Raw genomic sequence first — 55,341 nt, forward strand, 5'->3', positions numbered from 1 at the left:
GCCCGCGCCAGAGGCTCCGGCATCGGCCTGGCCGTCGTCGCCGAACTCGTCGCAGCTCACCACGGCCAGGTCACCGTGGAGAGCCGGGCGGGACATGGAACCACCTTCACGGTCGTTCTGCCCGCCTGCGATGAGGCGGCACGGTAGCCGACGCCCCGTTAACCGATGTCAGCCCGACGAGCGACACCGAATACGTAGTTGCTGCCGACGGGACTTCGCCAGTCTGGCCCGCACCCACCGCGAACTCATCCGTATCCCACCACCTACCCGATGCCTCCACCCATGGAGTGGCCGGTCGCCGAGGAATTTCTCGCGAAGCGCGACGAACTCGAATGGCACACCTGATGACCTGCGCGTTGCCATCGACCCGGACGGCAGGGTCGGGCGTCCCGCAGGTAACCCGGCACCAACGGCAGACAGCACGGAGAGGCGAAGGTGATGGCACCCGCCGCCAGCGCGATCGGCGCGGCCAGCAACAGCGGACCGGCGGTGACCACCTCAGAGACATCCGACAACATCAACACGACCGCCTATACGCCTAAGTTACTTAGGGAATTCTAGGAACGGTCATGGCCGCTCTCCTCACCGGGACGGCCACGGCGCCGATCGGGTCACGAAGCGAGGAGGCTGGCGTGCAGTTGCTGGTTGACTTCCAGCGCAATTACGGCCAGAGCCAGCACGACGAGCAGAGGCTTGCTCCAACGCCACTCGATGGTCAGCCAGCGGCCGGACAACGCACCCACCAGATGGCGCATCAGCGCCAGCACCGCACCGACGCCCAGCACCGGGCTCAGCGGGTTGTAGGTCCAGGCCAGGCGCCACTCTGTGAGCATGGTGTAGCGCAATGCCCGTGTGCCGCCGCACAGCGGATCCATGATCTCAAGACGATGCAACGGAGAATGCAGATCGACAGGCGGCAACCCGAAGATCGCGAGCATGGCGCCAACGAGCAGACCGGCTGTGGCGACATACGTCCACACCCGGTGCCGATCCGACGAGTCCCAGCGCAGGCCCACAGAGGCCACACGCCCGACTTTATACGAGGACGGGAGGTGCAGGGATTTACCCTGCACCTCCACCCATGATTTCCGCCTCGCCCGGCGCGCTCCTGCTCTGGCGCGATGTGATCGTCGGTGTGCAGTGGCCGGCAAGGTCTCCCGAAACGAACAGATCTTGGGTGGACGCGGGGCACTCCCGCTCGCCCTGGGGCCCAAGGCAGGTTGGTAGGCGTGGAAGAGCCGCCGCAGTGGTGGCGATGAGGCGCCGGACCGAAGGCGTCGGAGGTCGCCGCGGTCACCGTTGCCAAAGGCGGCGACAACATCTGGTGTACGTTCCGGTGTTCGCCATGAGTCGCTCTCACAGCAGCGCACCCGCGGCGACCACGGGCGCCAGCGCCAGCACAGTCCAGGCGAACCAGCGGTGCACCTGCCCAGCCGGCAGCCGTGCGGCTATGCGTCCCGCGGCCAGGGAGGTGAGCAGGGCCGTGCCGGCGAAGGCGGCCACGATGCCGTAATCCAGGTGCGCACCAGCGTGTCCGGCGAACCCGGCCGCCGAGTTGATCAGGATGATGACCAGCGAGGTGCCGACGGCCTCGGTGGCGGTCAGGCCGAGCAGCAGGCTGAGCGCGGGCACGACGGCGAATCCGCCGCCGACGCCGAGCACGCCGGTCATGAGCCCTACTCCGGCGCCCGCGGCGAGCGTGCGCGGCAGGCAGCGGCGGCGGTTGATCCGTCCCGTTTCGGTACGGCAGGCGCCGCCGCTGGACTCCCGGCCGCGGAGCATGCGTACGGCCACCACGGCCATGATGACGGCGAAGGCGGGCAGCAGCAGCGCGTCCGGCAGGCCGCGGCCGAGGAGCGCGCCGGCCAGCGCGGCGGGAACGCCGCTCACGGCGAACACGGCGGCCACGCTCCAGCGCACCTGCCGCCCGCGCAGGCGTGGGATGAGGGCGCCGATGCTGGAGACGGCCACGACGACCAACGCGGTCGGGATCGCGACCGCCATGGGCTGGCCGGCGCCGTACACCAGCACGGGCACGGCCAGCACCGAGCCGCCCGCGCCGAGCAGGCCGAGGCTGACGCCCACGACCACGGCGCCGATCAGCACCAGGGCGAGCGTCGCCGTCGTCATCGGCGACAGGCCTGCGCGAGCGCGGCGGCGGGGTCGGTGGCGGCCGCCCGGTTGTACGGCAGCCGGGCCAGCAGCAGTCCCATCGTGCAGGTGTCGCTCGCCCCGGCATAAGTCAGCCCGGCCCCGACGAAGGCGGTGACGAGCAGGCTCCAAGGCGTCAGGAGGCTCAGCAGGACTGAGACGAGGACCAGCAGACCGGCCACGAGACGGACCTGCCGTTCCAGGCTCCAGCGCTGCCGACCGCGGGTGACGGGCGCGCCGGACGCGAGCCAGGCGTTCATGCCGCCGGTCATGACCAATGACGTGGACAGCCCTGCCCCGGCCAGCATGGCGTGCGCGGTGCTGGCCCGGGCGCCGGACTGGCAGACGAGCACGACTTGGCCGGGCGCGGCGTCGCTGAGCTGGGGAAGATGGCCCTGCAGCCGGTCCAGGGGCACGTTCACGGCGCCGTCGATGTGCGCGGTCTCGAACTCGGCGGGGGTACGCACGTCCAGCAGCAGAACGTCGGCATCGGTGGCGGTCATGGCGCGGGTGGTGGCCACGTCGATGGTGGTCAAGAGGGGTTCTCCGTTCAGATGGTCGGGACTACTCAGACGGCAGGTTCGACCGGTCGGGGCTGCTCAGGCGGCCAGTGCGGCGGCGACCTGAGGGGCTCCGGCTCCGGTGAGCACGACGGGCTCGAAGCCGTGGCGGGTCAGGATGGTGGCGGCGATGGCGGCGCGGCGGCCGGAGCCACAGGTCACCAGGACCGGCCGGCCCGGGTCCAGTTCGGCGGGGATGCCGTCGGTGAGCAGGTCCGGCAGGAAGCGCTCGCTCGCGCCCGGCAGCGGGGCGGCACTGCGTTCGCTGGGCATGCGCACGTCCAGGACCTGGGCGCCGGTCAGCCGTTCCAGGAACGCCGGCAGCTCGGCCAGCTCGAAGCGGGCGGTGGCGGCCGTGCCGAGGTCGTGGATGACGCCGCGCACGTCGTCGAGTCCGATCCTGGCGAGCTGGGTGCGGGCTTCGGCGACGTCCTGGCCAGGCTCTGCCACCAGGGCGATCGGCTCGCCGTACCGCAGCAGCCAGCCGGCCCAGCTGCCGAAGTCCTCACCGAGCTCGATGCCGGTCGCGCCGAGCAGGAACCCGGCGGCCTGCGCGGCCCGGGGCCGGATGTCGAGCACCTGCTCCTCATCGGTCAAATCGGCCACCGTGATCTCGGGCAAATCCGAGCTTGGAACCGAACGTGCGCCGAGGAGGTTGGCCGGCCCCATGTGCGCGTAGAAGGCGGGGATGGGCATGGGCTCAGCCAGCAGCTCGTCGGCGAGCGCATCAGCGGAGGGCAGCGCGAGGAGCGGGTTGCCGTCCTGCTCGGCGCCGATGGTGGAGGTGTAGCGGCCCGCGCCGGTCGTGGTGCAGAACGATCCCTCGCCGTGCGTCGGGAACAGGCCGACGTCGCGGGGCAGCGCGGCCAGCCGGTGCAGCGAGCCGTACTGCAGCCTGGCCAGAGTGCCGGCGCGCTCAGGCCCGAGCAGGTCGGGACGACCGGCCGAGGCCACCAGCAGACTGCCCCCAGAGAACACCGCCACCGGCTCCCCGTCGATCAGCACCAGATAGCTGGTGTGCTCAGGCGTGTGCCCAGGAGTATGCATCGGCCGAATACTCAGGCTGTCGCCGCCGTCCAGGTCCTCCAGGTGAAAGGCCGGCGTGTGCGGATATGAGGCCGCCGCGCCAGCCGGCAGCACCAGCTCCGCGCCAGTACGCAAAGCGGCATGGCGCGCGCCGGAGACGTAGTCGTTGTGTAGATGAGTTTCCAGCACGTACCGCAGCTCCAGGTCGCGTTCCGCCGCGACGTCCAGGAACCGGTCGATGTCACGCTGCGGATCGACGAGCACACCCTTGCCTTCATGGGCGAGCAAGTAGCTCTGGTCGCCCAGTCCAGGCGTGCGAAACGTGACGATCTCCATCCGAGTCTTCCTTCCACAGCTCAAGTACCCTGGGGGGTATATGACAGGCACAATCTGGCCCTTCGGGCGTTCGACGAGGATCCCGACGACCCTCTAGGCGCGTCAGGCCAGCGCCAGGAAGAGCTTCTCCAACTCTTCGACCGACATGGGAACCTGCTCTCCACGCGCCCGGGCGTCCTGACAATGACGCAACCCGCTGGCCACGATCTTGAAACCCGCCCGGTCCAGCGCCTTGGAGACGGCCGCCAATTGCGTGAGCACCTTGACGCAGTCCTCCCCCGCCTCGATCATCGCGATGACTCCGGCGAGTTGCCCGTGAGCCCGCCGCAGCCGAACTACAGCATCGCCCACCATCGATTCCGTCAGCTCCATACCCCCCAGGGTATACCATTCCGACATGGGTGTAGCTCGTTCTCAGTGACCGGAGCGATCAAGCAGTGAGGGCATATCCGTCCTGGTAGCTGGTCTGGTGGACACGATCGTGTTGCCGGGCGAGGTGGTAGCTCCAGTAATCGTCGAGATGCCCGTTGGCGGTCAGCGCGCGGAGTTTTAACACCGCCTCGGCTCCGGTCAGGCCCCAGCGTGCTCCGGAGAGGTCGAATCTGTCGGCGATCAGATGACGGCAGGCGCCTTCGATCACGCCGGTCGCGATCGGCCATCCCTCCTGAAGCGCTTGTTGTAGCGCAGGTGTTCGGCGTTGTTGGTCAGGTAGCGGATGCAGGCGTCGATGCCGTCGCGGCGCCGGGCGGGTAAGGCGGTGGCTTGGGCGGTCAACGCGGTGATGACCTGGTCGGTGTGCCCGGCCAACAGTGCCAGAGCGTGCGTGGCGACCCAGTCCTCGGCGGCTGTGACTCCAAAGCGGCGATCTGCTCCTGGATCTCCTCGATCCGCTGCCGGGCCACAGGCTCCCGTCGCGCCAGTTCGTCGAGCAACGAACCCACCGTCACCACCGCCTTACACGCCTGTACCTACGGTAGAAGGCGGCACTCCGATCAAACAGTCATGACCACAAAAGCCCAGCTCAGACACTCAGCGAGAACGAGCTACACCCTTCCTAGCAGGGGATGTCACTCTCGCTGCAGCGTGGTTGGCGTGGGTGTAGTGAGGTGGGAGACGGGTAGGCCGGCGCTTTTCCAAGCTTGGAAGCCGCCGATGACATCGGTGGTGTTGTGCAGGCCGAGTTGTTGCAGGGTTGCGGCGGCCAGGGAGGAGGAGTAGCCCTCGTCGCAGAGCACGATCCAGGTGGTGTCGCGGCTGGTGGCCTCGGCGATCCGTCTGGTGCTGCTGGGGTCCAGCCGCCATTCGAGGTGATTGCGTTCGATGACGATGGCGCCGGGGATCTCGCCGTCGGCCAGACGTTGGTAATGGGGGCGGGTGTCGACCAGCCTAGCGCCGTTGCCGACGGCTTCGGCGGCTTGGAGCGGATCGAGACGGTGCAGGCGGGCACGTGCGACGGCGAGCATCTCGTCGATGGTCATGGGCGGATCTTCCTCTGGCTGAGGTGGGATGGGCGGGCTACCGCTGTGCATCGTGGCCCAGGTAGTCGGTCAGTACGGGTGCGAGGATCTCGGCGGGGACGACATGACCCTGCCCCTGGAGGACCTGGTATTGCCCATGCGGCATGGCGTCGGCGATCTGCCGGCCCGCCTCGACCATCCACTCAGCGCTGGTGCTGCCGCACAGGACCAGTGTCGGGATGGCGACGCCGCTGGCCTGCTCGATCGGTGTGCGGCCTGCTCTGCTGGTTTGGCTTAGGACCTCAAACGGATCGTGGGGAAGGGTGTGCGCGTTCGCCTGTGTCGCGGGGTCATGGCTCATGTGCTCGATCAGCTCGGGCGGCAGCCCGGTGAGGGCCAGGAACGCCGTGACCGCCTCGGCGCGGCGGTCCTGGGCGAGCAGCGCAGTGATGGTGGCGAGCTGGGCTTGCGTCCTATCGCGTTCTTCTTGGTCCTCCTGCAGGGAGAAGGGGGGCTCATGGAGGACAAGCCTGGTGATGGGCAGGCCGTGCGCGGCGGCGTGCAGCGCGAGGGCCGCTCCGGAGGAATGGCCGTACACCGCCGCCGTCCCTCCGGCCTCGGTGATGAGCGCCGCCAGATCTTCGATCTCGCGCTGGACCGCGTACGGTGCGGTGTCGTCGCTGTCGCCTCGTCCCCGCCGGTCGTAGTTGATCACTGTGAAGGTGCGCGCCAGTTCCTCGGCGAGGGCGCGCGTGGCTGAACGGTCGCAGAGCGCCCCGGTCACCAGGACGACCGGCGGGCCATCCCCGAGCCGATCGAAGACGATGGGAGTGCCGTCGGCCGATTTCACGGTGTTCATGCCGCTCCTGTTCGCGCGGTTGATTGATGTGCGTTCATCGGTAGGACTGTCACTGTGGGGCAGAATCGTCGCTTGTGAGCGACGTGTTTTCCGCACCGGCCGCGGACACGACAGCCCAGGATGCGGAGGATCTCGACCTGACCCGGGCGCGCGCCGGGACGATGCCGCCTTCACCCGCCTGGTGACGCCGTTGCGCCGGCAACTGCACGCGCATTGCTATCGGATGCTCGGTCGGCTCACGACGCCGAGGACGCTTTCCAGGACGCCCTGCTACGGGTCTGGCGGGGCTTGGCGCGCTTTGAGGGGCGCAGCTCGCTGCGCTCGTGGCTGTACGCGGTGGCCACTCGGACCTGTCTGGATCTCATCGCGGCCCGTAACCGGCGGGCTCTGCCGTTGGATCTCGGCCCGTCCAGCGACCGCGCCGTGGTCGACGGCGCCCCGCTGGCCGATGTCGCCTGGCTGGGCCCCTACCCGGATGCGGATCTGGCCGATGGGCCGGCCGCTCCGCATGCCCGCTACGAACAACGGGAAGCCGTGGAGCTCGCCTTCGTTGCCGCCCTTCAGTACCTGCCGGGCAACCAGCGTGCGGCGCTGCTGCTCATCGACGTGCTCGGCTTCGGCCCCAACCGAGGTCGCCACCATGACAAACACCTCAACTACGGCGGTGAACTCGGCCCTGGCGCGAGCTCGACGACGCACGCCTGCGCGACCTCGTCGCCAGGTCGCCATCGCGCTAGAACGCGGCGACGCCGACGCCCTGATCGGGATGCTGACAGAGGACGTCACCTGGTCCATGCCGCCGCTGCCGACTGGTACTACGGCATCGCGGCCGTCACCGACTTCGCCGTGCGGGTCCCCTGAAACGACGCTGGCGACATCTGTCGACCCGTGCGAACGGCCAGCCCGCCGTGGGTTTGTACCTGTGGGACGACGCTATGTGCTCGCACGTGGGCTGGATGATCACGGTCCTCACCTTGCGCGGCGAGCATCGCCGAGATCACCTCATTCATCGGCGCCGACCTCTTCACGCTGTTCGGGCTGCCGGCCTCGCTGACCAGGAGGTAGATGGGCAGGCTGGGACCGCGACAACCCAGCGCTTCAGGAGGGATGGCCGATCGCGACCGGCGTGATCGAAGGCGCCTGCCGTCATCTGATCGCCGACAGATTCGACCTCTCCGGAGCACGCTGGGGCCTGACCGGAGCCGAGGCGGTGTTAAAACTCCGCGCGCTGACCGCCAATGGGCATCTCGACGATTACTGGAGCTACCACCTCGCCCGGCAACACGATCGTGTCCACCAGACCAGCTACCAGGACGGATATGCCCTCACTGCTTGATCGCTCCGGTCACTGAGAACGAGCTACACCCTTCCGACATTTAATCCCAAATTCGGGCAGGCTAACCACCAGAGGCACGCCTGCATCGGTCAATCACGCGTGAGGTGTGGTCGGGACAAGGTGAACGCGTTCCGCAAGCATCGCCTGAAAGTCCGCGCAACTGGCAAAGTCCTCGTGGTCGCAGTTCAGCGCGCAGTCGATCAGCTCGAGCGACGCCTGCGCCTGAGCGATACGCCGCTCCAGGTCGCCGCGATGGCGGTGGAGGATCTTCCGCCGGACGACCGGGTCAGAGGTGGTGAGCATCGCGCGGAGATCTTCCAAGGCGATGCCTGCTTCCCTGGCTCGCAGGATCACCGCGATGCGGTAGAGATCGTCGCGGCTGTAGCGGCGGCGTTCACCCTCGACACGCATGGGAGCGAGCAGTCCCATCGACTCCCAGTGCCGCAAAACGTGGGGTGCCAGTCCGAAGCGGGCCGCCACTTCGCCGATCGCCATCTCCGGATTTGACCTCATGTCGACATTAAGTCGCATGGTGACGTGTATGTCGAACCACACAGAACTCATCAGGCTGCTCGACACCGCCGACGCCATCCCAGCCGCCGCGATGCTGCGCGCTCGCTCGTACGACCTGCTCAGGCTCCAGCCGGGAGATGTCGCCGTCGACGTGGGCTGCGGCGCAGGCCGGGCGGTGGCCGAGTTGCGCGACAAGGGGATCAAGGCCGTCGGCGTGGACACCAGCGCGGAGATGATCGGGGTTGCCCGTGCGCGCTGGCCCGGCGCGGATTTCCACGTCGGGAACGCTTGCGAGCTTCCCTTCCATGACAGCGAGATCGCCGGCTACCGAGCGGACAAGGTCTACCACGAGATCGCCGAGGCTGCCCGGGCGCTGACGGAGGCCAAACGTGTGCTGGCCCCTGGCGGCCGGATCGTCCTCATCGGGCAGGACTGGGACGCCTTCATCATCGATTCCGATCATCCTGTGCTGACACGGACGATCGTGCATTCCCGTGCCGACCTGACCTCCAATCCACGCGCTGCCCGCGGCTACCGTAATTTGCTGCTGGACGCCGGCTTTCATGAGGTGGAGGTCGAAGTACACGTCGGAGTCTTTACCGACGGGATGATGCTCGGCATGCTGACCGGCATCGCCCAGGCCGCTCACGCAGCCGGAGTCATCACACGCGAGCAATATGAGACCTGGACGGGCGAGCAGACCCGACGTGCCGAGCAGGGCCGGATGTTCCTCGCGCTGCCGCTATTCGTCGCCTCCGCCACACGGGGCGAGGAATAGCCAGGGGGATGCATTCGCGAGCCAGTCGGTCCACGTGATGCGGTGGGCGCGGCTCCTGCGGCTTTGTTTCGGCGTCTCTCGAATGCGCACGGTCGAGCATCCAAGCTAACCGGTCGACGGGTGACTATCGCGCCCCGGCGGTTTGCGGGCCGCGAGCCGCTCAACAATGCCGATCTTGAATCGGTCATGGCGTTCGATGCTGAGGCCTTGCTCTCGTACCGCGTCGATCGGGCGCCGCAGGAAGTGTTCCTCGCCCAAGGGGACCGTGACGAGTTCGAGCAGGCGTTGCACGGCGCGGGCGGGCCAGGCCGAGGCGGCAACGTGATCGGCGAGCAGCAGAAGCCCGCCGGGCCGTAGCACGCGCACCATCTCGATGACCGCTCGGCGATGATCCTGGATGGAGCACAGGGAGAAGGTGCAGACGACGGTGTCGAAGGTGTCGTCGGCGAAGTCGAGCGCCTGCGCGTCGCCTTCACGCAGGTCGGCCTGCAGGCCGAGCTTGGCCGCCCGCTGCCGGGCGCGCTGGAGCATGGCCGGGCTCCATTCGATCGCAGTCAACCGAACGTCCTCGGGATAGTGCGGAAGGTTGAGCCCCGTACCGATGGCCACCTCGAGCACGTCGCCAGCGGCCTGGGAGCAGATCCAGGCGCGGGTGTCGCCGAAGACATGCCGGTCGAAGAATCCCATCTCCTTGTCATAGGAGCGGGCGTGCTTGTCCCAATAGCGACGTAGGCGTTCGGTGCGCTCGTTGGAGGCCATGGGTGGCTTCTACCCTCTCTCGAACGCCTTCCAAGGACGGCACCCGAGCGGGCACCATAACCGCCGTCCTGAGCCGGGCACGTGGCGCGCAGGTGAATGGTGTCGCCGACGCCACCCGTACGCGCCCGTTGATTCGTCTTTCCTGGGCCGGCCGACCTAGCCGGAACCGCAAAGGCGGGGAGAGTCCTACCCCGATGCCGCTACCTGTGGACTGGTCGACAGCCGAGGAATTGCACGCCGGAGGGGACTCTTGACGGTTCAAACGCAACGGGTGGTGCAGGGAGCCGCACCGCGCCCCCTGCACCACCCGTGCTTCCCCGACCATCGCAACTGGCAAGGAGTCTGTTGGCCTTCTTGCGGTCAGGCCGACTTGTATTCGGGGTGGCCGTAGCCGACGACCTGGGACTTGGGCCGGATACGCTGCTCGACCTTGCCGTTCCCGGTGTTGCCCTCGATCGTGGTGATCGTGCCGTCGCCGTTGTCCTTCTTCACCAGGCCCATGTGGTCGATGCCAGTAGTGCTCTTGCCGTTCCAGTCGAAGAAGACCACGGAACCGGGCTTGGCCACGGTGTCCCACCGGTTGTTGGCCTGGAACCACTTGGCCCAGGTGACGGTGTAAGCGTCCCAGCCGACCGTCGGGCGGGCGCCGGCTTTCTCACCCACCCAGGAGACGAACATGGCGCACCACGGGGCGTTGGCGTAGGCCTGCACGCTGCCGCCGTCGCGGGACAGGGTCTCGGCCGCCCGCGGGGAGGACATGTACCAGCTGTGGAACGGCGTGCCGCCGCCGGCAGCGTTCTCCGTCACGCCGATCTGCGACTCGGCGATCTTCAATATGGCGTCGGCGCTCACCTGAGCGGCACCCTTCTGCGGGATTGCCTGGGAGGAGACGACGTTGGATCGCGAGGATTGCGCTGTGGAGTGGTGGTCGGCGGCAAAGGCCGGGCTGCCGGCAAAAGCCGCGCCGGCTGCCACGCTGATCCCGGCGGCGAACAGGGAAAGGCCTGCGGGCTTCAGGGCATGGGGGATGACGTTCTTGGGCATTACTTGGGATTGCTCCTTGCTTCCATGCCGCCTACCGGGTTAGCTGACGGGTTCGGGCGTGGAAGTGCCCTACGGAGCGCACCGGTATGGAGCGCGCCGATTCACCCCAGGGAAATGGGTCCCCGGCTCCGCGAGATCGCGAATTCGGCGGCCGCGGTCACCTTCACGAACATGATGTTCGCGCTGGTGAGACACGGTCTCGGCAATACGGAGGCGTCACACGGCATGAAGTGCTACCAGGCGTACGCCCTAAGTCATTGAAGGTAAGCGAATGGCATAGAAAGATGCAAGCCGGGTTCGAATGAACGCAACAGAATCCCCTACGGCGTAGGCGATTGCGGCAAAATTCTTTACCTACATCCGATCGTAGAAGGGGTTTACTAGGGCACTTTGCGCGCCGTTCAGGACACATCGCGCAGGGCCGGGGACGAGAGTTGTTTCGTAAGGACCGCCACGCCCGCTAAGCCTGCAACGGGTCAATGGGGAGCACGTGACGTGCCCACCAGTGGGACACCTGCGGGACCGGGGCCGCTTCGGTGAGGCCGGGCGCATAGTCGTCGAACGAGAAGTCGTAGACGTATCCGACGATGACGCCTGGACGACGCAGTTCGGCGAGTCGTTGCACTCTGGCCAGCCCGCGTCCACGCTGCATCGGAAGCCCTATGATCGTTGGGTGGCAGCGATGCCGGGGCCTTAACTACTTGCGCAGCCAGCAGGCTTTGCGAGCCTGCCCGCCCATTCGCCGGGCTGCCGGTCGCTGAGGCCGAACATCAAGTAGCGGCCGCCGGGCGGGGTCACGGAGTTCAGCCCGTTGGGGAAGGCGACGGGGCCCTGGTCGTTCCGCTTCACGTGGGGCCATGGGTCCGTCACAGAGCCTGTACGTGCTTTGTACTGCAACACTCGGCTTCGGTCAGGGAGCCGCCTCTAACGTCCCCCGCGGCCATCGTTTCGGTGAGGAGTGGAATGGCTGGGTAGGGAGGCGGACACGCGGCTGCCTCCCCACCCGCTCGTCACGGGCGAGGTGCCCGGCGGTCCCGGCGCGCCTCGAGCTCTTCCGCGCTCACCGGTATGACCACCGGCTGTCCGGGCGCACAGAGCAGCGTGGCGAGGTATACGGTTTCGCCGTCCGAAAGGTTGTTGCCGCCCTGGTAATGGATGACGTCGCCGCCCGGCTCCCAGAACGTCTCCCCGGCCTTGATGACGCGCTCCGGTTCGCCCTCCAGCTCGAAGAGCATCTCGCCCTTGACCACGTACCCGAACCCGGGGCCGGGGTGGCGGTGCGGCGGGTTACCCGGGCTGCCAGGCGGCAGAGTGATCAAGACAGTCGTCGCCTCAGCATTGTCGGGGATCGGTGCGTTCGGGACCGACGCGAGGATCTGCACCGTCGGCGACGGCGGAGTCGTATTGGTGTCTTCCATGCTCATGATGGGAAACCTCACCTTCTCCGGTTGTGTTGGTTCTCTTCAATAAGGACAAGGCAGCACAGGGATCTGTGACAGCCGAATTATGGCCGCCTTGCCCTCGACCCCGGTTCAAGTCAGGGAGCGTGACCGATTTACGGTCATGGAGGTCTGGCCTCCCGAGTTTGGTGCTGCTGGGTTTGCGGTAGCGCGTCCAGCACCCCCCGACCTTGGACGTCGCAGTGAACTCCGGTTTCTCAGCCCAGGTCGAACATCACCGCCCCTCCGGGCCGATCTGCCCGTACAGCAGCGGCTCCCAGAGGTTGCCGCGGTGGTGGACTTCTCGATCTGCTCGTACTGCTTGGCGAGCCTCCGGAGCCCTCCGCCGTCTTGGCGACCGCGCCGAGCCAGACCAACGGCCGAGGCGGGTCTCACAACCCCATTCGAGCGTGCCCCCACAATGGGCGGGACGATCCTGGCAGCGGATGCGACAGCGACTCCTCCCTCGGTTCGAATCCTCGCTGCCGCCAGGTCCTGATCGAGTACGCGCTCATGAGCCCCCGCTCCGCCCAGCCCTCGCGGTGACGCTGACCGCCTGGGGCCCCTAGATGGAGGTGAAGAAGTCGCCGGACCCGCGGGTCGACGATTTCCTCGAGAAGTACGTGCACGGCAAGCGGACTCCCGAACCGGGGCCCCTACACCGCAGGGAAAACGGCATGACCTCAGCCCGACGCGGGAGGCGGTAGCTGTCAGGTTGGCCCTTCCCTGCCCGGCGACTCGGCGGTCCTCAGCCTGGTGGCGTAGAACACCGCCACGGCCTCGCAGTGTGATGAGAATCACGATCGCGCCGTCATGCGACATCTCCGTGGACCCGTTCGGGGGTGTTGGTCCGGATGGCCTGCCGCCTCATCCCTTCAGAAATGGGGGATCCGGAGCATTGGGCCCGCCGCTTTGTGTGGAGTAGGTGTGCAGCGTGTTGAAGCTGTGCTATATGGGAAGTTACGCCCGCGGCGCCGAGCAGCAGTTAGCATTCACGGCATGGTTACGGCCTGGTCACGCTCCGGCTTGCTGCGGGCCCGCATTTCTGCGGGGCCGCTGGGTTTGCTGTGGTTGGCCGCGCTGCTGCTCGGCATCCTGTTCACACATGGACTGAGCGCGGGGGGCGCCAAGGGGCATCTGACGGCCGGTGTGACCGCGCCGGCGTACGCATCCGCCGGGACCCACCAAGGTCACACGAGCGGGGCCGCACACAGTGACGATGTCGCGTATCCGTCGCTCCAGGGCATGGCGGCCGAGGACCGCCACGATGGTGACGGCTCTTCCCATCCGGCTCAGCAATGCGTGTCCGGCCAGCCGCCGCAAGGCCCTGATATGGCCGCGCCTTGTCTGGCCGCGCTGTATTGGGCGCCGGCCACGCACGCCTACGCGGTGGGGAAGTCCGGCCCGTCCCGGCCCGAGTCGGTGGTTCCCTCATCGACGGGTTTAAGAGGTTCGGTAGTTCAGCAGGTCTAGATTCCGGCGCCCGCGACTGGTCGCCGCCTCCTGAGAATCGCCAGTCCTCGGCTCCGACCGGCTGGGTCGGACAAGTGCGGCCAGTTCCCGTCACTCCAGACGCCCGTGCGCCGCGCTGCCGTGCGGGATCTGTCTTCTCCGGTGTCTACCTGGAACTTTGCTGATCTCTGTCAGCCGCTCTGTCCACAACCGTGAGCAGCGGCTGCCAGCTGGAGGAACCATGCCGTTCCACTCCCTTCCTTACCCTCACATCGGCCGCCCCGCTGCCAGTGCTTCGTGGCTGCTCCGGCTGATGATGGCCGTCGTCTTGGGCGGTCTGCTGCTGTGGGCGTTCGCCTGTTCTGCCACGCATGACAGCAACGGTCATACGCATGGCCGGACGCCGGTGTCGGCCGGCCACCTCGCGCTTGCGGCAGAGGCCGTCGAGCCAGAGACGCCCCACGGCCCGCATCCGCACCCCGGCTCTGGGTGCGCGCCGTACGCGGCCAGCCATGTGCTGCTGCAAGCCCGGCCGTTGTTCACGGGCCCGGCCTCCCTGACTGCCTTCGCCGCAGTCGCGGTGGGAGTGACTGCCACCGTGGCTGTCCGGCAGCCAGTCGCGCGTCCCAACGGCACCAGATCCCGGATACGGCGTTACGGCCGAACCAGACTCTCCGACGTCTGTCGGTGGCGGATCTAGACCAGGGCTTTCGCAGCCCCTCGACAGCGGCTGCCGCGTGCTGCCACCAGGGCAGAGGTACATGCCTCGTCCAGGCGGGACCGCACGCGAGATGAGTACCCCGTCACTCCACCACTGAATTGAGCGAAAAGATGCACCCGCAAACCACCACTGACATCACACCTGCCACCCGATCCGCCCTTTCCGGGCTCGTCGGCAACACCCCGGTTCTCCGGATTTCCGAGCCCTTCGCCCCATCTGATCGCGGTTTCTGGGCGAAACTAGAGGGCTTCAACCCCGGCGGGATCAAGGACCGCCCCGGGCTGCACATGGTCGAGCAGGCCCGTGCCCGCGGGGACCTGCGCCCCGGCGGCAGGATCATCGAATCCACCAGCGGTACCCTCGGCCTCGGCCTGGCCCTGGCCGGCATGGTCTTCGGGCACCCGGTCACCCTGGTCACCGACCCAGGGCTCGAACGGTCCATGACTCGGCTGCTGACCGCGTACGGAGCCCAGGTCAACGTCGTCTCCGAACCCCACCCCACCGGCGGCTGGCAGCAGGCCCGCCGCGAACGGGTGGCCCAGCTCATGAAGCAGCACCCCGGCTCGTGGTGCCCCGACCAGTACAACAACCCGGACAACACCACCGCCTACACCCCGCTGGCGCTGGAGCTGGCCTCCGAACTGGACCGCATCGACGTACTGGTGTGCAGCGTAGGCACCGGTGGGCACTCCGCCGGCGTTTCCCGTGTTCTGCAGCACCTCTATCCGGAGATGAAGCTCGTCGGCGTCGATACCATCGGCTCGACCATCTTCGGACAGCCCGCCCGTACCCGGCTGATGCGCGGCCTGGGATCGAGCATCTACCCCCGCAACGTCGCCTACGACCACTTCAGCGAGGTCCACTGGGTCGCACCGGCCGAGGCAGTGTGGACCTGCCGACAACTCGCCGCGTCCCACTACGCCACCGGTGGGTGGAGCGTGGGTGCGGTCGCCCTGGTGGCCGGATGGCTGGCCCGCACCCTGCCTGCGGACACGAAGATCGCAGCGATTTTCCCCGACGGCCCTCAGCGTTACCTGGGCACGGTCTACGACGACGACTACTGCGCCGCCCACGGCCTGCTCGACTCCCCTCCGCCCGTCGAGCCTGAGGTGATCGGCCGCCTGGACGAGAAGGAGGTCACCCGCTGGACCCGGTGCACCACCGTGGTCGACCCGCTCACCCTGGCGGACCACGCGCAGGAATCCGATGAGGCCAGCCTCTGTGCAATGTCCGACACGTCGGACGGCGCCGGCGCCGTTGACGCGGTCGCCGAGGTCGACGCGAAGGAGGCCGGGTGAAGGAGACCATCGCTCAGGTGCGCTCCTACCCGCGTAGCGTCCAGCTGTTGATGGTGAACCAGTTCACCATCAACCTCGGCTTCTACATGCTGATGCCGTACCTGGCCGCCCACCTCTCCGGAACACTCGCGCTGGCCGGCTGGATCGTCGGGCTCATCCTCGGTGTACGCAACTTCAGCCAGCAAGGCATGTTCCTGGTCGGCGGCACCCTGGCCGACCGACTCGGCTACAAGCCGATGATCACCGCCGGGTTGATGCTCCGCATCGTCGGCTTCGCCACCCTCGGGCTCGTCGACTCCGTCCCCGCCCTGCTGGCTGCCTCCGCCGCCACCGGGCTGGCGGGAGCCCTGTTCAACCCAGCCGTCAGGGCCTATCTGGCGGCGGACGCCGGGGAGCGCCGGGTCGAGGCTTTCGCGCTGTTCAACGTCTTCTACCAGGCGGGTATCCTTCTCGGCCCGCTGGTGGGCATGGTGCTGACCGACGTCGACTTCCGCGTCACCTGCCTGGTGTCGGCTGGCATCTTCGCCCTGCTGAGCATCGTGCAGATCCGTGCCCTGCCGGCCCGGCGCGCGGGCGACGCGCAGGCCACCAAGGGAGCCGGCCAGCGGGAACGGGTGCTGTCCCAGTGGCGCGGCATCGTGGCCAACCGGCCGTTCCTGCTGTTCTCGGTAGCCATGATCGGCTTCTACGTGATGCAGTTCCAGGTCTATCTCGCCCTGCCGCTGGAGGTTCAACGGCTCGGCGGAGACGGGGAGTTCGGCACGGCGGCGGTGGCGGTGCTGTTCGCTGTCTCAGGCTTGAGCACGATCTTCTTCCAGACCAAGGTGACCGCCTGGTGCAAGGCCCGGATGGAGCCAGGAAGGGCTCTCACGTGGGGGCTGTTCACCATGGGCGTGGCGTTCGTGCCCCTGCTCGTGCCCACCGTGGTCGCGGTGCCGGACGGCGGGGTGGGGCTGTGGCTGCTGGCGGCGGCGCCGTCGACGCTCTCCGCGTTGCTCCTCGCGGTGGGCGCGATGATCGCCTACCCGTTCGAGATGGACACCATCGTCCGGCTCTCCGGTGACCGACTCGTCGCCACCCACTACGGGCTCTACAACACCATCTGTGGTGTCGGCATCACCCTCGGCAACCTGCTTACTGGCGCGGCCCTGGACGCAGCCCGCGCGGCAGGCGTCTCCGCGCTCCCGTGGATCGCGTTGTTCACGCTAGGCCTGGCCTGTGCCGCCGCTCTGTACGGCCTGCACCGGACCGGGCGCCTGGCGCCGCCGACCGCGCGCACCGCAGAGCCCGAGCCCGTGACCGCCTGACTTGCACCTCCAGCCGACCACGCCCACTTCCGGGAGCGATCGTTGGGTGCGTACGTCGCATCGGCGCCCGCGGACAGAAGCACCGCCGCGTTCGTCCGCTCGTGCCACGGCCACCCGGGCCGGCCCGCCACCGGCCGAGAGACCCTACTCACGCATCACGTCGCCGCGCCCGTACGCGGGCGCGGCAGGTTGCGTTTCATGCCAGCCGCACTCCTCAGCGCCCGCACGACCACATCAAATCTTCGGCCGCCTCGAAGGCTCATGAAGATCTTTGGTTTTGGCCGCGCCGCGTTCGGCTGGGTGCTTCACAGCAGTTGCGCCTTGACAAATCCGGCCAGGAGGACGGTAACGCCGCCGATCTCCCCCAGGATCAGTCCGGCCATGAAGAGAGTTGTTCCGCGGACCGGCTGGCGAAGTTGATTGTCGGTATCTCGGCGCCAGCCGTGGTAGACGTAGGTCGCGATCGCTGCCACGAAGAACACGACCACGACGCCGGCCGCGACCAGATCCACCATCGGCGACCAGCCGCTCAGCTCCACGAACACGGCGATCAGCAGCGTCGCGAACGAATACAGCAATGCGGCCCGGTGAGCGGTGTCCACGTAGGGATGCGCCACGTGCTCCTCAGAGCGCATCATCTGCTGGTATTTCCACACGCCCAGCGCCAAGGCTGCCAGGAAGATCAGCCCAGCCAGCAACAGCACGATCGTGGTGTCCGTGCCCAGTACCAGATCACTACGCACGATCCGCCGCCAGGAACGGAAGCAGCAGCGCGAAGGCCTTGTCCGGACAGTCATCGTGCAAGGAGTGCCCGCCACCTGGCACAACGTGTGCTTCTACGCTCGGCAACCGCGCAGTGAATCCTTCGATGAATCGGACAGGGAAGAGGCGGTCCTGGCTACCCCACAGCAGCAAGACCGGTACGTCGACAAGGCCCAGATCTCGTTCGGTGTCCGACCACCGCACCGAGCGCTCCACGCGCAGCATGTCCGCGAGCAGGGTCGCCCGGTTACGCGCCGACCTCATCATCTGCAAGAAGTCATCCAGCCGATCCTCCGGCACGCGATCTCGGTTGACGAAGGACTTGCGCAACAGGTGCCGTGCCGACCCCGCCAGCGCCCAACGAACGGCGAGCTCACCGACCAGCGGAAGCCGCGCCAGGCGGAACTCCCACGGGTCCCTGGCATTCGACCCGGCTGGCGCGATCAGCACCAGGCGGGCCACCCGACCGGGGTGCAGCTCAGCGAGCCGTAGTGCGAAACCCCCGCCCCAGGAGTGCCCGACGATCATCGGCCGTTGTACATTCACCGAGTCGAGAAAGTCGTGGATGCACCGGGCGATCGCGTCAATGCCGAACGGGGAGACGCGGTCGAGGATCTCCGTGGAGCCTTGTCCCGGCGGGTCCAGTGCGTAGACGGTGTACTGCTGCGCGAGGACGCCGAGCATCGCCTGGAATGTGAGCTTCCACCCGCCGCTGCCGGGCAGCAGCAGGACGGGCGGGCCACTTCCGGCTCGTGCGTAGTGCAAGCGAGCCCCCTCGGTATCCACATGGGTCTCATAAACCCTCAGTGGCGGCTCTTCCCCTGCATCCATCTCGCCCACCCCCCTCCAAGTCGAACACATATGTACAACTTATCGCGCGTTTGACTATACATGCCCCCCTGGTGACCGCCTTGGCCACTCCGCAGCTCCAGGCTTCAGATGATGACGCCTTGTCCAACCGCAAGATCGGTGCCTACTTGCCAACTCCGAAAGGTGTTGGCGGCCAATCTGTGTCCTGCCGGCGGCCAGTTTCCGGGGAGCCATCTGACTGCCCATCTCACGCTCTGCAGCCATCTCCGGCTCGGCTCCTGTCGTCAGAAGATCTCGGCGAGCCGGCAACTGGCCGCCGACGGGTACGAGCCCTTGGCCGTAGCGTTTGACGATCTCGATGATCTTCTTGTGCGAGCCGAGCCAGGAGCCGGCCAGGCACCACAGGGCGACTCCAATGGCGAACACGCCGATCGTGAGGATCGTGGGGCCGGTGCCGTGGTACGGAGCACCGGGGTGTGGACGGAGATGTTGTCGGCGCCGTTGGCAACGGGTCACTCCGGCGGCCGAGATGAGTCCGGAGGCAACAGCAGGGGAGGTGTCCTCTCCGTCGTTATGGGCGCGAATGGGCCGAGACGAGACACTTGACGCCCAGGGCAAAGGGGACCAGGCTGCCCCCGATCTGTCTCCAGCTCTCCTTGATCGCCGACTTGATCAGCCGCTCAACGCAGGCGTATGAGCGTGATGCCGTGCGGGCCAGGACCTACCGCGACCGAGCGCTTCGCTCCATCGAAAACCACGACGGTGCCGGCACCGTGCACAGCGACCGCCGTGATGCCGTCGAGTGTCGCGACATGGTGAGGCGCCGAGCCGACCCGAACGGTGCCGATGGACTTTCTGCCCTGCGGATCCACCCGGTGCAGCGTGCCTGAGCCGTTGTCGGACACCCAGAGCACTCGCTGGTCCATGGCGAAGTGATGGGGCTCCTCGCCTGCCATCATTGTTCCGGCCACTCGCCGCGTCGACGCGGTAACCACGGTGAGGCGCGAGGACAACCAGTTGCTAAGCCAGACCTCCCGGCCGTCAGGTGTGAACGCGATGTCGTGCGGAGCACCTCCGACATCGGGCCGCGCGATCAATCGGCCGTCGCGCGCCGATCTGACCTGAAGCTGGGCCGACCCGTTGATCGTGAGCCAGAGCTGCTGTCCGTCTGGGGAGACATCCAGATCATGTGGACGACCGCCGGTCGGAACCCGGCGGACCACTCTGCCCTCGGGCATCGAGAGAGCGACGAGTTGTCTTCCCTGCTCGGCCGTTGTCCACAGTAGTGCGCCGTCAGGAGTGAAGGCGGCGTCGTGCGGCGAGCCGCCGACACGAGTTCGTGCGACCAGGCCAGCGTCATCACTTCGGAGGATGACCACTTCGTCGGAGGGCGGGCTCGTCACCGCGACATATCGTCCGTCCACGCTGGAGACGAGATTGTGCGGCCCCGCCGACACGCGGATCCGCCGCTTCACAGACCACTCCGGAGTGGACAGCACAACGACCTCGGCGGCATCCTCCACCGCCGCGAAGACTCGATACTCCGCCGGCGATTTCCGAGTGGTGTCGCTCACGGTAGTCGTGGGGGCCGGCGAGCTGGGACTCACGTTGGAGGATGTGCTCGTGGCGCACGCTGTCAGCAGGGTGAGCACCATGGCCGCGCCCGCCGAACGGACTATCGCCCGAAGCCTGATTCCCATGTCGCCTCACACGAGATCCGGCGCTCGCGACGCTCGATCGTCGGCAGCCCGTTGCGCGAACCTGCGGCTGCAGCGCTCGGCCGTGCTCGTCGCCGCACGCCGCAGGTAGTAAGACACCAGGTACGCAGGTCAAAGATGGGAGCTTGACTCGACCGGATCCGACCCCTCCTTGGCGTCCGGCTCCTCGATGCCGAGACGAGCGTCGACCAGCAGGCCAGCCAATCCGATCACAACACCTATAACGGAGACAACGACCAGCGCCGGATCGATACGTCCGGTGAGTGCGTCGCCGAGAACGACCACGGCGATCGTGCCGGGAAGCACACCGACGGCCGTGGCGATCAAGTAGGGCACGAACCGGATCGACGATACGCCGGCGCAGAAGTTGACCACCGGGAACGGAACCGGCCCGATCAGCCGGAGCGACCCGACGGCGAGCCAGCCACGACGGGCGAGGCGGCGGTTGACCGCCGCGACCGCCGGGTGGGTCAACCGCGCGGCTATCGCGTCGCGACCGATCGCACGCACAAGCAGAAAGGCCAACGCCGCGCTTACTGTGGTGGCAGAGATCGCGATGGCGATACCGGTGACCGGCCCGAACAGGAGTCCGGCGCTGAGGGTGAACGGGGTCCGCGGGAGGGCGATGGTCCCCAGCGCATAGGCAAGGAAGAACATGAGTGGCAACCACGGACCGGCCGCCCGTGCCCAGTCGCGAATCTGTTCGACGTTCGGATTCGGGACGAGCAGCGCGATCGCCACGAACGCCGCGAGGAGCACCACGGCGCCGATCAGCCTCCGATCACGGAGCCGTGGCACACGGCGGCGCATCAGCATGCGATGTGCTGTCGGCGGTACGCGGGGCAGGAGGCGGGGTGGAACAGTTCGATCAGGTTGCCGGCGGCGTCTGTGAGCAGGACCCGGTGCCCGCCGGGGCCGGACACCCGGTCGCTTCGGAAGGACAGTCCAGCGGTGCTGAGCCGGTCGATCTTGGCATCAAGGTCGTCGACGATGAGGTGGATCCGGTTGCGGCCGGTGGTGGCGGCGTCATCGGGTGTGGCGCCGGCGCCGGAGGTGGTCGGCCCGGACAGCAACAGTCGCAGCAGGCCGCGCCTGACGTCGGCGAAGGCAGCGGCGGCCAAGGCGACGGTGAAGCCGAGGTGGGTGGTGCAGAAGTCGACAGCTGCCCGCACATCGTCGATGGAGTAGCGGACGCCGACCAGTTCAGTCGGCGCGGTCGTCATGGTCAGATCTCCTTGTTGGTGTTTACAGAGGCGTTGTGCTGACGGAGACACGAACCGATACGGGTACCCTTTGCGACACGCCGGAATTCCGGTAGGCCCCCCACGGTCGGTGTCCCCGGCGGCGATTTGGTCGAACGCGACGGCATCACGTACTGGTTCCGCCCCGCCCACTGCCGCGACGCCTTCACCAGACAGGGCTCGCCATCGCACTCGCAGCATAGGCGACAAGCTGGTCGTCCATGTCTCCGCCCGCGGTCGTCGGTTCTCATGGTCCGCTATTGCATGTAGTAGATCGGGCTTTCCTCGGGATGCCAGAGGACGGAGAGGGAGAAAATCGTGGCGATCGAGAGCACCAAGGCGCCAACCGGCATTCGCCAGCCATGCTCGGCTCCTGAGGTCCCTAATGAGATAACCGAGTGTCTCGTGTGTGATCGGGCAGACTTCGGGTGGGTAGCCGCCGGTGCGTCTTCGAAACCCAGGGCGTCGGCTATCTCTCGCACGACTCCAGCGACGATGAACTCGTCGGCGCCCATCGCGAAGGCGCCGAGCACCATCGCCCAGATCGCTAGTGGCATCTTCCTCATCGCAGGCTCCCGTTGACGTGGAAGGTCGGCGTGCCGGACTGCGATCCACAGTCCTGCACGCCCTGAAGCCGCTCTAAGACGCAATACCCCATAGGGGTATTCAGCACGAGAGAAAGATTCTTTAGGGAGACTGCACACCGGAGCTCGCGAGCGATGTCAGATTCCGAAGTCAAGTGCACGAATGCGCGAAGTGGTCTGCACACCGCAGTAGGCGCGCAGACCACTCGGTGATGATGCGCGGCCTAGCGGTGAGTGATCCACCAGAACAGCAGGCCGACTAGGCCGGCGCCGGTGGCATGGGCGGCGCCACGGGCGAAGGCGATACCGATGGTGCGGCGGAACCGGCAGACGCCGGCCAAGCGGCGTCCCGGCGAGGGCGGGACACTGTGGGGCGCCGGAGTGTTGGTGTTGGTCATGGCGGCATGACATCGGGGATGGCGACGAGGTTGAAGGTATGCCGGATGAGTCCGGATCTGCGGGGCTACGCTGCCGGTGAGCGGGGATCCGGACCGGTCCGTCCCGGATCCGGATGACGGTTCCTGGCAGGTGAGGAGGCGGGGGCGGCGTGGCGGTATTCCGGCCGGAGGGGTCGACCTCCCAGGTTCTGGCGGAGCTGGCCCGGCTGTGGGACCAGGCCCGCGTCCACAGCCCGGGTCGGGTGACGCAGAAGGAGCTCGCGAAGGTCTCGGGTGTGCCGTATTCGACAGTGAACGGGTGGGCGACCGGTGCCGCGGAGCCCCGTGATCTGGATCGGCTGGTTCAGGTCGGCGCGGCCTTGGCCAAGTGGGCGGACGAGCCTGCTTTGTTGGCGCGTGAGTGGGGTCGGCTAATGGCCGCCGACCGGACCCGCCCAGCTCCTGCGGCCTTGGCCGATGCGGGCCGGTCTGGACGAGCTGCTGCAGTGGCGGAGCGAGTTCACGTCGAGGCGATCCTGGAGCGGACCCAGCCGGGACGGCCGCTGAGCGAGGTGCACGACCCGTTCCAATTCGAGGTGCATCGCGCCATCGACATCTCGCACGCCGAGCTGCCCCCGCTTCCCGCCTACGTGCCCCGCGAGCACGACCGGCGCCTGCAGGATGTGGTGCTGCGGGCCGTGGCCGGCGCCAGTGAGATCGCGGTGCTGGTGGGCGGATCCTCCACCGGCAAGACTCGCGCCTGCTGGGAAGCCCTCGACCTGCTGCGCGAGCGCCCCGAGCCGTGGCGGGTGTGGCATCCCATCGACCCCACCCGTCCCGGCGCGGCCCTGGCCGAGGTACACGACCTTGCGCCCTACACGGTGGTGTGGCTGAACGAGGCCCAGTTCTACCTGGTCCCGGAGAAGGTGGGCGAGCAGGTCGCCGCGGGGCTGCGCGAGCTGCTACGCGAGCCGAGGCGAGGCCCGGTGCTGGTGCTGGCCACCCTATGGCCCCAGGAATGGGACAAGCTGACCACCGGCCCGGATGCCGGACAGTTCGACCCACACGCACAGGCTCGGGAGCTGCTGAAAGGGCACGACATCAAGGTTCCCGACGCGTTCACCCGTGCCGACCTCAACGCGCTGGCCGATCACGCCGACCAGGACGGCCGCCTGGACGAGGCTGTCAAGCACGCCGAGGACGGCCAGATCACCCAATACCTTGCCGGGGTACCGGTCCTGCTAGCCCGTTACGCCCAAGCCCCGCCCACCACCAGGGCGGTGATCCACGCCGCCATGGACGCCCGCCGCCTAGGCGCCGGCCCACACCTGCCACTGACGCTGCTGGCCGACGCCGCGCCCGGCTACCTCACCGACACCCAATGGCTCCAGGCCAGCGATGACTGGCTACAACAGGCCCTGGACTACACAGCCACCCCCTGCAACGGCATCCCCGGCATCCTGACCCCCGTCAAGCCCGGCGCCCCCCGCAACCAGCGCCACCTCCGCACCGATCCCCAGTCGCGGAGGCAGACGGCGTCCGGACCGCTGTATCGGCTGGCCGACTACCTCGACCAGCATGGCCGCAGCCACCGCGCCGATCAGATCCCCCCCATCGACTTTTGGAAAGCCGCCGCTCACGCCCACCCCGCCGACCTGACCACCCTCGCCGACGCTGCCCAAGCCCGCGGCCTGCTCCGCGACGCCGCCCAGCTGTTCAAACACGCCGCGGCCTGCGGCTACCCCATAGCCGCGGACGCCCTTGCCCGCCACCTGAGCCTTCTGCGTCCGGCTAACCTCCGTCCCGCCCATTGGGCCGCCACCCACGCCTCCCTCGACGGCTCAGGCTCGGTGGCCGACCTGTTGGAAGCGCTGCTAGACATGGAGGCCGAGGAGCAGGCCGCGGTGCTGGCTCGACGAGCCGCCGCGCGCGCTGTCCTCGATGACCAGCTCGATGTAGCTGTGCTGCCGAACACGCTGCGAGAGGCAGGGGCCGAGGAGCAGGTCGCCATGCTGGCCGGACGAGCCGCCGCGCACGTCGCCATCGAATGGCCGTACCCAGTGGCCGAACTACTGGACAAGCTGTGGAACATGGGTGCCAGAGAGCAGGTCGCCATGCTGCTGGCCCGCAACCCAGCCGCCCACGCCTGCCTCGACGACCCAGACCTGGTGGCCTACCTGTTGGAATCGCTGCAGAGAGTGGGGGCCGAGGAGCAGGTCGCCCTGCTGGCCGGACGAGCTGTCGCACATGGCCCCCTCCACGACACACACTCGGTGGCCCGGCTGTTGAGCGCGCTGTGGGGGGTGTGGGCCGAGGAGCAGATTGCCATGTTGCTGGCCCAGAGCCCAGCCACCCGGGCTCCACTCGACGACCCCAAACCGGTGACCGTCCTGTTGAACGTGCTCCTTGACATAGAGGCCGAGGAACAGGTCGCCATGCTCCTGGCCCGCAACCCAGCCGCCCACGCCTCTCTCAACGACTCAGGCTCGGTGGCCAGTCTGTTGGAGGCGCTGCGGAGGGCGGGGGCTACGGACCAGGTCGCTATGCTGCTGGCCCGCAACCCAGCCGCTCACGCCTCCCTGGACCACCCCTACGGCTCGGTGATCTGGCTACTGGAAGCGCTGTGGGAAGCGGGTGCCACCGAGCAGGTCACCGTGCTGGCCGGACGAGCCGCCTCCCACGACGACCCATTCCTGGTGGCCTGGGTGTTGAAGGAACTGCGGAGAATGGGGGCTACGGACCAGGTCGCCATGCTGCTGGCCCGCAACACAGCCGCTCACGCCTCCCTCGACCACCCGGGCTCGGTGACCTCGCTACTGGACGCGCTGTGGGAAGCGGGTGCCACCGAGCAGGTCACCGTGCTGGCCGGACGAGCCGCCTCCCACGCCGCCTTAGACTGGCCGGCCCCGGTGGCCGGCCTACTAGACACGCTGCGGGAGTTGGGGACGGAGGAGCAGGTCGCTATCCTGCTGACCCGCAACCCAGCCGCCCACGTCCGTCTCGACCACCCCTACGGCGCGAGGCCGCCGAGTTGGGAAGTGGCCGACCTGCTGGAAGCGCTGCGGCAAGTCGGTGCCACCGAACAGGTCACCGTGCTGGCCGAACGCCTTCCTGCCGCCGGAAGGTTTGATGAGTTCATGGGCATCGGCGATTACCGGGAGCGTTTTGCGTTCGGACGGGAACCCGACGGAATCCCTGCTCTCCCCTGGGGGTGGGAGGACCTGGACTGACCACAAAGCAGGTTTCATGCGGGTCAGCCGGGCGGGTCATGAGCGCGATCGCCACGTTGGTGATGTTGCTGGCCTCCTGCACGGCGTTTAGTAACCCGCTTCGGAAGATCTACTACAACCTCTCGACCACCGGCCTGTCAATCTTCGTCGCATTCGCGGTCGGCACCGTCGAGCTTCTCGACGTCCTTGCCGAACAGCTCAACGTCGCCGACCGTCAGCCCTGGGCAACTCTCGCCGCCGTGGACCTCAATGCCATCGGCTACGTCATCGTCGGCACCTTCTGCTGACATGGCTCGGCAGCGTCGCCTACTGGAAGCTCGCCAAGCTGGAGCAGCGCTACGCGGCCCCCACTTGCGAGCGACGTGGCGGTAAGCAGCATCGCCTCAACAATGATGTCGAAGAGAAACTGAGTACGAGCGATGCGCGCGTCGACGGCGCAAGTACTGCTCAAGAAGGCTGCAATGGGCGTTAACAGACAGCCCCGGACCCGCGCGATGCGTTGCCGTCCCTCGGCAGGCCAAACCGAGATTTCCAAGGCGCGCCATTCGTTCCGCTCTCAACCGAGGTCTCCCAAGCGAAAGCCATCCGAGCCGAGTGACTATGGTGGCCAGCAGGGCTCGCGGCAGCAATCCCTAAAGGACCTACGTCACGGTTACTGGTCCCGTCAGGTTCAGCCACAACAGCGTCCTGAGCGCCACCAGCCCCATCGGTTGATCCTCGCACCGCGCAATCGGAAAAGGCGGGGTCGATTCGCCTTCTCGTACGCAACGGGAGCCGAGAGCGGAAGCGGCCAGGCAAACTTTACCCACTCCCAAACCCGCTGCTGGCACGGCATTTCAGGCCTGCTCTGAGGCCGATACGCCGAGAATGAATTTGCTCCGCTTGCACCCTCTTTGGGATATATGTACCTTTTGCGTAATCGCGACACACGTCTTGGCGAGCTTCTCGTCGCATCGTTGCCGCTTCGTTGACCGGACCGTGCGCAGTCCTGGAGATCTTCAGGGCAGCGCCCGGCCGCCGAATCCGCGCCTCGCGGAACCGGGGACCCATCCTCTTTTCGGGGTGAATCGGACGCCAGCTCAGGCTGCGCCCGTAGGGCACTTCCAGGCCCGAACCCGTCAGCTAACCCGGTAGGCGGCATGGAAGCAAGGAGTCAATGCCCTCATGCCCAAGCCTCGGCTTGCCACGATCGCCCATACTCTCAAGAACCATCTCGATCTCCCCAGCAAGCGCTTCAGCCTCGCCATCGGCGGTGCGATCCTGGCCGGAACCACCGCCATCACAGGCGTAGCCGGCCAGGCGGTCGCTTCGTCCACCACCCAGCACAGCGCGGTCCACGAAGCTCAGCCGGAAACCGGATCGCTCGCCTACGGCGTGGATGTCTCCAGGTACCAGCCCGACTACGACTGGAACGCCAGCCCGGCCCAGTTCGGCATCATCAAGGCCACCGAGGGCGTGACCTTCCGCGACGCCTCGTTCACCCGCCACTGGAGCGAACTGGCCAAGAAGGGCATCGTGCGCGGGGCCTACCACTACGGCCACCCCTCCAACGACCCCATCGCCGAGGCGGAGCACTTCCTGTCCATGGTGAACTCCCAGCCCGCCAAGGCCGGCGACCTGCTGGTCCTGGACCTGGAGACCACCGACGGCCAGTCCGTCGCCGAGGTCAACTCCTGGGCCAAGGCATGGCTGTCGCACGTGAAGGCCAAGACCGGGGTCACCCCGATGCTCTACAGCGGCTGGAACTTCGCCAACACCTACGGCAAGGGCCTGGCCGAATACCCGCTCTGGGTCGCCCACTACAGCAAGCCCAAGGGCCAGCTTGCCCCGCCTGCCGACTGGAAGTCCTGGGCGATCCACCAGTACACCGACTCCCCCATCGACCAGAACGTCTCCGCGCTGACCCCTGACCAGTTGCGCAAGCTGGGCCGCTCCGCTGTCTGACGGAGGAGACGGATACAGCATCAGTCGGTCCCTCAAGGATGTGGCTCGGTAGAGGTCGGGAGGCAGTTCGCGCCCTTCCAACCTCTACCGAATTCCCTCCGCTTGACGGCGGATTCCGGCGCGCTCCCCGACGCCCAAAACGACTAAGTCGCTTAGGTAGTGTCAAGGGCGGACCTCACCCTCGGATGGACCATCGCCCTGGCCGGTGTCGTCCTGGCGATCTCCTCCTGCGCCGTAATCGCGTGACTTCGCGAGTCTTGCCTATGCTCACGCCGAGCTGTCGCGGATCTCTCCTCGATCCCAGGCCCACGGCTACATCGCGGCTCTTGACCACTGCCCCACCGCTACCGCAAGGCGGCCGTGGCGATCCGGTACGGCGACAAGTCCGAGAGCTTACATCCCATCTGACCTGCCGAAACATCGCATATGGTGGAAGGATGAAGCGTGCTGCAGCCATGGCGCTCGTGGTGTTCGCGTCTGTTTCATGCGGCGCGGCGGAGCCGGACGCGGCGCCAGCTCGTGTGCCAGGACGTCTGTTCCCGCAAACGAGAAGCCCGATTCACCGACGCCCGCGCCGAGTCCGACTGCACCGCCCGTGTTCAAGGCCAAAGTCTCGAACGTCTCCCGTGACCGGCTGCCCTACTCGTGGCGGCCCGGCTGCCCGGTCCACTATCGGGACCTGCGGCTCATCACGTTGTCCTACTGGGGGTTCGACGGCAAGCCGCACACGGGCGAGCTGGTCGTGCGCGAGACGGTGACCGACGACATCGTGACGGTGTTCAGGAAGCTGTACGGGTGGCGCTGGCCCATCAAGCAGATGAAGCTGGTAGACGCCTACAAGGCGGACGACTTCGCCTCGGTCGACGCCGACAACACCTCGGCCTTCAACTGTCGCCGGGCGACCGGGTCCAGCAGGTGGTCCAAGCACGCGTACGGGGAGGCGCTAGACATCAATCCCCGCGAGAACCCTTATGTCACGGCTACTGGCGGCACGGCGCACCAAAATGCCAAGAACTTCACCAACCGCCCGCTGAAGGGTATAGGTGTGATCAATCCGGGCGACAAGGTGGTCAAGGCGCTCGCCCAGGTGGGCTGGGAATGGGGCGGCTACTGGTCCAGCGCCAAGGACTACCAGCACTTCTCCAAGGGTGGCGGATAGGACCTGAAACCGCCTGCGGCGAGAGCCGGGCAGGAGGTCACGACCGACAAGGCCAGCGTCTGTTGAAGCGCCACCGCGGAGACCGTGCACGACGAGGAACGTTCTGACGTCTCACCGTCCGCGCACGCTCCGGAAGTTGTACCGCGAAGTTGCGCCATCGAACGTATCTACCAGCACCGGTAAACCGGCGGCCCCGGTTAGTGCGCGCTCGCGCCCGAAGGGCTGAGTGCCGGCCGCATCCTGGTAGCGGTGGGGGCCCGACCGTTGTTCAGAGCAGGAAGAGATTGTGGCAATGGTGCGCGATGAGCGCACTCAGCCCGGGAAGAAGGGCAACCGCCGCAGGGCCGGCCAGCAGCACGCCCACGGCGGCCACGCCGGCGAGTTTCTCGCGGCGGCGCAAGGGGACGGCCGGATGGAGCATGCGGCGAATCCGGGCCAGTGCTGTCTCTCCGCCGGCGCCGAGCGTGAAGACGGGCGCGCGGCCGGTGGCCAGGCTCACCAGGGCGGCGGCGATGTGGATGCGCGGGTGATGGCAGGCCGCCACATCGTCGGCGCGCAGTTCGACCAGGCGGACGATCTCCTTCTTGGCCTTGGCGAACAGCGGCAGGCCAGGAAAAGCGCGGCTCAGACCCTCGGCCACAGCCAGTAGCAGGTGGTGCCTTCCACGAAGGTGAGCCTGTTCGTGGGCGAGGACCGCGGCGACATGTTCGGGGGTCAGCGACCGCAACGCCGCGGTAGTGATCACCATCTCGGCCTGGCGGCCGGGCAGGCAGTAGACCAGCGGTTCGTCGTAGTCCAGCACGATCGCGTCCAGCTCGCTGTAGCGGCGGCCGAGGAGACGCAGCATCTCGGCGTGCCGCCTGCGTTCCCGACGCGCGGTGACTAGCACCGTTCCGACGCCGGAGGCGGCCCAGACCACGATCAGGGCTCCGACGAGGAGGGCGAGCCAGCTGCCGATGGGCATCGCTGCCGGGTCGAACCCGTTGTCGAGCATGGCGAAGCAGGCCTCGATGACGCTGGCCATCCCGTGCCCGATCGTATCGGCGGGCACGGCGGTGGCCACGGCCGCCAGGATCGCCGAGGCGATGGCGGATGCGCACGCGGCCAGCCACAGGGAGATCCCCAACCGGGGGGCACGGTCGGACCACCGCGCCCGGATCAGTGCCCGGGGCAGCAGCGTCGTCGCGAGAACCGCGTACACCGCGAGGACTGCGGCGATCATGAGTGAAGGCCCCGCGGCGGGAACACCTGCAGCGCCGCCGCCAGCGCCGTCGACTCTTCCGGAGTCAGCCGCTCCAGGAAGTGCACCAATGTGGCGGCCTGGTTGCCGCTCCGGGCCAGCGTCTCGCGCATCTGCTGGGCCGCGTAGGCTTCCTCGCTGATCACAGGTTCGTAGAGGTAGGCCTTGCCCTGCGGCTGCCGCTTCAGCAGGCCCTTCTTGTAGAGCTTGTCCATCACCGTCATGACGGTCGTGTAGGCGATCTGCCGGTCGCGACGGAGATCCTCCAGTACGTCTCGAACCGACGCGGGCCGATGATAGGACCACAAGCGATCCATGATCGCGGATTCCAGGTCGCCCAAGGCACGCACCACGCGATCGCCCTCCTCACATGCGGTTTCTTCAATGCTACCCACGATCGTAGGCCAGAGTGCAGTGAAGGGCCTTCATGGACCCAAGACCGCTGAACGCCCCCAGCAGACACGCCTAGGCAACCGTTACTATCCTATATAGTTTGGGCTGCAGGAAAGAAGAAGGACGCACACGCGTAGCCGCGCCATTCCCCAGCGAAAGCCGACCGGGGGCGCTCTGCTCGCCGGGCAGACGAGAGGCTCCGTACCCGCGGCGAGGACTCCTCTGTCCCGCATCCCCTCCGCCCCGCCACCTCGGATGGACGTCGCCACCCCACCCCCGGGTCGGGAAAGTCGCCGCCACCAACTGCCACCACCCCACAGGCGTCGAGCCGTACCTGCCACCGGTGTCGGTCGTCACCCATTGGTTCGAGCCGACCGCGACGGAACCGGTGACGCTGCGGCTGTCCGGACGGCAACCTGGCCGCGCAGCCACGACCAGTCCGCCGCGTACATGGGCAGACGCCTGCCCCCGACCGCTTTCGCGGTGACGTCCCATTCTCCGGGGATTCATCGCGACCTCGGAGGTGACGGCGACGGGACCACTGCAGGCGAGCGCGTGGATCGTCTTCTCCTCCTCCGACCGGTTTCCCGGGCGGGGGTCATGCGCATGCAGAAACGCGCGCTGAGCCGGTCCGCGCTCACCTGATCCCCTTTTCCCGCGCTCCGAGCCTTCCCGGGAGCCTGGATGGTGTTCGCCCTGCTGAGCATGATCGTCGTGCTGGCGGTCCAGTCCCTGCTGGTCGCCCGGCTCGGAGTGAACGTGGGCGGGCCGCTGACAGTGTCGCTCGCCTCGATCTGGCCGGCGAGGTCGGCGGCAAGCTGTGGTACCTGGTGCTGCGCAGGAAGGAAGGTAAACGCCGGGGGTGGATCGTCCAGCGGATCGCCGAGGGCTGGACCGTGCAGAGCTCGTGGCCGGGGTGATCCTCGCCGCGGCTGCCGTGCCGGGCATGGCGTGGTGCCGACATCGGCGGCTTCTTCGACTCCACGGCGCCGGCCCTGCTGTTCGGCATGGGCATCGGCAGACTGGGCTGCTACTTCACCAGCTGCTGCGCCGGTCGGGCCGCTCGCTCACGCTGGCGCGTCTGGTGCTCCGACCGAAGCGTGCGCATGCGCCGCGTGCCGACCCAATTGCTGGAGTCGGCTCTGGCATTGATGACCGACTTGGGCGTCGTGGCAGTGCTCGCGGTGATCGAGCCCGTTCGCGGGGCGCTGTTCGTCATCGTCCTCGCGCTCTATACCCTCATCCGCCAGGGCCTGCTGCGCTTCCGTGCTGGCCGTTTCCGACATGGGGCCAGGTCAGAATGGTCGTGGGCCGGGGTGCGGCCGTCTACGATGCCGTCGTGCGGGGACGATCTCCCTCCCAGGGCCCAGGTGGTGGTCAGCCGTGGAGCAAGCGGTCCAGGTCACGCCGACGGACTCTGGAACGGTATAGAGACCGCAGATGCGCTGGCAGCGGCACGATGAGTACCGGACACCTGCCATGAGCGACACAGTAACAACTCGTGGCCGTACCACGCCATCGGCCCAACAAGCCCACATCGCCCCTGCCCAGCACGAGAAGGTCGTCCTCTCGGTCGGCGAGATCGACCAGTGCGGGACCGGGTTCACCGCGGGCGACCAGCACGCTCACCTCGACATCGGTCGGAACATAGCCCAGCGCTTCCCGGAAGGAGATCCATGCTCCCTTCCGCAGGAGAGAGAAGAACTCGTCTCCGTCGTCGAGGCCGGGCAAAGCGCCGGCGCCGGGGAGCACGCGGATCGCATGCAGGCATGCCTCGCGTCGCCGGGCCTCATCCACCGCGTAGCGCAGGGCGGCCAGGCTCGCCAGCGAGCCGTCCAGAGCGACCAGTACGCGTGGTCCTGCGTTGTTTATGGAATGTGGGCAGTCGCCGTTCGCGTCCATACAGGCCACCATCTGCCTCAATACACACATGCTACTGCCAGCCCGGACGCGGGATGGAGCGCGCCCCTCCGCGCAGCAGGCCGGCATGGCAGCGGTTGAACATGATGAGCGATGCGTCCCAGAAGTTCAGTCCGCTTGCCAGTCAACTCAATGAACTATTAACCATAGTAGCTTATCCTGAGTCGGACTGCATGATGTAGCCATGGGCTCGGCGGCGACGGTGCATCCTTGTGTAGAAAGTTTCAGGAACGACTTCAGGCGTCCTTGAATGCGTGCTTTTTCCTGGGAAGACCTCCGCTGCCATGAGGTACGCCACCGCATCGAGCCGGGTTCACCGTTCATGGCATCCGATGTGTAAAGTACGAGATCCCGTAGTATCTGCGGTCGAGGGCATCGGCGACTGTCGTGGCCAGGTCGTCTGCTGGGTGCCGCTGTCTGATGGAGCATGCACGAAAGACCAGACTGGTTGGCGTCCCTGAGCGCCCAACAGGCTGAGATGCGGTGCCATCTCAGATAGCCGGAGGCATGTTCTCTCACGGCCTGCACTACTGTCCTTTGCCGTCGGTCGAGGAGGACCTTCACGTCGATGGGCGCCAATCACGCGCACGGCACCACCGTCCCCAGCTCGCAGCGCACGCTCGTCGCCACCCTGGCCGTGCTGGTGCCGCTGGCGATCGTCACACTGGCCGGCCTGCTGTGGCTCTGGCCGGCCGGGCCGGACGCCGCCCCGTCGCAGGCCGGGGTCCAGCGGCTCACCGGAACGGTCACCAGCGTCACACTCAAACCCTGCCCCGCCGCCGGTGAGGGCGCGCCCAAGCCCGACCCGGCGACCTGTGGGAACGCCACCGTCAAGGTCGGCGATGGCCCGGACGTGGGCAAGGACGTCGCGCTGCGCCTGCCAAGCGCCCCCGGGTCGCAACGCTTCGCGCCAGGCGAGGACGTGATCCTGATCCGGGATGCGGACGGCGCGTATCAGATCTCCGACCATGATCGGACCATGCCGCTGTGGGTGTTTGCAGGGGCGTTCGCGCTGGCGGTGATCGCCTTCGGCCGCCGGCGCGGCGTCACCGCGCTCGTGGGGCTGGCGATCACGTTCGGGCTGCTGCTGACGTTCGTCATCCCCGGCATCCTCGAGGGCAAGCCGCCCATGCTGGTCGCCCTCGTCGGGGCGGCCGCGATCATGCTGATCGTCCTCTACCTCACACACGGCTTCTCTCCATCCACGTCGATGGCCGTGCTCGGCACGCTCGCGAGCCTGGCGCTGACCGCCGTGCTGTCGTACGGGGCGCTGGGGCTCGCCCAGCTCAACGGCGTCACCGACGACGCCTCCGTGGTCGTGGGCATGAGTCTGCCGATCGACACACAGGGGCTGCTGCTGGCCGGGATCATCATCGGCGCCCTCGGGGTGCTCGACGACGTGACGGTCACGCAGGCGGTGACGGTGGCCGAGCTGTCGCAGGCCAACCCCTCGTATGGGTTCGCCCGCCTTTACACGGCGGCCAGCCGGATCGGCCGGGCGCACATCGCATCGGTCATCAACACGATCATCCTGGCGTACGCGGGGGCATCGCTGCCGTTGCTGCTGCTTTTCAGCATCGGGTCCCAGCCCCTGGGCGACGTGCTGACGACGCCGGTCATCGCGCAGGAGATCGTCCGCAGCGTCGCCGGCACGCTCGGCCTCATCTCGGCCGTCCCCATCACCACCGCCCTCGCGGCCCTGTCGGCCTCGCGCCAGATCCGCCATCAGAAGCCGCCTGCCCACGGCGACATGCGAGAGCAACTCGTCACCCCGCGCAGCGACGCCGCCGACGGCTTTTTTCATCCGCCCAACGACGCGGACGACGATTACTTCACCCGGTTAACCGACACAGACGACAGCTTCTTCGCGTCTCAGCCCCCTCACGAGAAAAACACGCGCCAGGAGCCGGCGCATAAGCGCCCCGCACGCCACCGCCGAGGGAGCACTTAATGGGCCAACAGCCCTCCACCGGCCGTACTTCATATGAATCCAGCCATCAAGCTGGATGAACCAGCGCTTCAGGCCGTGTCGCCGTGGTCTCTGCCAGGGACGAATAGCAGGCGGAAAGCAGAGGCTAGGGCAGCGACGGCGGACACAGGTCTCACGCCTGTCACGTCTGCTGCTCGTCAGACACCGGACTTCGACCAGTTATAGGTCGCCGTCGGGGTGAACTTGCAGTCGGCCGGCCCGTACACGAGGGCGATCTGCGCTTTGTCCATCAGCTCAACCTTGGACGTTTCCTCATCGTAGGTGTGCAGTCAGGTGGGAGTGAAAGTGCTTGGTCGCACCCTCTTCACCTGCGATGCTCAGTCCCGCTGCACGGTCAAGGGCCACGGCGGCAGCGCCCCCTCCATGGCGAGCTTGGCGGCGGCGGCATCAGCGCCCCTACTCGCCACGATGCCCCATGACAGTGCTCCCACCGCTCCTGCCGCGAACGCGGTGGAGAGTCCGATGGCAATCAGCCGACGGCGACGCTCCGGCTGTTGCGCCTTCTGGCACATGAGCGCGATGCGGTCTCTGCGCGACTGCGTCACGGAGTTCGACGACATGTCCAGCCACCTAGGGTCAGATCAGCACCACTATCAGAAATAGCAGGAATGAGCATGGCGCACCGAGCGCCCGCCGTGGAACCGGCGCTCTGACACTCAGGGAGGCATCCACCTGCAGCCCGGCGATCTAACTATGGGGACTCGTAGATCGACATTCTTTTCATTTCGGGACAGTCCAAAAGTTACCCCCTCCGGGTACTTGACTAACCAGAGGACAAGAGGGACGGTAGGCCCAGAAAGACAGGTACCCCCCCGTGGTATGAGAGTGGCATGAGAGCCGCTGGACGGTACAAACCGGCCGCTTCGGGGGCCGGTGCCGACCGCGGACGAAAGGCGCTGCCATGGCGACACCGTCACGTCGAACACCTCTCCTCATCGCTCTTACCCTGGCCCTCTCCCTCGCCGCCGGCTGCGGGTCCGACCAGGAAGACGCCGACCTCCTGCAGCGCGTCAAGTCCGCGGGTGTGATCCGGGTCGCGCAGACCCAGGCCAACCCGCCCTGGAACTTCCTCGAGAACGGCAAACCCGCGGGATACGACGTGGACGTGGCCCATGAGCTGGCCAGACGGCTCGGCATCAGCCGGGTCGAGTTCGTCCCCTCCAACTTCCAGAGTTTCATCGCGGGCGTTCAAGCAGGTCGCTTCGACGCCGTCATCTCCGGCCAGACCATCACCGAGGAGCGCAAGAAGCAGGTCGACTTCTCCCGGCCGTACGAGGTCAACGGGATCTCGATCTTCGTGGCCAACGACTCGGCCATCGGCGGCGTGGCCGACCTCAAGGGCAAGACCATCGCGGTCACCGCGGGAACCACCCAGGCCGCCTTCGCCAAGAAGTCGATCCCCGACGCCGAGATCAAGACCTACGACAATGCCACGCTTGGCCTGACAGAGGTCGGTACGGGCCGCGCCGACGCGGCGCTGGTCTCCCGCTTCCAGGGCGCGTTCCTCGCTGAGAAGAACGGCCTGGTGGTCAAGCCCACGGGCCCGCTGCTGGAGTCAGAGGTCAACGGCATCTCCTTCGCCAAAGGCTCTACCGCGTTCAAGCAGGCCGTGGACACGGCGCTGGGCGACATGATCACTGACGGCACGCTGTCGGCCATCTCCAAGAAGTGGCTCGGCGGCCTGGACATGTCAGAGGAACTGAAGGGGCTGTGATGGACCTGCTCGTTGGTTTCCTCCCCGACCTGCTGACCGGACTGGGCGTCACGGTCGTGTTGGGCGTGGTCTCGTTCGTGCTCGGCAGCGTCCTGGGCGCGCTGGTCATGCTGGCGCGCATCTCGGGCAGCAGGGTGCTGCGCGCACTGGCAGCAGCCTACGTGTCGGTGTTCAGGGGGACGCCGCTGCTCATCCAGATCATGATCGTCTACTTCGGGCTGCCGCAGCTGGGGCTGGAGATCCCGCCCATCCCGTCCGCGATCATCGCGTTCACCCTGTTCTCCGCCGCCTACCTGAGCGAGAACTTCCGCGCCGGGGTGCTGGGCGTGGACCGCGGGCAGTGGGAGGCGGCGGCCTCGATGGCGATGCCGTACTGGAGGACCCTGAGAAGGATCGTCCTCCCGCAGGCGATCAGGATCGCCACCCCCGCGGTGGGCGGCAGGTTCGTGGCGCTGATGAAGGACACCTCGCTCGCCTCCGCGGTGACCGTGGTGGAACTGACCCGGGTGGCCGAGGGCATTGGCACCTCGACGTTCCGGTACATGGAGGCGCTGCTGCTGGTCGGGCTCCTCTACTGGCTGGTCAACACCCTGCTGCAGCTCGGGCAGCAGGCGCTGGAGAAGCGGATGGGGAGGGCCTACGCATGATCAGAGTCCGCGGGCTGTGCAAGCGCTTCGGAGAGCTGGAGGTCCTCAAGGGCGTCGACCTGGAGGTGGAGCGCGGGGAGGTGGTCGTGGTCATGGGGCCTTCCGGCTCGGGCAAGACGACGCTGATCCGCTGCATGAACCTGCTGGAAGAGCCGGAGCAGGGCACCCTCAGCGTGTGCGACGCCGAGCTGGAATGCGGCAGGCGGCATCCGGCCAGGCGAGTACGTGAGCTGCGCCGCCGTACCGCAATGGTCTTCCAGCAGTTCAACCTGTTTCCGCACCTGACGGCGCTGCAGAACGTCATGGAAGGCCCCGTGTCCGTACGACGCCTGCCGCGCGAGCAGGCGGCCGAGCTGGGGCGACGACTGCTGGATAGGGTCGGCCTGGCGGACAAGTGCGACTGCCATCCGGCCAAGCTGTCGGGCGGGCAGAAGCAGCGGGTCGCCATCGCCAGGGCGCTGGCCATGGAGCCCGAGGTGATCTTCTTCGATGAGCCCACGTCCGCGCTCGACCCCGAGTTGCACGCGGAAGTGCTCCAGGTGATGCGCGAACTCGCGCGGGAAGGGATGACGATGGTGGTGGTCACGCACGAGATCGCGTTCGCCAGGGACGTGGCGGACCGGGTCGTGTTCATGGACGGCGGGAAAGTGATCGAACAGGGGCCACCGTCCAGCTTCTTCACCGCGCCGGACCATCCGAGGGTCCGCTCCTTCCTCAGGCTGGTGGCCTCGTGATCGACGTCGAGCGGGCTCGCGCCCTCACCCCTGGCGTCCGACACGTCACCCATTTCAACAGCGCGGGCGCGGCGCTGCCGTCCCGCGGAGTACTGGACACGGTCATCGGCCATCTTCAGCTAGAGGCGGAGATAGGCGGATACGAGGCCGCAGCCCGCGCGGCCGACCGGCTGCAGGCCGTGTACGGCTCGGCCGCCCGCCTGCTGAACTGCTCCCCAGACGAGATCGCCCTGGTCGACAGCGCCACTCGCGCCTGGGACCTGGCCTTCTACGCCATCCCCTTCCAGCCGGGCGACCGCATCCTCACCAGCAGCGTCGAGTACGCCAGCAACTTCATCGCCTACCTGCAGACCGCCGAGCGCCGCGGCGTGCGGGTGGACGTGGTGCCCGACGACGGGCTCGGCCAGATTTCCGTGGACGCGCTACGCGACATGCTCGACGACCGTGTCCGCCTGGTCTCGCTCACTCATGTCCCCACCAACGGCGGCCTGGTCAACCCGGCCGCCGAGGTGGGCAAGGCGGCGAAGGAGGCGGGCGCCCTGTTCCTGCTGGACGCGTGTCAGTCCGTGGGCCAGCTCCCGATGGACGTCACCGAGCTGGGCTGCGACCTCCTGTCCACCACCGGCCGCAAGTATCTGCGCGCCCCGCGCGGCACAGGGCTGCTGTACGTACGGCCCGGCGTGCTCGACAGCCTCGATCCGCCGTTCCTCGACCTCCACGGCGCCCGCTGGGCGGCCCCTGGGCGCTACGAGCTCCAGCCGGGCGCGCGCCGGTTCGAGAACTGGGAGTACGGCGTGGCCGCCCGGCTCGGCCTCGGCGCGGCCATCGACGAGGGTCTCGGCTGGGGGCTGCCGGACATCCGCGACCGTGTCTACGCCCTGGCCGCCCTGCTACGCGAACGGTTGGCCGAGATCCCCGGCTGCCGCGTCCACGACCAGGGTGCGGAGCGATGCGGCATCGTCACCTTCACCCTCGACGGCGTGCCCGCCGACGCGATCAAGGCGAGGCTGTCCGCCCTCTCGATCAACGTCAACGTCTCACGCCCCCCTTCAACACTGCTCGACATGACCGCCCGTGGCCTGGGGGACCTGGTCCGCGCATCTGTCCACTACTACAACACACCGGAGGAAGTCGCTCGGATATGCGCTGCGCTGGAGGCCGACTGAATCATTACTATACTATTCAAACTAGTTAGAATACGCGGCAAAGAAGTAGGTGCCCGCCCTGCGGCGGAACCCAATGGAAGCCGCCCTCATGGGGACGGCCAAGGCAGCCTCGGTCCGCGCAAGCCCCCGCACCGGCAGTCGCTCCCCCGCCGTCGCCATCTCGACCGCTTGCCGTTGCTGGGTTACTTCATCGTGGGCGTTCCTCGCCGGCTCGGGCACGTCATCGTCCACCCAGGCGGGCACCATGGTTGACGTGACGATGCAAGAGTTCTCCTTCGTCATGCATGAGCGAGAGCTCGCCCCAGGCATCTACACGCTCATGTTGGACAATGCGGGGAACGCGCCGGACGCCATGGCTATCCGAGGCCCCGGCATCAGCGGTGGGCAACACTTCGAAACGATCAACGGCCGAGAGAAGACCCGGTTCACGGTTACGCTTCAACCTGGAAGCTATGAAGTGTGGTGCCCCGTGGGCAATCACCGGGCCCAGGGCATGGAGACCACTCTGGCCGTCAAGTGACCGGCGGCGGCGAGACGTTGTCCGCCGTCAACGTGGCGTGCCATCGAGGTCGTGCGTCCGGGACGTGGCATCGGACACGATCGCAGCGCGGCAGGCCGTCACCGCAGCGCGATGACGAGGACGGCCGGCGAGCCGATCGCGAGAACCGGTTGCACGGGTCCCACACCTGACACAAGGCCGGCCTGGACGACGGCACGAGCTCTTGCGGCCGACACGCATACGACGATGAGCCGTCGTATCACACCTTCCTCAATAACGCAGGTTGGCTGGATCACTTCGCGATCAACCGATACTTCCCACTATGATTCATAGTAAGAATCAGCGAACACTGTGGGGCCCATGAAGATCACGGTCGTACAGCCCAAGGAGCTAGGCTCAGCCGAGCTGGACACCTGGCGGAGGTTGCTGCGTGAGAGCACCGATCTCATCAGCCCGTTCCTTTGCCCGGAGTTCACGATCATCGTAGGTCGCTTGCGGAGCGACGTGCGGGTGGCCGTCATCGAGGACGCCGGCGACATCGTCGGCTTCTTCCCTTTCCAAAGGCACCCATTTGGCGTGGGGAAACCCGTCGGCGCCGGACTCACGGACGCGCAGGGCATGATCCTCGCCCGCGACCTGGAGCTCGACGTTAACGAACTGCTCCAAGCGTGCGGGCTGAGCGTATGGGAGTTCGACCATCTCCTCCCCGATCAGTTCCCCGGCCACCACGCCAGCCGCCACCCCTCTCCGATCATGGATCTGCGTGACGGCTACGAGGCGTACGCCGACACCATCAAGCGCGAGTCCGGCAAGACCTACCGGACGACTCAGTACAAGACCCGCAAGATCGCTCGGGATCACGGCGTGCTGCACCACGACTACGGCACCCGAGACCTGGCCGCCTTGCGCACGCTCATCGGGTGGAAGAGCGAGCAATACCGCAGAACGGGACGCACCGACCGCTTCGCACACCCCTGGATCGTTCAACTCGTGGAAGACCTCTTCCATACGAGGACCCCCACCTTTGCCGGCGTGCTCGACATGCTGTGGGTCGACGACCGGCCAGTAGCTGGGCATTTCGGGCTACGCAGCGACACAGTGCTGGCCGGCTGGTTCCCCGCCTACGACACCGCCTTCGCGGTCTACTCGCCGGGACTCATCCAACATCTCGCCATGGCCAGGGAAGCCGCCGAGCGCGGGATCCGCGTCATCGACATGGGCCGGGGCGAGAAGGAGTACAAGGAAAAGCTCAAGAACGGCCAGTGGCAGGTGGCCGAAGGACGACTGGCACGTCCGACGGTGGGAGCCGGGCTGCACTGGCTGCTCCGTGCGCCCGTAAGGGGCGCCCGGAGAACCGTACTGGCCAGCCCGTCGTTGCGGGTGCCCGCCGACCGCATGCTCAAGACCTACGGCAGGCTGCGGTCCAGGCTGTCGTCAACCGTGCACGATCGCGCGTCTTCCTCGAGGTGAATCATGTTCGAACGGCTGGAAGCGGAGTTCGCCTCCCGGCTGGGCCGGGAGTGTCTGTACGTGCCGTCGAACAGGTTCGGCCTCTTCATCGCACTGCGCCAACGGATGGCGCCGGGCCAGCGCCTGCTCATGTCGCCGATCTCGGCCGACGAGATCCTGTTCCTGGTGCTGGCGGCTGGGTTACGCCCGGTCATCGCGCCGATCGATCCGCGCACCGGTGCCATCGACGCACGCGCCATCGACGACCTGCGCTTCGACGGGATCCTGACCACCAACCTGTACGGCCTCCCGGACGACGTCATCACCCTCGGCAGAACCTGCGCCGAGCGCAGCATCCCCCTGATCGAAGACGCCGCCCACGCGATCCAGACCTCGGTGGCGGACCGTCCTGTGGGCGCCTTCGGCGACGCGGGCGTCTTCAGCCTGTCCAAGGCCGCGGGAGCATCCCCCGGCGGGATCGTCGCAATGGCCTCGCCAAGTGATCGTCAGGCGCTGCGGGAGCTACGCGAGCACTGGCTCACTCCGAGATACCCGGCGACGGAACTCGCGATCCTGCTGAAAACCGCCGTACGGAACGCGATCGTCGCGACCGTTCTGGCCCGTCCCGCGTGGCAGTTGGGGCAGTGGCTGGGCATGCAAGACCCGCGGCAGGGACACAGGATCCCGTTACGCCGGGTAGCCTTGGCCGGGCGGCTGACCGAGCCCGGCACCTTGTATCCCGGACTGGACGCCCTCGCGCCCTGGGTGCGGGCGGACAATCACCACTACCGGATGCGCCAGGGGCTGCTGACCGAGCGGCATGCGCTGCGACGGCTCAGGGTATTGGAGGCCACGCGCGAGCGCAGACTGGCCGGCGTGCGCCGCCTCGCCGAATTGGAGACGGTCGCACCGGGTGTACGCGAACATCTCGATCAACCGTTGTTCCGGGTGCCGCTGCTCGTCGAGGACCGGGACAAGGCGATCGAAGCACTACGACGGGAGGGCGTGATCACGGGATACGTCTACGACCCGCCGTTCGACGACTACGCACCGGGTCTCGTAGAACCATCCCCAGCTCCCGCGGCGGCCCGCTGGTGGTCTCAGCACACGCTTCCCATCGATCCCTTGCAGGTCGACCGGGCCTTGCCGATCGTCACGAAGCTCACCACCCCGACGTGGACGCCGTCGATTTGATCACGGGACCCGTACTCTCCAGACGGGCGGGTGGCACTCGGCGACACCGAGCCCTGCGCCGGGCATGGACGTGAGCAGCGCCGAACACAGGAACCCACGTTGCGGACTACTGCAGAGTCCTGGCCGGTGGTGTGATCCCGCATCGATCGGTCGAATCATCGCGTGGAAGGGGATGGCCGGAGCCGTTGACGTCGCCCCGGAGAGGCGCGGCGGCCCCGAGGCCCTGGCGAAGTCCCCAGTCTTCCCTGGCCAGGCGGCGTAGCACGGCGAAGAGCTCGTTGTAGAAGATCGTCATGTGAACCTGGAACGGCATCGCGTGGGCGAGTCGCACCTCCTCCGCGACGGTGGCCCTGGCGAGACGCACGTAGCCTGCCAGCAGATCGGCAGGAATGTCGTAATCAAATCCTTGGAGAGCGCTGAGCACGTCCGCGGCCTCATCGAGAGCCGCGGCATCGCCCCGGACGCGCCATCCGCTCCTCGCGAGCATGCGCGCCATGCGACTCCTTGCCTGCTGCCAGGCCTCTCCGCGAGAAGCGGCGCAGCGAGCCTTTCTCCGACCGCCCGCGGTCGCGAGGACCTGGAACGGAGTATGGGCCGGGTCGTCGAGGATCTCCAGCAGCGCACGCACCGCAGCCAAGGTGAGGCCGCCGACCTCAACGAGCTGCCGGATCAGGCGCAGCCTGGACAGGTGGCGCCTGTCGTACTGGACCCGGTTGGGGCCGAGGCTCCTGCCCGGCGGCAACAACCCCTCGCGCCGGTAGTACTTGATCGTCGAGATGGAGAGGCCGCTGCGCTCGCTGAGCTCGGTTATTCGCACGGAGAGGATCCCCTCAATGAGGACGGAGGGGCGAGGAGGCCGGGCCCCGCCCCTCCGATCAGAGTTGCCGCTAGGCGTGCCGGCCGATCAAAGCACGGAACTCGTCATAGCTCATTCCGTTGATGCGATTCACGCCGGGGATCTGGCTGAAGGTGTGGACGGCGCCCGCGTTGATCAGGTATCGGCCCTCGGGAGACAGCACGACCTGCCGCCCGTCGTCACGCTGGCCGTCCAGGATCAGCACGTACTGCTGGCCGACCTGATAGGACGGGTCGTCGGCGATGCCAGCGGCGTCGGTGCCGGTCCTGAAGAGCGTGAACGTGCCCGCAGTCGCTCCCTTGATCGTTTCGTCGACACTCACGGTGATCGCCTGGGTCGGGACCTTATCGGCCTCCCCCGGCTCGCCCTGGGCGGAGACCACCAGGTCGTCTGCCTGCCGTACGTCGGTCACGGTCGCCCGCACGATCGCCTTGCCCATGCGCACGGCCTGTGCCACGGACTTGGGCTGGTAGTGCCAGACGGCGCTGTATCGGGGGATCCCGGTCACCACTGTGTCGGCCTCAGTGGCGGCGGCAGTGTGGTGCGAGTTCCGGTACATGTTGTAGATGTCGTTCCAGTTGTGCTGGACGGTCGTGACCACGTTGTTGTAGTAGCCGAGGCCCATGCAGCCGTCGTTGGAGTGGTCCAGGCCGAACAGGTGGCCGATCTCCTGACAGAAGATGCCCCGTTTCGTGCTGGAGCTGTAGCTGTAGTAGTAGTTCAGCCGAGCATGGCCGTGGGTGATGTGACTGCCGGAGTAGTTGATGATCTCGGCCAGGCCGCCCCAGCCGGTGTTGCCGTAGTTGCCGTCGAAGAGGCTGATGTCGGTGTGGCCACTGGCGCCGGGCAGCGACAGGATCGTGTTGTTGTTCCAGTCATTGACCGCGGCCTGCGCTTCGGTCCGGTAGGTGGCGGTGTTGTAGATCTGGATGGTCACGGTGGCGCCGTAGCGGTTCCAGTGCCAGCTTCCCCACTGGTGCGCCGATGCTTGTGGCACGGCGAGCGCCAGCACGGTGACGGTTGCGGCGAGGATGATGGACGCCGCTCGGATGCGTCGCAAGGTGGTCCTCCTTCGACACGCGGGGGTGAGTTGGGGGCACGTGCCGTGGAGAGAGTCCCGTCCCTCTCCTACACAACGTCAGAGCCGCGGCGAACGAAACGTAACAGGCGTTCTCTGGGCGAACAAGAACGAAGTTGACACTTTCCTTACAAACCGCCGTCAAGCTGGAACAATAGGCATGCGTACTGATACTTCAACTATCAGCGGTAGGAGATCATTCGTCAGGGAGCAAGTAGCGCCAGGAGAGGGCGAGCATGGCACCCGACGGGGCGCGGAACACCGGCCAGCCGCCCCGCTGTCCGGAGTCGGCGGGGATCAGCTGAATGGCAGACTGGGCCGCGTTCCCGGAGAGGTCGCGCGTGCGGACGGGCGAACCTGCGTCCGGCGGCTCTGGCACGCCTTCCGGCCAGGGACGGACCTTGCCGTCCCGAGCTTCGGCTTCCTCTGCCACCAGCCGTACACGGTCGGACGAGTATCCCCGTCCTTCGGCGGCGGCGCGCTGCGCGAGACGGTCCAAGCGGGCGCGCGCGTTGAGCAGGGGTCCCGCATAGCCGTCGCCGGATTCGTCGAGGGCCGGAATCCTGACCTCTCGCAAGCTGCCTCCGGCTGTGCGTACGCCGAGCACCGTGGTGGGTGCGTCCATGACCACCGGGGTGCCGGGCCGGGGCGTCGCCGTCGCAGGCTGGCCGGACAGATCCCGGTCCAGCGCGCTGACCAGGTCGGACAGCTCGGCCTCGGAAAGCCGTACGGTGCGGGCGGCGTCGACGATTGCCCGGCCGTCGCCGTAGACGACCACCCGTGGCGGCCGGATCGCGAGCAGGCCGGGCGGCAGGAAACCGCCCTCCAACCGCCACACCGCGACCGGACGGTCGCCGTCCGGTTCCACCGTGGCAGGCGGTCCAGAAGCCGCGGGATTGCCGTCCTGGCCACACGCCGCGCTCATGAGCACGACGGCGAGAATCAATGCCAGCGACCTGCGCCTCATGCCCATATGACGTAGGGCGCACACGCGCGGTTCAAGCCGGTGCGGCGCCGCCTCCCGGACGCCACGGGGCGCAGGCCGCAGAAGCCAAGATCCTTATCCCGGTGGGGCGCGCTGCCGCACAAGCGCCATCGCGGAACAAGGTCTCTGATCCGGCCCCCAAAAGTTCCTCGACAAGTAGCCACTGATCACGACGAACAGCGGCATGTGGAACGTATAGATGAAGATGTACAGCGATCTGGCCGAGTCGGCGTCCACCGTGGGGCGCAGCGCGTGGCCGATCACCACGAGCGCCGCCAGGACGAACTTGACGTTGTCGAGGTACGGCTCACGCTTCCTGTATGGAGCTGGTAACTGTTCGACGCGCGGCGATGGCACACGAAGGACTGCGCCGGCCGACGCCACAGGCCCCAACTATCACTCATAGAAGAAGCTATCAAAAAGCCCGATCGGCTGTCACTCGTTGCCACCTCTTCAAAGCGTGGACGGCCCAATCGGTGCGATGCGCTTCACGCACGTCAACACGTATCCGCTGCGATTTCGTGCCGCACTCAGCACGTGGGACATGAGCAGGTCCTTTAGTTCCGCCTGGCTGATGGCCGGCCAGTACAGGTGCGCGCCGTCGGCCGGCTCCCGGTCCAGCAGCCCTGCGCGGTGAAGGGTGTCGAGAGACTTCCGAAGGACGGCTCGAGTGGTGGGCGTCTCGTGTCGCAGATCCTCGAGGAGCTCCTGGACAGTGGCCGGGCGATCCCACTCCCACAGACGTTTGATGATCGTCGCTTCCAGCTCACCAAACCGCCCCACCGAGACCATCCCATCCAAGCTCCTATCACATATAGTAGACCCACAAAGTGGTCCGACCGATTCGCGCGCTCGCCGAATCAGATCACACCTGCTCCTCACCATGGTGACGGTGCGGCGCTGCGGCGACCTGCTCAGGCGGCACGCCCGGCATGGGGAGCTGACCACGGGCCCCGAGGGTGTCTCGCACCCAGAACAGCGGGTCCCGGTGGCCGATGGCGTCGGCTGCCACGGCCGCCCGGCAGGCGCGCAGCAGGTCGTCGTAGTCATGACGGCTGAGCGCCAATGCCAGGCGCAGGCGCTGCTCCTCACCGCCGGCCCTGATCGCGTCGCGAGATTGTTCCATCGCCTTGGCCACCATCGGTGCCACCTCCTCGGCATCGCCGCTTTTCCTTCGCTGTCATCACGGTACGAACGCGTGCGACAGCCACCGGCCAGCGGCATGTGAGGATCACGCCAAGGCATCGATATCCCTGGGAAAGGCGCCTTCATGCGTTCCGTCGTGCCCAGTCACGCCGATCAGCCGGTCATCATCGGGGTGTACGGACCAGGCCGGGCCTGAAGAGCCCGCCCGCCTCCGCGCCGGAAGAGGCGTGGAGGCAGCCTTCAGGCTGCCGCTGCGGCCGTCTGACGCCCTCTGGCGAAGAGAGGCACGACCTGAGAGATGGCGGCCGGTGTCATGATCGATGGCCGCGTGGGTGTCATGCCGCGCAGTTCCTTGCCGAGGATGCGGAAGACGTCGGGATGGACGAGCATGCCGCTGTGGGTGGTGTCGACCTTCTCGTGCCGGGCGTAGGGGTCCAGGCAGCTGCGCCAGCGCACGACCAGGTCGGTCTCGGTGTAGACGGAGGCGAACGGCAGGCTGGGAAACGGGGCCGACAAGTCGGAGCGGAAGTCCTGGCAGCACTCCCCCACGAGGCAGCCGTACGACATCAGGCGCGGGACGCCGAGGGTTCCGGCCAGCCCCAGGAGGGTCAGCTGGGCGACCAGGACACGGTTCGCGGCCACCATGTCGGTGAGCGGGCTGCCCAAAGCGACCATCCCGGCCACCAGCTCGGGGTGACGGACCGCCGCGACCCGGGCGAACTGCCCGCCCCGGCTGTGGGCGACGATGGCGACAGGCCGGCCGTGCGCGTCGGCCATCCGCCGCAGGGTACGACTGACGCCCGCCACCGTCCGCTCGCCGCAGTCGATGCCGTAGCGCACGGGGGCGAGATCGGGTCGGCAGCCGGCGCGCTGCAGCCACCGGCGCATGGGCTCGAACAGCACCGGCACGCTGGCCACACCGCCCACCAGGAGCACCGGCAAGCCGCCTCCGTCGAACGGCGGCGCCAGGTAGTCGGGGTCCTCACACAGATCCAGCCACCCTTGGAACAGCCTGTCCCGCCGGACGGACGGGCGGGGGATCCAGTCGTCGACGAGCTTTTCCACCGCCCGCCACCGGTTGAGCACACGTGCACGCATGGGTCATCACCTCTTTGCGACGTCAACGAGTTGACCGGCCGGCTCGCGCAGGGAGGCGAGCCAGAGCCGGGGAAGATCGTCGAGCCCGGGCAACGCCGCATCGCCGTGGAAGCTCACGACGACGCGGTCCCTGTGGCTCATGAGCATCACGGAGGCTCCGTGATGGCGCGGGAGGAAGTTCACGCCGATGATCGTTTGCAGCGGCCTTCCTGCCAGGGTGAGGCGGCCTCGAGGGCCGGGAATGTTGGAGGCCATGAGGTTGGTCAGGCGCGGGTGGAGGCTGAGCTCGGCCAGCCCTCGGGTGGCCGCTGCGGGCAGCAGGCGTCCAGCCTGCGTGAGCCAGGCAGCCGCCGTGGCTTCGCCGCGTTCCTTGGCACGGCGGGTGGCCTGGGTGACAGCGGAGAGCCGTTCGGCCGCTTCGATCTCCTCGCAGGGCAGGAGGACCCGGAGGGCGGCGAGCCGGTTGCCGAGCGTGCCGCGCTCGGCAACCGTACGGGTGCTGACCGGCACCAGCACCTGCAGCCGTCGGATCGCGCCGCGACTCCAGTGGCGCACGGCTCCCGCCAGCGCCGCCAGGTACACGTCGTTGATGGTGGAACCGCCGGCACGACGTGCGTCCTGGAGCCACGCCATAGGAACGGAGCACCACACCAGCCGTCGCCTGCCCGAGGCGGGGACATGCAACGGCGTGGACGAGGCGATCCTGGCGCATCCGGCGGTCAGCGAGGCCAGCCCGCGAAGGACTCGCCGCAGCGGGAGGCGGCCTGCTGCCGAACCATGGGGAAAGGCGGGATCGTGCGCGAACATGGCCTCGGCCACGTCGACCAGTGATACGCCGTCGTGGAGGGGGTGATGCGCCTTGTAGAAGACGGCGAACTCGTCATCGTCGTAGCCGTGCAGCAGCCACAGCTCCCACAGCGGCGCGTCGTCGGGCAGGGGCCGGTTCAGCACCTCGTCCACTGCCGCGTGCAGAGCACCCGTCTCAACCCGGCGCTCGCGGACGTGCCGTACCAGGTCGATCGGGCGATCGCCCGCCCATCTGGGGCGCCGCACCAGCGCCACCCTGGCCGGGGGCGTGCGGCGCAGGGCGGGCAGCAGGTCGAGCCTGGGGGCCAGGTGTGCCCGCAACTCCCCGACGCTCGGAGGGCGGCCGCCGAAGAGCAGGATCTGCCCGATCTCCACCGACACCCCAGGATGGGCTGCCTGGTAGGTCAGGAAGGAGTGATCCGTAGGACTCAGACGCGTCATCGCGGGCATCTCCCTCAGGCGGCCGGCCGCTGGTAGCCGCCGCGATGCCAGACCAGCGGCTCGCCCTGACGCTCGCCCAGGGAGAGCACTTCGCCGATCACGATGGTGTGGTCGCCGCACGGGATGGCGTCGTACACCCGGCAGGTGAGCCACCCCAAGGCCTGACGCAGCACCGGAGACCGGTCGACGAGCTCATGGCCCACCGCGGCGAACTTCTCCTCCGCGGGGCGCCTGCCGGCGAACGCCTGAGAGATCTCCGCCTGCCCGGCGTGCAGCAGATTGACCGCGAAGTGGTCGTTGCCGCGGATGGCTCTCAGGGTCGCCGACTCGTTGCCGATGCAGACCAGCAGCAGGAGCGGGTCGAGGGAGACGGAGCAGACCGTGCTGGCGGTCATGCCGGCCATCCCGGCATCTCCGGCCGTGGTGATGACGCAGACGCCCTTGGGGAGCCGGCCGAACAGGTCGCGGTAGGAGCGGGTGTCGGGACGAGCGGCGTCGACGAGGGTGAGTGCCGTCATGTCAGCCTCCCACTCCGGCCGGGACGAGGAAGGTGGTGGCCGGGCCGGCAAGTCCGGTGAGGATGTGCTGGAGGTTCTCGATCAGCGTGCGCTCGGCGATCGGGTCAATGATCGGGGCGAGGCTGGGCATGCCCAGGTCGAAGGCGGCGTCGAACACGATCACGACGTCCGGGCCGGACTGCTCGACCTTCCACGCGCCGTCGAAGCGGTCGAAATCGCCGTCGGTCTGGGCGAAGGTGATGGTGCGGTCGACGGCGTTCACGATGTCGCGCTCGGACCAGCGCAGGACGCCGTTGCGGAAGGTGACCGCCCAGTCCGAGTCGAGCGCGCCGTCGGCGGCGGGGGAAACCTTCACCTCGCGTACGGCGTCGGTGAACTCGGGGTAGCGCTCGAACGCGGCCAGCGTGGCGAAGACGGCGTCGGCGTCGGCTGCGGGGACGAGGGCTTCCAGGGTGACCTGTCGCATCAGAAGAGTCCTTTCACAGTGGTGGCGGCGTCGTCGAAAGCGGTCAGCAGCCAGGTGAGGTCGGTGTCGGTGAGCACTGCGGGCGGTGTGAGGCGGATGACTTTGTGGGCGTTGAGGCTGTGGTTGACCAGCACGCCGCGGTCGAGGAGTTCCAGGACGAAGGCGCCGGCGACATGCTCGTCGCGCAGTTCCAGGCCGATGAGCAGCCCGGCGCCGCGTACCTCGGTGACGAGGTCGGGGCATCGGCCGGCGACGATCCGGCTCAGCTCGCCATACAGGAGCTCTCCCAGGTCGGCGGCACGCTGGACCAGGTTCTCGCGGTCGATGGTCTCGACGGCCGCGCGGGCGGCGGCCATGGCGATGGGCGAGGCGGCGAAGGTGGAGGTGTGCAGGAACGGGTCGCGGTTGAAGGGCGCGTAGGCGGCGGCGGTGGCGACCATGGCGGCGACCGGCACCACGCCTCCGGACAGGCCCTTTCCGACGAGCATGATGTCGGGGGTGACGCCTTCGCGGTCGGCTCCCCACCATTGTCCGAGCCTGCCCAGCCCGGTCTGGATCTCGTCGAGGACGAAGAACGCACCGTTCTGGTGGCAGATCCGCTGGACGTCGGTCAGGTAGCCGCGCGGCGGGATGATGACGCCGCCCTCGCCCTGCACCGGCTCCACCACCACGCAGGCGTCGGGGCCGATGGCCTCGGACAGCGCGGCGGCGTTTCCATACGGCACGTGGGTCACGTCCGGCAGCAGTGGCCGGAACGGGGCCTGGTAGAGCTCCTTGGCGGTCAGCGACAGGGCGCCCATGGTCTTGCCGTGGTAGCCGCCGGCGGCGGAGATCAGCCGGGTCTTGCCGTGGGCGCGGGCCAGCTTGATGGCCGCCTCGGTGGCCTCGGCGCCGGAGTTGACGAAGTGCACCCGGTCCAGCCCTTCCGGGGTGATGCCGGTCAGAGCCTCGGCAGCCCAGGCCGCGGTCGGCTCCAGCAGCAGCCGGGTCGACATGGGATTCGTACGGGCCTGCGTGACGACGGCCTCGACCACGGCGGGGTGGGTGTGCCCGACCAGGAACACGCCGTACCCGCCGCAGTCCAGGTAGCGTCGCCCTTCGGCGCCGAAGACGTGCGCGCCGTGCGAGGACAGCTCCAGCTGGCCACCGGTCATCTCCGCCAGTCGGGCCCGTCCCTTGCTCAGGTGCCGGCGGTAGAGATCCAGCACTGCCGCCGCCGGGTGGTCCAGTTGAGTGGTCATGCGGCCACCCTCCGGGCCAGGCCCTTGGCCTCGGCGTAGTAGCGCAGGGAGGTGACGAAGGCGCCCTCGAGCTCGGCCGGCGTCAGCGCGGCGAGACCCGGCACCCGATCACAGCAGCACATGAACGGTTCGGGCGTGCAGAACAGCGCGGTCATGGCGAGCATGTCGTCGAAGCGCCGCCGCTGCCTGTCCGGAAGCGGGTCGATGAAGACCGGCCGGATCAAGCGGTCGACCATGTCCTGGGAGACCAGCCGGGGCATGTCCAGCTCCAGGCCCAGACTCCGGCCGGTCTCCAGCGCCAGCTCGACGATCCGGCCCGCGGTGAGAGCCGCCTCGCCCCCGGTGATCCAGTAGTCGCCACCCACTGTGCCGGCCCGTACCAGCCCGGCGATGGCGCGGGCGAGCAGGTCCTGAGGGATGAAGTCGACGCGGGCCTCTTGCTGGAGCGGGACCAGGGGCACTGCGTTCTTCAGCATCGCGCCGGCGATGCTGTGCAGGCCCTGGAACTGGGCGATCCGGCCGGTGACCGCGTCGCCGATGACCACCGAGGGCCGGATGATGTTCGCGGCCACGCCGGACTCGCGCACCAGATGCTCGGCGGCGCGTTTGCTGTCGAGGTAGACCTCCGGGCGCGCGGTGCTGCCGGTGTCACGGGCCAGGTCCTTGCGGGCCACGAACGCCGTGCTGACGTGATGCAGGGGCACCCCGGCCCGCTCGGCCAGCGCGAGAATCTCGGCGGTGCCGCGGACGTTCAGGTCCTCGGTGGCACCCTTGTCCACGGTGAATCCGGTGACCGCGGCGCAGTGCACGATCGCGTCGATCCGGCCCGCCAGGTCGTCGTACTCCTCACGGTCCAGGCCGAACCGGGGCGCGGTGAGGTCGCCGCGGATGCCGAGCACGTTCCGGCCGGTCACCGGCGTGTTGTGGGTCAGGCAGATGACGTTGACGTCGCCGAGCTGCTCCAGCAGCGCCTGCCCGACGACGCCGCCGGCGCCGGTCAGCAGGACGGTACGGCGGGTCGTGAAGTTGATGATCGACATGCGTTCTCCCCTCAGGCCACGCGCAGCGGGTGGCCGGTGACGTAGTCGCACAGCGCCTGGGACATGCGGGTGCGGGACGGCGGGTGGAACATCAGCGCGGCCGAGGCGGCCGACAGGTAGGCGACGTCGCCGGAGCCGATGTAGGACATGCCGCCGAGCAGCTCCACCGCGCGGCGCGTGATGCGCCCGATGGCGTCCTGGACCGCGTAGCGGGCGACCAGGGCCTTGGCGAACATGTCCTGGCCGCGCTCGCCGTCGCCCATCGCGTGGGCGACGCCTTCCAACGTGGTCATGGCGGCGTCGGCCTCGATGATCAGGGCGGCCCGCTCGACCGCGTCGGCCTTGCCGTCGGCCAGCACCTTCTCGGCCAGCGCGCTCGCGGCCCCGAGGTAGGAGGCGGTGACCAGGAGCTCGAACCACAGGAATCCGCTGGTCTGCAGCTCGTCCAGTTGCCGGTCCTCGGTGGTCTCGGTCATGACGACGAGATCCTGCGGGACCTCGACATCCTTCAGGACGACCTCGTCGCTTTCGGCGCCGGCCAGCACGAAGCTGTTCCAGAACGGCTTGACCTCGATGCCGGGGCTGCCCGCGGGAATGAGGGCGACGGCCAGCTGGTCGCGCCCGTGCTCGTCGGTGACCGCGACGGAGGCGGTGAGCAGGTCCATCGAGTGGGACAGCGTGCAGGGCTTCTTGGACCCCGACACCACCAGGGTGGTACCGCGCCGCACGGCATGCAGGGTCGGCGACAGGATGGCGGCGCCGGTGCGGCCCTCGGCGAAGCCGGAGGCGAGCAGCAGGTTGTCCTTGGCGATGGCCTCCAGCAGCATCCACTCCAGGCCGTCGCTGCCGAGGCTGGCCTCGACCAGGCTGGCGACGGAGAAGTGGTGCATGGTGGAGGCGACCGCGAGCGAGGGCGAGCGGCTGCCGATGGCCCGCTGGATGCGGATGGCCTGCAAGGGTGTGGCGCCCAGCCCGCCGTACTGGGCCGGGACCAGCAGGCCGGGCCCTCGGGCCGCCTTGAACGTGGAGAGGGCCGGGTTGCCGGGCCGCTCCAGATCGGTGAGGCTGTGCCGGGTCAGCTCGGCGTCGAGGCCGGGCAGGAATTCCTGGAGCGTTTCCCGCTCTTTTTCCATGAACCTCATGCTTGCTCCGTGACTTCCGGTGGGCTTCTTTCTTGGAATAAGGCTATTGGTATGCCCTCCAGAGATCTGGAAGGCGTCCTGCATCACTGTGTTAAGAAAATGAAAGGAGCGGCCTCCGGCTAACTTCGCCGAAGGCCGCTGCATTAACACAAGAGCTTCACGAGATACTCACGAGCTCCTTTCCTTTCGCAGGGGGAGGCGCTTCCTCCGGTTCCTCCTCTCGTAGTCCGATACGGGCGTGCAGCCAGCGCAGCCCGGGCGGCGCCCACCAGTTGGCCCGGCCGGCCAGTCGCATGAAAGCGGGCACGAGCAGGCCGCGGACCAGGGTGGCGTCGACGATGACGGCCAGGGCGAGCCCGAGGCCGAGCAGTTTGAGAAGCGTTATCCCGGAGGTTGCGAAGGCGATGAGCACGGCGGCGATGAGCATGGCGGCCGCGCTCACTATGCGGCCGGTCTTCTCCAGCCCCATCGCGACGGCCCGGGCGTTGTCTCCGGTGCGCAGATATTCCTCGCGAATTCGCGACAGTAGGAACACCTCATAATCCATGGAAAGGCCGAAGGCGACGCAGAACATGAGCACCGGAATGGTCGCGTCGATCATTCCGGTCACCGTGAAGTCGCCGACCAGCCAGCGCAGGTTCCCGTCCTGGAAGACGTACACCATGGCGCCGAACGTCGCGGTGAGGCTGAGCAGGTTCAGCAGCACCGCCTTGATCGGGATGATCACGCTGCCGGTGAACAGGAACAGCAGGGCGAAGGTGGCGGCGGCGATGACGAGCAGCGCCATCGGCAGCCGGTCGCCGATCGAGTTCTTGGTGTCGACCAGGAACGCGGCCTGTCCGCCCACGTACTTCACCGCCGGGGCCGCCGCGCTGCGGATGCGCTCCACGAGATCGGTCCCCTGGGCGGAGTACGGCTCCGCGTCCGGCACGACCGACATCCAGCTTCCCGCGGGGCCGATCAGCCGCTTGGACGTCTCGGCCGGCGGCGCCACCGGCCGGCCGTCCATGTAGAAGCCGGTCGGCGCGTCCACGCGAGCCACGCCGGGCATGGCCGACAGCTTCGTCGCGTAGTCGTGCAGCCCGGCCTGGTTGGCGTAGCCGGGCATCACCACGGGGATGGCGGCCGCCTCCCGCGTGTCGAACCGATCGCGCAGCACCTGCGAGGCCTGGTGCGCCGGAGAGTCCTTCGGCAGCACCCGGTCGTCGGTCAGGCCGAACGAAACCGACAGGAAGGGGCTGCCGAGCAGCACTAGCAGCGCGATGACGGCGGTGGCGACGGGGATCGGCCGGCGCATCACCGCCAGCGCCAGTCTGTGCCAGAATCCGCCGGCGCGGCGGCGCCGTACGCGTGCGAGCACGTCGAGCCGGTTGACCTGATGCCCCAGGAGGGCGAGCAGCGCGGGGAGTACCACCACGGAGGTGAGCGCGGCCAGCAGGACCACGGCGATGCCGCCGTAGGCGATGGAGCGGAAGAAGTACAGCGGGAACACCAGCAGTGCCGACAGGGACAAGGCCACCGTGACCGCGGAGAACGCCACCGTCCTGCCCGCCGTCCGCACCGTCGTGGCCACCGCGTCCCGCACGCCGGCCCCGGACTCCAGCTCGTCGCGGAACCGGCCCACCATGAACAGGCTGTAGTCGATCGCCAGGCCGAGCCCCAGGGCGGTGGTCACGTTCATCGCGAACACCGACACCGGGGTGAGCTCGGTGAGCAACTGCAGCACGGCCGTGGTCGAGACCACCGAGATCGCCCCGACGACCAGCGGCAGCAGCGCGGCGATCGCACTGCCGAAGATAAGCACCAGCAGCACCAGGGTGACCGGGGCGACGATCAGCTCGGCCCGGAGCAGGTCCTCTTCGGTGGTCTTCTCGACCTCGACCGACACCTGCGCCATGCCGGTCGTACGGATGTCGAGCGCCTGATCCTGGATGATGGGTGCGAGCTTCTCGGCGGTCGCCCGGTAGGCGTCCTCGTCGCCGCCGAGCCGTACCAGCACCAGACCGGCGCGGCCGTCGTCGGCCCGCAGCGGAGTCGGCTTCCCTGCCGTCCAGTACGACTCCGCAGAAACCACGCCGGGGAAGGCCCGGACCCGCTCCGTCAGGGCGCGGGCGGCATCGTCCAGGGCCGGGTCGTCGACCGCCTGCCCGGCACGGCCAGCCACGATGAGCACCAGGTTGGGCGGCCCGGTGCGGAAGTCGCGGGCCAGTATGGCGTCGACCCGCATGGATTCGGAGGCGGGGTCCCGGAACCCGCCGTTGGACAGATTCTCTTCTACCCCGGCGCCCCAGAACGCGGCCAGGGCGGTGACGAGCACGGCGAAGGCCAGGACAAGCCCTCGCCGGGCCACAGCGAGATGAACGATGAGCTTCACGGCAACTCCTTGAGGGCTTGCACGACCACGGCGGCGAACCGGTCGGGCTGCACGGCGGTCATGGCGAACACGAGCAGGGCTGCGGCGACCAGCAGCGCGATGGCCAGAAGGATCTGCACCCAGGACGGGGTTCGTGCCCGCAACCTGCGCAGGCGGCGCCACGTCTTGACCATGGCCGATCGCCTCCTTTCTCAGTCGCCACCGATGGTGACGGGAGGGGTGTCAGCGGACGCGCAGGACTGTGTAAGGGCGGTGTCAGCAGTGCGTTCTCTTCTGGTTCCGCGGATCACGGTGGCCAGGTCGCGCAGGGTGGACAGGCGCAGTCCTCGGGCGCGGGCGGCG

The 55,341-nt window shown here is 67.7% G+C and carries 60 protein-coding genes, 1 pseudogene and 2 riboswitches (2 of these 63 running past the window's edge); of the genes and pseudogenes, 20 read left to right on the top strand and 41 right to left on the bottom strand.

Annotated features, from left to right (window positions below; genetic code table 11):
* Positions 1 to 147, top strand: the end of a protein-coding gene (locus OHA25_RS40870) for a sensor histidine kinase (RefSeq protein ID WP_327582265.1). The gene continues 1,218 nt to the left of window position 1, outside the view; 147 of the gene's 1,365 nt are visible here — the last part of the coding sequence; the start codon falls outside the window, past its left edge; its stop codon occupies positions 145 to 147.
* A gap of 464 nt (positions 148 to 611) precedes the next feature.
* Here the strand turns inward: OHA25_RS40870 and OHA25_RS40875 are convergent, their stop codons facing one another.
* The 9 genes from OHA25_RS40875 to OHA25_RS40910 form a co-directional block, all read right to left on the bottom strand.
* Entirely contained in the window at positions 612 to 1,025 is a 414-nt protein-coding gene (locus OHA25_RS40875; protein WP_327582266.1) for a DUF2752 domain-containing protein, read from the bottom strand.
* 331 nt (positions 1,026 to 1,356) lie between these two features.
* Complete coding sequence (locus OHA25_RS40880) at positions 1,357 to 2,130, bottom strand: sulfite exporter TauE/SafE family protein (protein ID WP_327582267.1); 774 nt, start codon at positions 2,128 to 2,130, stop codon at positions 1,357 to 1,359.
* A complete protein-coding gene (locus OHA25_RS40885) occupies positions 2,127 to 2,687 on the bottom strand; it encodes a rhodanese-like domain-containing protein (RefSeq protein ID WP_327582268.1) in 561 nt (186 codons plus the stop codon). The genes OHA25_RS40880 and OHA25_RS40885 overlap by 4 nt, the downstream gene beginning before the upstream one ends.
* 63 nt (positions 2,688 to 2,750) lie before the next feature.
* A complete protein-coding gene (locus tag OHA25_RS40890) occupies positions 2,751 to 4,073 on the bottom strand; it encodes an MBL fold metallo-hydrolase (RefSeq protein ID WP_327582269.1) in 1,323 nt (440 codons plus the stop codon).
* Between the two features lie 102 nt (positions 4,074 to 4,175).
* Positions 4,176 to 4,445: a metal-sensitive transcriptional regulator gene (locus tag OHA25_RS40895; RefSeq protein WP_327582270.1), complete on the bottom strand. Its 270-nt coding sequence runs from the start codon at positions 4,443 to 4,445 to the stop codon at positions 4,176 to 4,178.
* Between the two features lie 58 nt (positions 4,446 to 4,503).
* Positions 4,504 to 4,713, bottom strand: coding sequence for a hypothetical protein (locus OHA25_RS40900; protein WP_442941944.1), 210 nt, complete (start codon positions 4,711 to 4,713; stop codon positions 4,504 to 4,506).
* Positions 4,710 to 4,880 carry a hypothetical protein gene (locus OHA25_RS61620; protein WP_442941945.1) on the bottom strand — a complete coding sequence of 57 codons (171 nt, stop codon included), beginning with the start codon at positions 4,878 to 4,880 and terminating at the stop codon, positions 4,710 to 4,712. The genes OHA25_RS40900 and OHA25_RS61620 overlap by 4 nt, the downstream gene beginning before the upstream one ends.
* Positions 4,881 to 5,140: 260 nt before the next feature.
* The gene (locus OHA25_RS40905) at positions 5,141 to 5,551 is read right to left on the bottom strand and encodes a rhodanese-like domain-containing protein (protein ID WP_327582271.1); all 411 of its coding nucleotides are present in this window, start codon (positions 5,549 to 5,551) and stop codon (positions 5,141 to 5,143) included.
* Between the two features lie 37 nt (positions 5,552 to 5,588).
* Positions 5,589 to 6,389, bottom strand: coding sequence for an alpha/beta fold hydrolase (locus OHA25_RS40910; RefSeq protein WP_327582272.1), 801 nt, complete (start codon positions 6,387 to 6,389; stop codon positions 5,589 to 5,591).
* Positions 6,390 to 6,602: 213 nt separating this feature from the next.
* Here OHA25_RS40910 and OHA25_RS40915 point away from each other — a divergent pair, with 213 nt between their 5' ends.
* The gene (locus tag OHA25_RS40915; RefSeq protein ID WP_327582273.1) at positions 6,603 to 7,250 is read left to right on the top strand and encodes a sigma factor; all 648 of its coding nucleotides are present in this window, start codon (positions 6,603 to 6,605) and stop codon (positions 7,248 to 7,250) included.
* Positions 7,251 to 7,485: 235 nt separating this feature from the next.
* Positions 7,486 to 7,725 (top strand): annotated as a pseudogene (locus OHA25_RS40920) (ISKra4 family transposase); the annotation flags it as partial.
* A gap of 93 nt (positions 7,726 to 7,818) precedes the next feature.
* Here OHA25_RS40920 and OHA25_RS40925 read toward each other — a convergent pair.
* On the bottom strand, positions 7,819 to 8,220 hold the full coding sequence (locus OHA25_RS40925) for a helix-turn-helix domain-containing protein (protein ID WP_327582274.1): 402 nt from the start codon (positions 8,218 to 8,220) through the stop codon (positions 7,819 to 7,821).
* 46 nt (positions 8,221 to 8,266) lie between these two features.
* Between OHA25_RS40925 and OHA25_RS40930 the strand changes: the two genes are divergently transcribed.
* Positions 8,267 to 9,016, top strand: coding sequence for a methyltransferase domain-containing protein (locus tag OHA25_RS40930; RefSeq protein WP_327582275.1), 750 nt, complete (start codon positions 8,267 to 8,269; stop codon positions 9,014 to 9,016).
* Positions 9,017 to 9,121: 105 nt separating this feature from the next.
* Here the strand turns inward: OHA25_RS40930 and OHA25_RS40935 are convergent, their stop codons facing one another.
* The 4 genes from OHA25_RS40935 to OHA25_RS40950 form a co-directional block, all read right to left on the bottom strand.
* A complete protein-coding gene (locus tag OHA25_RS40935; protein WP_327582276.1) occupies positions 9,122 to 9,775 on the bottom strand; it encodes a class I SAM-dependent methyltransferase in 654 nt (217 codons plus the stop codon).
* 360 nt (positions 9,776 to 10,135) lie between these two features.
* Entirely contained in the window at positions 10,136 to 10,819 is a 684-nt protein-coding gene (locus tag OHA25_RS40940; protein ID WP_327582277.1) for a CHAP domain-containing protein, read from the bottom strand.
* Positions 10,820 to 10,832: 13 nt separating this feature from the next.
* Positions 10,833 to 10,979: riboswitch (cyclic di-AMP (ydaO/yuaA leader) on the bottom strand.
* 300 nt (positions 10,980 to 11,279) lie between these two features.
* Positions 11,280 to 11,471, bottom strand: a complete 192-nt coding sequence (locus OHA25_RS40945; protein WP_327582278.1) for a hypothetical protein — start codon at positions 11,469 to 11,471, stop codon at positions 11,280 to 11,282.
* Between the two features lie 358 nt (positions 11,472 to 11,829).
* Positions 11,830 to 12,237, bottom strand: a complete 408-nt coding sequence (locus OHA25_RS40950) for a cupin domain-containing protein (protein ID WP_327582279.1) — start codon at positions 12,235 to 12,237, stop codon at positions 11,830 to 11,832.
* Between the two features lie 1,020 nt (positions 12,238 to 13,257).
* Between OHA25_RS40950 and OHA25_RS40955 the strand changes: the two genes are divergently transcribed.
* The 3 genes from OHA25_RS40955 to OHA25_RS40965 all read left to right on the top strand — a co-directional run bounded on the left by OHA25_RS40955 (position 13,258) and on the right by OHA25_RS40965 (position 17,036).
* On the top strand, positions 13,258 to 13,731 hold the full coding sequence (locus tag OHA25_RS40955; RefSeq protein WP_327582280.1) for a hypothetical protein: 474 nt from the start codon (positions 13,258 to 13,260) through the stop codon (positions 13,729 to 13,731).
* 810 nt (positions 13,732 to 14,541) lie between these two features.
* Entirely contained in the window at positions 14,542 to 15,729 is a 1,188-nt protein-coding gene (locus OHA25_RS40960) for a PLP-dependent cysteine synthase family protein (protein ID WP_327582281.1), read from the top strand.
* Complete coding sequence (locus OHA25_RS40965; RefSeq protein WP_327582282.1) at positions 15,726 to 17,036, top strand: MFS transporter; 1,311 nt, start codon at positions 15,726 to 15,728, stop codon at positions 17,034 to 17,036. The genes OHA25_RS40960 and OHA25_RS40965 overlap by 4 nt, the downstream gene beginning before the upstream one ends.
* Positions 17,037 to 17,341: 305 nt before the next feature.
* Here the strand turns inward: OHA25_RS40965 and OHA25_RS40970 are convergent, their stop codons facing one another.
* The 7 genes from OHA25_RS40970 to OHA25_RS41000 form a co-directional block, all read right to left on the bottom strand.
* Entirely contained in the window at positions 17,342 to 17,779 is a 438-nt protein-coding gene (locus OHA25_RS40970; protein ID WP_327582283.1) for a hypothetical protein, read from the bottom strand.
* Positions 17,772 to 18,629, bottom strand: a complete 858-nt coding sequence (locus OHA25_RS40975; RefSeq protein ID WP_327591116.1) for an alpha/beta fold hydrolase — start codon at positions 18,627 to 18,629, stop codon at positions 17,772 to 17,774. Before OHA25_RS40975 ends, OHA25_RS40970 begins: the two co-directional genes overlap by 8 nt.
* 659 nt (positions 18,630 to 19,288) lie before the next feature.
* Positions 19,289 to 20,182 (bottom strand): YncE family protein, encoded by an 894-nt coding sequence (locus OHA25_RS40980; RefSeq protein WP_327582284.1) that lies wholly within the window; start codon positions 20,180 to 20,182, stop codon positions 19,289 to 19,291.
* Positions 20,183 to 20,437: 255 nt separating this feature from the next.
* Complete coding sequence (locus tag OHA25_RS40985; protein ID WP_327582285.1) at positions 20,438 to 21,142, bottom strand: TVP38/TMEM64 family protein; 705 nt, start codon at positions 21,140 to 21,142, stop codon at positions 20,438 to 20,440.
* Complete coding sequence (locus tag OHA25_RS40990; RefSeq protein WP_327582286.1) at positions 21,136 to 21,549, bottom strand: VOC family protein; 414 nt, start codon at positions 21,547 to 21,549, stop codon at positions 21,136 to 21,138. The genes OHA25_RS40985 and OHA25_RS40990 overlap by 7 nt, the downstream gene beginning before the upstream one ends.
* A 275-nt stretch (positions 21,550 to 21,824) precedes the next feature.
* Positions 21,825 to 22,133 (bottom strand): hypothetical protein, encoded by a 309-nt coding sequence (locus tag OHA25_RS40995; protein ID WP_327582287.1) that lies wholly within the window; start codon positions 22,131 to 22,133, stop codon positions 21,825 to 21,827.
* A gap of 242 nt (positions 22,134 to 22,375) precedes the next feature.
* Positions 22,376 to 22,549: a hypothetical protein gene (locus OHA25_RS41000; RefSeq protein ID WP_327582288.1), complete on the bottom strand. Its 174-nt coding sequence runs from the start codon at positions 22,547 to 22,549 to the stop codon at positions 22,376 to 22,378.
* Between the two features lie 485 nt (positions 22,550 to 23,034).
* Here OHA25_RS41000 and OHA25_RS41005 point away from each other — a divergent pair, with 485 nt between their 5' ends.
* From OHA25_RS41005 to OHA25_RS41020, 4 genes are all read left to right on the top strand, one after another.
* A complete protein-coding gene (locus tag OHA25_RS41005) occupies positions 23,035 to 25,758 on the top strand; it encodes a hypothetical protein (RefSeq protein WP_327582289.1) in 2,724 nt (907 codons plus the stop codon).
* A gap of 38 nt (positions 25,759 to 25,796) precedes the next feature.
* On the top strand, positions 25,797 to 26,045 hold the full coding sequence (locus OHA25_RS41010; RefSeq protein ID WP_327582290.1) for a HoxN/HupN/NixA family nickel/cobalt transporter: 249 nt from the start codon (positions 25,797 to 25,799) through the stop codon (positions 26,043 to 26,045).
* A 718-nt stretch (positions 26,046 to 26,763) separates the two neighbouring features.
* A riboswitch (cyclic di-AMP (ydaO/yuaA leader) is annotated at positions 26,764 to 26,910 on the top strand.
* A gap of 12 nt (positions 26,911 to 26,922) precedes the next feature.
* Positions 26,923 to 27,702, top strand: coding sequence for a glycoside hydrolase family 25 protein (locus OHA25_RS41015; RefSeq protein ID WP_327582291.1), 780 nt, complete (start codon positions 26,923 to 26,925; stop codon positions 27,700 to 27,702).
* A 595-nt stretch (positions 27,703 to 28,297) separates the two neighbouring features.
* A complete protein-coding gene (locus OHA25_RS41020) occupies positions 28,298 to 28,861 on the top strand; it encodes a M15 family metallopeptidase (RefSeq protein ID WP_327582292.1) in 564 nt (187 codons plus the stop codon).
* Between the two features lie 268 nt (positions 28,862 to 29,129).
* Here the strand turns inward: OHA25_RS41020 and OHA25_RS41025 are convergent, their stop codons facing one another.
* Both OHA25_RS41025 and OHA25_RS41030 read right to left on the bottom strand, forming a co-directional pair.
* On the bottom strand, positions 29,130 to 30,083 hold the full coding sequence (locus OHA25_RS41025) for a M56 family metallopeptidase (RefSeq protein WP_327582293.1): 954 nt from the start codon (positions 30,081 to 30,083) through the stop codon (positions 29,130 to 29,132).
* On the bottom strand, positions 30,080 to 30,451 hold the full coding sequence (locus OHA25_RS41030) for a BlaI/MecI/CopY family transcriptional regulator (RefSeq protein ID WP_327591117.1): 372 nt from the start codon (positions 30,449 to 30,451) through the stop codon (positions 30,080 to 30,082). Before OHA25_RS41030 ends, OHA25_RS41025 begins: the two co-directional genes overlap by 4 nt.
* A gap of 975 nt (positions 30,452 to 31,426) precedes the next feature.
* Here OHA25_RS41030 and OHA25_RS61625 point away from each other — a divergent pair.
* Entirely contained in the window at positions 31,427 to 31,957 is a 531-nt protein-coding gene (locus OHA25_RS61625) for a prolipoprotein diacylglyceryl transferase family protein (protein WP_442942229.1), read from the top strand.
* Here OHA25_RS61625 and OHA25_RS41035 read toward each other — a convergent pair.
* Positions 31,872 to 32,396 (bottom strand): universal stress protein, encoded by a 525-nt coding sequence (locus OHA25_RS41035; protein WP_327582294.1) that lies wholly within the window; start codon positions 32,394 to 32,396, stop codon positions 31,872 to 31,874. The two genes, OHA25_RS61625 and OHA25_RS41035, sit on opposite strands and share 86 nt — an antisense overlap.
* Positions 32,397 to 32,982: 586 nt before the next feature.
* Between OHA25_RS41035 and OHA25_RS41040 the strand changes: the two genes are divergently transcribed.
* Positions 32,983 to 34,365 (top strand): YibE/F family protein, encoded by a 1,383-nt coding sequence (locus OHA25_RS41040; RefSeq protein ID WP_327582295.1) that lies wholly within the window; start codon positions 32,983 to 32,985, stop codon positions 34,363 to 34,365.
* A gap of 356 nt (positions 34,366 to 34,721) precedes the next feature.
* Here the strand turns inward: OHA25_RS41040 and OHA25_RS41045 are convergent, their stop codons facing one another.
* Positions 34,722 to 34,964, bottom strand: coding sequence for a hypothetical protein (locus tag OHA25_RS41045; RefSeq protein WP_327582296.1), 243 nt, complete (start codon positions 34,962 to 34,964; stop codon positions 34,722 to 34,724).
* Between the two features lie 341 nt (positions 34,965 to 35,305).
* Here OHA25_RS41045 and OHA25_RS41050 point away from each other — a divergent pair, with 341 nt between their 5' ends.
* The 7 genes from OHA25_RS41050 to OHA25_RS41080 all read left to right on the top strand — a co-directional run bounded on the left by OHA25_RS41050 (position 35,306) and on the right by OHA25_RS41080 (position 41,807).
* A complete protein-coding gene (locus OHA25_RS41050) occupies positions 35,306 to 36,118 on the top strand; it encodes a transporter substrate-binding domain-containing protein (protein ID WP_327582297.1) in 813 nt (270 codons plus the stop codon).
* Positions 36,118 to 36,765, top strand: a complete 648-nt coding sequence (locus tag OHA25_RS41055; protein WP_327582298.1) for an amino acid ABC transporter permease — start codon at positions 36,118 to 36,120, stop codon at positions 36,763 to 36,765. Before OHA25_RS41050 ends, OHA25_RS41055 begins: the two co-directional genes overlap by 1 nt.
* Positions 36,762 to 37,499, top strand: coding sequence for an amino acid ABC transporter ATP-binding protein (locus OHA25_RS41060; protein WP_327582299.1), 738 nt, complete (start codon positions 36,762 to 36,764; stop codon positions 37,497 to 37,499). Before OHA25_RS41055 ends, OHA25_RS41060 begins: the two co-directional genes overlap by 4 nt.
* Entirely contained in the window at positions 37,496 to 38,665 is a 1,170-nt protein-coding gene (locus OHA25_RS41065) for an aminotransferase class V-fold PLP-dependent enzyme (protein WP_327582300.1), read from the top strand. Before OHA25_RS41060 ends, OHA25_RS41065 begins: the two co-directional genes overlap by 4 nt.
* Before the next feature lie 253 nt (positions 38,666 to 38,918).
* The gene (locus tag OHA25_RS41070) at positions 38,919 to 39,185 is read left to right on the top strand and encodes a hypothetical protein (protein WP_327582301.1); all 267 of its coding nucleotides are present in this window, start codon (positions 38,919 to 38,921) and stop codon (positions 39,183 to 39,185) included.
* Between the two features lie 339 nt (positions 39,186 to 39,524).
* Positions 39,525 to 40,634, top strand: a complete 1,110-nt coding sequence (locus tag OHA25_RS41075; protein ID WP_327582302.1) for a GNAT family N-acetyltransferase — start codon at positions 39,525 to 39,527, stop codon at positions 40,632 to 40,634.
* A gap of 3 nt (positions 40,635 to 40,637) precedes the next feature.
* Positions 40,638 to 41,807 carry a DegT/DnrJ/EryC1/StrS family aminotransferase gene (locus tag OHA25_RS41080; protein WP_327582303.1) on the top strand — a complete coding sequence of 390 codons (1,170 nt, stop codon included), beginning with the start codon at positions 40,638 to 40,640 and terminating at the stop codon, positions 41,805 to 41,807.
* Positions 41,808 to 41,913: 106 nt separating this feature from the next.
* On the opposite strand, the gene OHA25_RS41085 is transcribed toward OHA25_RS41080, so the two are convergent.
* The 16 genes from OHA25_RS41085 to OHA25_RS41160 all read right to left on the bottom strand — a co-directional run.
* On the bottom strand, positions 41,914 to 42,624 hold the full coding sequence (locus OHA25_RS41085; RefSeq protein WP_327582304.1) for a MerR family transcriptional regulator: 711 nt from the start codon (positions 42,622 to 42,624) through the stop codon (positions 41,914 to 41,916).
* A 70-nt stretch (positions 42,625 to 42,694) separates the two neighbouring features.
* The gene (locus OHA25_RS41090; RefSeq protein ID WP_327582305.1) at positions 42,695 to 43,723 is read right to left on the bottom strand and encodes a hypothetical protein; all 1,029 of its coding nucleotides are present in this window, start codon (positions 43,721 to 43,723) and stop codon (positions 42,695 to 42,697) included.
* A gap of 214 nt (positions 43,724 to 43,937) precedes the next feature.
* On the bottom strand, positions 43,938 to 44,708 hold the full coding sequence (locus tag OHA25_RS41095) for a hypothetical protein (protein WP_327582306.1): 771 nt from the start codon (positions 44,706 to 44,708) through the stop codon (positions 43,938 to 43,940).
* Positions 44,709 to 44,801: 93 nt separating this feature from the next.
* The gene (locus OHA25_RS41100; RefSeq protein ID WP_327582307.1) at positions 44,802 to 45,110 is read right to left on the bottom strand and encodes an acyltransferase family protein; all 309 of its coding nucleotides are present in this window, start codon (positions 45,108 to 45,110) and stop codon (positions 44,802 to 44,804) included.
* A gap of 69 nt (positions 45,111 to 45,179) precedes the next feature.
* Entirely contained in the window at positions 45,180 to 45,518 is a 339-nt protein-coding gene (locus OHA25_RS41105) for a BlaI/MecI/CopY family transcriptional regulator (RefSeq protein WP_327582308.1), read from the bottom strand.
* Positions 45,519 to 45,591: 73 nt separating this feature from the next.
* On the bottom strand, positions 45,592 to 45,852 hold the full coding sequence (locus OHA25_RS41110) for a hypothetical protein (RefSeq protein WP_327582309.1): 261 nt from the start codon (positions 45,850 to 45,852) through the stop codon (positions 45,592 to 45,594).
* 260 nt (positions 45,853 to 46,112) lie between these two features.
* Positions 46,113 to 46,970, bottom strand: coding sequence for an esterase/lipase family protein (locus tag OHA25_RS41115; RefSeq protein WP_327582310.1), 858 nt, complete (start codon positions 46,968 to 46,970; stop codon positions 46,113 to 46,115).
* 6 nt (positions 46,971 to 46,976) lie between these two features.
* Entirely contained in the window at positions 46,977 to 48,218 is a 1,242-nt protein-coding gene (locus OHA25_RS41120; protein ID WP_327582311.1) for a wax ester/triacylglycerol synthase domain-containing protein, read from the bottom strand.
* Positions 48,219 to 48,232: 14 nt separating this feature from the next.
* Positions 48,233 to 48,736, bottom strand: a complete 504-nt coding sequence (locus tag OHA25_RS41125) for a flavin reductase family protein (RefSeq protein WP_327582312.1) — start codon at positions 48,734 to 48,736, stop codon at positions 48,233 to 48,235.
* Between the two features lies 1 nt (position 48,737).
* Positions 48,738 to 49,202, bottom strand: coding sequence for a type II toxin-antitoxin system RatA family toxin (locus tag OHA25_RS41130; protein ID WP_327582313.1), 465 nt, complete (start codon positions 49,200 to 49,202; stop codon positions 48,738 to 48,740).
* Positions 49,202 to 50,443 carry an aspartate aminotransferase family protein gene (locus OHA25_RS41135; RefSeq protein ID WP_327582314.1) on the bottom strand — a complete coding sequence of 414 codons (1,242 nt, stop codon included), beginning with the start codon at positions 50,441 to 50,443 and terminating at the stop codon, positions 49,202 to 49,204. The genes OHA25_RS41130 and OHA25_RS41135 overlap by 1 nt, the downstream gene beginning before the upstream one ends.
* The gene (locus OHA25_RS41140; RefSeq protein ID WP_327582315.1) at positions 50,440 to 51,483 is read right to left on the bottom strand and encodes an SDR family oxidoreductase; all 1,044 of its coding nucleotides are present in this window, start codon (positions 51,481 to 51,483) and stop codon (positions 50,440 to 50,442) included. The genes OHA25_RS41135 and OHA25_RS41140 overlap by 4 nt, the downstream gene beginning before the upstream one ends.
* A gap of 11 nt (positions 51,484 to 51,494) precedes the next feature.
* Complete coding sequence (locus OHA25_RS41145) at positions 51,495 to 52,625, bottom strand: acyl-CoA dehydrogenase family protein (protein ID WP_327582316.1); 1,131 nt, start codon at positions 52,623 to 52,625, stop codon at positions 51,495 to 51,497.
* A 157-nt stretch (positions 52,626 to 52,782) separates the two neighbouring features.
* Positions 52,783 to 54,999 carry an MMPL family transporter gene (locus OHA25_RS41150; RefSeq protein ID WP_327582317.1) on the bottom strand — a complete coding sequence of 739 codons (2,217 nt, stop codon included), beginning with the start codon at positions 54,997 to 54,999 and terminating at the stop codon, positions 52,783 to 52,785.
* Entirely contained in the window at positions 54,996 to 55,172 is a 177-nt protein-coding gene (locus OHA25_RS41155) for a hypothetical protein (RefSeq protein ID WP_327582318.1), read from the bottom strand. Before OHA25_RS41155 ends, OHA25_RS41150 begins: the two co-directional genes overlap by 4 nt.
* Positions 55,173 to 55,190: 18 nt before the next feature.
* Positions 55,191 to 55,341, bottom strand: partial view of a formyltransferase family protein gene (locus OHA25_RS41160; RefSeq protein ID WP_327582319.1) — the end only. Its footprint extends 734 nt past the window's final position; 151 of the gene's 885 nt are visible here — the last part of the coding sequence; its start codon lies off the right edge, out of view; its stop codon occupies positions 55,191 to 55,193.

Source organism: Nonomuraea sp. NBC_00507, from assembly GCF_036013525.1.
In the GTDB taxonomy this organism is placed as follows: Bacteria; Actinomycetota; Actinomycetes; order Streptosporangiales; family Streptosporangiaceae; genus Nonomuraea.

Bases quoted from the DNA above. Each gene is read 5' to 3' on its own strand.
- OHA25_RS40880 (WP_327582267.1), bottom strand. From the start codon at position 2,130: ATGACGACGGCGACGCTCGCCCTGGTGCTGATCGGCGCCGTGGTCGTG.
- OHA25_RS40890 (WP_327582269.1), bottom strand. From the start codon at position 4,073: ATGGAGATCGTCACGTTTCGCACGCCTGGACTGGGCGACCAGAGCTAC.
- OHA25_RS40895 (WP_327582270.1), bottom strand. From the start codon at position 4,445: ATGGAGCTGACGGAATCGATGGTGGGCGATGCTGTAGTTCGGCTGCGG.
- OHA25_RS40905 (WP_327582271.1), bottom strand. From the start codon at position 5,551: ATGACCATCGACGAGATGCTCGCCGTCGCACGTGCCCGCCTGCACCGT.
- OHA25_RS40910 (WP_327582272.1), bottom strand. From the start codon at position 6,389: ATGAACACCGTGAAATCGGCCGACGGCACTCCCATCGTCTTCGATCGG.
- OHA25_RS40925 (WP_327582274.1), bottom strand. From the start codon at position 8,220: ATGGCGATCGGCGAAGTGGCGGCCCGCTTCGGACTGGCACCCCACGTT.
- OHA25_RS40930 (WP_327582275.1), top strand. From the start codon at position 8,267: ATGTCGAACCACACAGAACTCATCAGGCTGCTCGACACCGCCGACGCC.
- OHA25_RS40935 (WP_327582276.1), bottom strand. From the start codon at position 9,775: ATGGCCTCCAACGAGCGCACCGAACGCCTACGTCGCTATTGGGACAAG.
- OHA25_RS40940 (WP_327582277.1), bottom strand. From the start codon at position 10,819: ATGCCCAAGAACGTCATCCCCCATGCCCTGAAGCCCGCAGGCCTTTCC.
- OHA25_RS40945 (WP_327582278.1), bottom strand. From the start codon at position 11,471: ATGCAGCGTGGACGCGGGCTGGCCAGAGTGCAACGACTCGCCGAACTG.
- OHA25_RS40950 (WP_327582279.1), bottom strand. From the start codon at position 12,237: ATGGAAGACACCAATACGACTCCGCCGTCGCCGACGGTGCAGATCCTC.
- OHA25_RS40955 (WP_327582280.1), top strand. From the start codon at position 13,258: ATGGTTACGGCCTGGTCACGCTCCGGCTTGCTGCGGGCCCGCATTTCT.
- OHA25_RS40960 (WP_327582281.1), top strand. From the start codon at position 14,542: ATGCACCCGCAAACCACCACTGACATCACACCTGCCACCCGATCCGCC.
- OHA25_RS40975 (WP_327591116.1), bottom strand. From the start codon at position 18,629: ATGGATGCAGGGGAAGAGCCGCCACTGAGGGTTTATGAGACCCATGTG.
- OHA25_RS40985 (WP_327582285.1), bottom strand. From the start codon at position 21,142: ATGCTGATGCGCCGCCGTGTGCCACGGCTCCGTGATCGGAGGCTGATC.
- OHA25_RS40990 (WP_327582286.1), bottom strand. From the start codon at position 21,549: ATGACGACCGCGCCGACTGAACTGGTCGGCGTCCGCTACTCCATCGAC.
- OHA25_RS40995 (WP_327582287.1), bottom strand. From the start codon at position 22,133: ATGAGGAAGATGCCACTAGCGATCTGGGCGATGGTGCTCGGCGCCTTC.
- OHA25_RS41000 (WP_327582288.1), bottom strand. From the start codon at position 22,549: ATGACCAACACCAACACTCCGGCGCCCCACAGTGTCCCGCCCTCGCCG.
- OHA25_RS41010 (WP_327582290.1), top strand. From the start codon at position 25,797: ATGAGCGCGATCGCCACGTTGGTGATGTTGCTGGCCTCCTGCACGGCG.
- OHA25_RS41015 (WP_327582291.1), top strand. From the start codon at position 26,923: ATGCCCAAGCCTCGGCTTGCCACGATCGCCCATACTCTCAAGAACCAT.
- OHA25_RS41025 (WP_327582293.1), bottom strand. From the start codon at position 30,083: ATGATCGCCGCAGTCCTCGCGGTGTACGCGGTTCTCGCGACGACGCTG.
- OHA25_RS41035 (WP_327582294.1), bottom strand. From the start codon at position 32,396: ATGGACGCGAACGGCGACTGCCCACATTCCATAAACAACGCAGGACCA.
- OHA25_RS41040 (WP_327582295.1), top strand. From the start codon at position 32,983: ATGGGCGCCAATCACGCGCACGGCACCACCGTCCCCAGCTCGCAGCGC.
- OHA25_RS41045 (WP_327582296.1), bottom strand. From the start codon at position 34,964: ATGTCGTCGAACTCCGTGACGCAGTCGCGCAGAGACCGCATCGCGCTC.
- OHA25_RS41050 (WP_327582297.1), top strand. From the start codon at position 35,306: ATGGCGACACCGTCACGTCGAACACCTCTCCTCATCGCTCTTACCCTG.
- OHA25_RS41055 (WP_327582298.1), top strand. From the start codon at position 36,118: ATGGACCTGCTCGTTGGTTTCCTCCCCGACCTGCTGACCGGACTGGGC.
- OHA25_RS41060 (WP_327582299.1), top strand. From the start codon at position 36,762: ATGATCAGAGTCCGCGGGCTGTGCAAGCGCTTCGGAGAGCTGGAGGTC.
- OHA25_RS41075 (WP_327582302.1), top strand. From the start codon at position 39,525: ATGAAGATCACGGTCGTACAGCCCAAGGAGCTAGGCTCAGCCGAGCTG.
- OHA25_RS41080 (WP_327582303.1), top strand. From the start codon at position 40,638: ATGTTCGAACGGCTGGAAGCGGAGTTCGCCTCCCGGCTGGGCCGGGAG.
- OHA25_RS41095 (WP_327582306.1), bottom strand. From the start codon at position 44,708: ATGAGGCGCAGGTCGCTGGCATTGATTCTCGCCGTCGTGCTCATGAGC.
- OHA25_RS41105 (WP_327582308.1), bottom strand. From the start codon at position 45,518: ATGGTCTCGGTGGGGCGGTTTGGTGAGCTGGAAGCGACGATCATCAAA.
- OHA25_RS41110 (WP_327582309.1), bottom strand. From the start codon at position 45,852: ATGGAACAATCTCGCGACGCGATCAGGGCCGGCGGTGAGGAGCAGCGC.
- OHA25_RS41115 (WP_327582310.1), bottom strand. From the start codon at position 46,970: ATGCGTGCACGTGTGCTCAACCGGTGGCGGGCGGTGGAAAAGCTCGTC.
- OHA25_RS41120 (WP_327582311.1), bottom strand. From the start codon at position 48,218: ATGACGCGTCTGAGTCCTACGGATCACTCCTTCCTGACCTACCAGGCA.
- OHA25_RS41125 (WP_327582312.1), bottom strand. From the start codon at position 48,736: ATGACGGCACTCACCCTCGTCGACGCCGCTCGTCCCGACACCCGCTCC.
- OHA25_RS41130 (WP_327582313.1), bottom strand. From the start codon at position 49,202: ATGCGACAGGTCACCCTGGAAGCCCTCGTCCCCGCAGCCGACGCCGAC.
- OHA25_RS41135 (WP_327582314.1), bottom strand. From the start codon at position 50,443: ATGACCACTCAACTGGACCACCCGGCGGCGGCAGTGCTGGATCTCTAC.
- OHA25_RS41140 (WP_327582315.1), bottom strand. From the start codon at position 51,483: ATGTCGATCATCAACTTCACGACCCGCCGTACCGTCCTGCTGACCGGC.
- OHA25_RS41145 (WP_327582316.1), bottom strand. From the start codon at position 52,625: ATGAGGTTCATGGAAAAAGAGCGGGAAACGCTCCAGGAATTCCTGCCC.
- OHA25_RS41155 (WP_327582318.1), bottom strand. From the start codon at position 55,172: ATGGTCAAGACGTGGCGCCGCCTGCGCAGGTTGCGGGCACGAACCCCG.